Annotated in this window: 54 protein-coding genes and 2 pseudogenes (1 of these 56 cut by a window edge); 27 read left to right on the top strand and 29 right to left on the bottom strand. The window is 73.9% G+C overall.

What is annotated here, in order from left to right; genetic code table 11:
- Both ABZ576_RS23445 and pssA read left to right on the top strand, forming a co-directional pair.
- Positions 1–83 carry the 3' portion of a phosphatidylserine decarboxylase gene (locus ABZ576_RS23445; protein ID WP_360744040.1) on the top strand. The gene continues 574 nt to the left of window position 1, outside the view, so the window shows 83 of its 657 coding nt (coding positions 575–657); its start codon lies off the left edge, out of view; it ends in the stop codon at positions 81–83.
- Positions 84–105: 22 nt separating this feature from the next.
- Positions 106–924, top strand: coding sequence for a CDP-diacylglycerol--serine O-phosphatidyltransferase (pssA, locus tag ABZ576_RS23440; protein WP_360744339.1), 819 nt, complete (start codon positions 106–108; stop codon positions 922–924).
- A gap of 382 nt (positions 925–1,306) precedes the next feature.
- Here the strand turns inward: pssA and ABZ576_RS23435 are convergent, their stop codons facing one another.
- A complete protein-coding gene (locus ABZ576_RS23435) occupies positions 1,307–2,458 on the bottom strand; it encodes a glycerate kinase (RefSeq protein ID WP_360744037.1) in 1,152 nt (383 codons plus the stop codon).
- A 150-nt stretch (positions 2,459–2,608) separates the two neighbouring features.
- Between ABZ576_RS23435 and ABZ576_RS23430 the strand changes: the two genes are divergently transcribed.
- From ABZ576_RS23430 to ABZ576_RS23420, 3 genes are all read left to right on the top strand, one after another.
- The gene (locus ABZ576_RS23430) at positions 2,609–3,682 is read left to right on the top strand and encodes an ADP-ribosylglycohydrolase family protein (protein ID WP_360744034.1); all 1,074 of its coding nucleotides are present in this window, start codon (positions 2,609–2,611) and stop codon (positions 3,680–3,682) included.
- A 28-nt stretch (positions 3,683–3,710) separates the two neighbouring features.
- Positions 3,711–4,205, top strand: a complete 495-nt coding sequence (locus ABZ576_RS23425; RefSeq protein ID WP_360744031.1) for an NUDIX hydrolase — start codon at positions 3,711–3,713, stop codon at positions 4,203–4,205.
- Positions 4,206–4,334: 129 nt separating this feature from the next.
- Positions 4,335–5,081: a Sir2 family NAD-dependent protein deacetylase gene (locus ABZ576_RS23420; protein ID WP_360744028.1), complete on the top strand. Its 747-nt coding sequence runs from the start codon at positions 4,335–4,337 to the stop codon at positions 5,079–5,081.
- Positions 5,082–5,088: 7 nt separating this feature from the next.
- On the opposite strand, the gene ABZ576_RS23415 is transcribed toward ABZ576_RS23420, so the two are convergent.
- The 3 genes from ABZ576_RS23415 to ABZ576_RS23405 form a co-directional block, all read right to left on the bottom strand.
- On the bottom strand, positions 5,089–5,580 hold the full coding sequence (locus ABZ576_RS23415) for a methylated-DNA--[protein]-cysteine S-methyltransferase (RefSeq protein WP_360744025.1): 492 nt from the start codon (positions 5,578–5,580) through the stop codon (positions 5,089–5,091).
- Positions 5,581–5,589: 9 nt separating this feature from the next.
- On the bottom strand, positions 5,590–7,068 hold the full coding sequence (locus ABZ576_RS23410) for an AlkA N-terminal domain-containing protein (protein WP_360744022.1): 1,479 nt from the start codon (positions 7,066–7,068) through the stop codon (positions 5,590–5,592).
- A 93-nt stretch (positions 7,069–7,161) separates the two neighbouring features.
- Entirely contained in the window at positions 7,162–7,968 is an 807-nt protein-coding gene (locus ABZ576_RS23405; RefSeq protein ID WP_360744336.1) for a methylenetetrahydrofolate reductase, read from the bottom strand.
- A 323-nt stretch (positions 7,969–8,291) separates the two neighbouring features.
- Between ABZ576_RS23405 and ABZ576_RS23400 the strand changes: the two genes are divergently transcribed.
- Entirely contained in the window at positions 8,292–8,999 is a 708-nt protein-coding gene (locus tag ABZ576_RS23400) for a phenylalanine--tRNA ligase beta subunit-related protein (protein WP_360744019.1), read from the top strand.
- Between the two features lie 47 nt (positions 9,000–9,046).
- Positions 9,047–11,044 (top strand): aminotransferase class I/II-fold pyridoxal phosphate-dependent enzyme, encoded by a 1,998-nt coding sequence (locus ABZ576_RS23395; protein WP_360744333.1) that lies wholly within the window; start codon positions 9,047–9,049, stop codon positions 11,042–11,044.
- Here the strand turns inward: ABZ576_RS23395 and ABZ576_RS23390 are convergent.
- From ABZ576_RS23390 to ABZ576_RS23370, 5 genes are all read right to left on the bottom strand, one after another.
- Entirely contained in the window at positions 11,004–11,456 is a 453-nt protein-coding gene (locus tag ABZ576_RS23390; RefSeq protein WP_360744016.1) for a hypothetical protein, read from the bottom strand. The genes ABZ576_RS23395 and ABZ576_RS23390 overlap by 41 nt on opposite strands.
- Positions 11,457–11,609: 153 nt before the next feature.
- Entirely contained in the window at positions 11,610–12,119 is a 510-nt protein-coding gene (locus ABZ576_RS23385) for an O-acetyl-ADP-ribose deacetylase (protein WP_360744013.1), read from the bottom strand.
- On the bottom strand, positions 12,116–13,534 hold the full coding sequence (locus ABZ576_RS23380; RefSeq protein ID WP_360744010.1) for an NAD(P)/FAD-dependent oxidoreductase: 1,419 nt from the start codon (positions 13,532–13,534) through the stop codon (positions 12,116–12,118). The genes ABZ576_RS23385 and ABZ576_RS23380 overlap by 4 nt, the downstream gene beginning before the upstream one ends.
- An 89-nt stretch (positions 13,535–13,623) precedes the next feature.
- Entirely contained in the window at positions 13,624–14,469 is an 846-nt protein-coding gene (locus ABZ576_RS23375; protein WP_360744007.1) for an inositol monophosphatase family protein, read from the bottom strand.
- Positions 14,470–14,629: 160 nt separating this feature from the next.
- Positions 14,630–16,504 (bottom strand): gamma-glutamyltransferase, encoded by a 1,875-nt coding sequence (locus tag ABZ576_RS23370; RefSeq protein WP_360744005.1) that lies wholly within the window; start codon positions 16,502–16,504, stop codon positions 14,630–14,632.
- A 275-nt stretch (positions 16,505–16,779) separates the two neighbouring features.
- Between ABZ576_RS23370 and ABZ576_RS23365 the strand changes: the two genes are divergently transcribed.
- From ABZ576_RS23365 to ABZ576_RS23330, 8 genes are all read left to right on the top strand, one after another.
- Positions 16,780–17,436, top strand: a complete 657-nt coding sequence (locus ABZ576_RS23365; RefSeq protein ID WP_360744002.1) for a Crp/Fnr family transcriptional regulator — start codon at positions 16,780–16,782, stop codon at positions 17,434–17,436.
- Between the two features lie 201 nt (positions 17,437–17,637).
- Complete coding sequence (locus ABZ576_RS23360) at positions 17,638–18,459, top strand: hypothetical protein (RefSeq protein WP_360743999.1); 822 nt, start codon at positions 17,638–17,640, stop codon at positions 18,457–18,459.
- Positions 18,460–18,493: 34 nt separating this feature from the next.
- Positions 18,494–18,853, top strand: coding sequence for a hypothetical protein (locus ABZ576_RS23355; RefSeq protein WP_360743996.1), 360 nt, complete (start codon positions 18,494–18,496; stop codon positions 18,851–18,853).
- Complete coding sequence (locus ABZ576_RS23350; protein ID WP_360743993.1) at positions 18,843–21,092, top strand: hypothetical protein; 2,250 nt, start codon at positions 18,843–18,845, stop codon at positions 21,090–21,092. The genes ABZ576_RS23355 and ABZ576_RS23350 overlap by 11 nt, the downstream gene beginning before the upstream one ends.
- Before the next feature lie 52 nt (positions 21,093–21,144).
- Complete coding sequence (locus ABZ576_RS23345; protein ID WP_360743990.1) at positions 21,145–21,864, top strand: hypothetical protein; 720 nt, start codon at positions 21,145–21,147, stop codon at positions 21,862–21,864.
- Complete coding sequence (locus tag ABZ576_RS23340) at positions 21,861–22,133, top strand: DNA-binding protein (RefSeq protein ID WP_360743988.1); 273 nt, start codon at positions 21,861–21,863, stop codon at positions 22,131–22,133. The genes ABZ576_RS23345 and ABZ576_RS23340 overlap by 4 nt, the downstream gene beginning before the upstream one ends.
- 121 nt (positions 22,134–22,254) lie before the next feature.
- Positions 22,255–23,274 (top strand): hypothetical protein, encoded by a 1,020-nt coding sequence (locus ABZ576_RS23335; RefSeq protein WP_360743985.1) that lies wholly within the window; start codon positions 22,255–22,257, stop codon positions 23,272–23,274.
- Between the two features lie 239 nt (positions 23,275–23,513).
- Positions 23,514–24,182: a hypothetical protein gene (locus ABZ576_RS23330; protein WP_360743982.1), complete on the top strand. Its 669-nt coding sequence runs from the start codon at positions 23,514–23,516 to the stop codon at positions 24,180–24,182.
- Positions 24,183–24,296: 114 nt separating this feature from the next.
- On the opposite strand, the gene ABZ576_RS23325 is transcribed toward ABZ576_RS23330, so the two are convergent.
- From ABZ576_RS23325 to ABZ576_RS23285, 9 genes are all read right to left on the bottom strand, one after another.
- Positions 24,297–25,823: an NCS1 family nucleobase:cation symporter-1 gene (locus ABZ576_RS23325; protein ID WP_360743979.1), complete on the bottom strand. Its 1,527-nt coding sequence runs from the start codon at positions 25,821–25,823 to the stop codon at positions 24,297–24,299.
- A gap of 112 nt (positions 25,824–25,935) precedes the next feature.
- The gene (locus ABZ576_RS23320; RefSeq protein WP_360743976.1) at positions 25,936–26,955 is read right to left on the bottom strand and encodes a TIGR03842 family LLM class F420-dependent oxidoreductase; all 1,020 of its coding nucleotides are present in this window, start codon (positions 26,953–26,955) and stop codon (positions 25,936–25,938) included.
- A gap of 11 nt (positions 26,956–26,966) precedes the next feature.
- Positions 26,967–28,370, bottom strand: a complete 1,404-nt coding sequence (gene hydA / locus ABZ576_RS23315) for a dihydropyrimidinase (RefSeq protein ID WP_360743973.1) — start codon at positions 28,368–28,370, stop codon at positions 26,967–26,969.
- A gap of 73 nt (positions 28,371–28,443) precedes the next feature.
- Positions 28,444–29,286 (bottom strand): nitrilase-related carbon-nitrogen hydrolase, encoded by an 843-nt coding sequence (locus ABZ576_RS23310; RefSeq protein ID WP_360743970.1) that lies wholly within the window; start codon positions 29,284–29,286, stop codon positions 28,444–28,446.
- 155 nt (positions 29,287–29,441) lie between these two features.
- Complete coding sequence (locus ABZ576_RS23305) at positions 29,442–31,028, bottom strand: PucR family transcriptional regulator (RefSeq protein ID WP_360743967.1); 1,587 nt, start codon at positions 31,026–31,028, stop codon at positions 29,442–29,444.
- A 54-nt stretch (positions 31,029–31,082) separates the two neighbouring features.
- Positions 31,083–32,375 carry an aspartate aminotransferase family protein gene (locus ABZ576_RS23300; RefSeq protein WP_360743964.1) on the bottom strand — a complete coding sequence of 431 codons (1,293 nt, stop codon included), beginning with the start codon at positions 32,373–32,375 and terminating at the stop codon, positions 31,083–31,085.
- Complete coding sequence (locus ABZ576_RS23295; protein ID WP_360743961.1) at positions 32,372–33,214, bottom strand: nitrilase-related carbon-nitrogen hydrolase; 843 nt, start codon at positions 33,212–33,214, stop codon at positions 32,372–32,374. The genes ABZ576_RS23300 and ABZ576_RS23295 overlap by 4 nt, the downstream gene beginning before the upstream one ends.
- 206 nt (positions 33,215–33,420) lie before the next feature.
- Positions 33,421–35,016 (bottom strand): hypothetical protein, encoded by a 1,596-nt coding sequence (locus tag ABZ576_RS23290; RefSeq protein WP_360743959.1) that lies wholly within the window; start codon positions 35,014–35,016, stop codon positions 33,421–33,423.
- 144 nt (positions 35,017–35,160) lie between these two features.
- Complete coding sequence (locus ABZ576_RS23285) at positions 35,161–35,412, bottom strand: helix-turn-helix transcriptional regulator (RefSeq protein ID WP_360743956.1); 252 nt, start codon at positions 35,410–35,412, stop codon at positions 35,161–35,163.
- Positions 35,413–35,465: 53 nt separating this feature from the next.
- Here ABZ576_RS23285 and map point away from each other — a divergent pair, with 53 nt between their 5' ends.
- Positions 35,466–36,242: a type I methionyl aminopeptidase gene (map, locus tag ABZ576_RS23280; protein ID WP_360743953.1), complete on the top strand. Its 777-nt coding sequence runs from the start codon at positions 35,466–35,468 to the stop codon at positions 36,240–36,242.
- Positions 36,243–36,403: 161 nt separating this feature from the next.
- Positions 36,404–38,941 carry an ATP-dependent Clp protease ATP-binding subunit gene (locus ABZ576_RS23275; RefSeq protein ID WP_360743950.1) on the top strand — a complete coding sequence of 846 codons (2,538 nt, stop codon included), beginning with the start codon at positions 36,404–36,406 and terminating at the stop codon, positions 38,939–38,941.
- 119 nt (positions 38,942–39,060) lie between these two features.
- On the opposite strand, the gene ggt is transcribed toward ABZ576_RS23275, so the two are convergent.
- Complete coding sequence (ggt, locus tag ABZ576_RS23270) at positions 39,061–40,863, bottom strand: gamma-glutamyltransferase (protein WP_360743947.1); 1,803 nt, start codon at positions 40,861–40,863, stop codon at positions 39,061–39,063.
- A 108-nt stretch (positions 40,864–40,971) separates the two neighbouring features.
- On the opposite strand from ggt, the gene ABZ576_RS23265 reads away from it, so the two are divergent.
- Positions 40,972–41,718 carry a hypothetical protein gene (locus ABZ576_RS23265; RefSeq protein WP_360743944.1) on the top strand — a complete coding sequence of 249 codons (747 nt, stop codon included), beginning with the start codon at positions 40,972–40,974 and terminating at the stop codon, positions 41,716–41,718.
- Between the two features lie 108 nt (positions 41,719–41,826).
- Entirely contained in the window at positions 41,827–43,446 is a 1,620-nt protein-coding gene (locus ABZ576_RS23260; protein ID WP_360743941.1) for a CocE/NonD family hydrolase, read from the top strand.
- A 79-nt stretch (positions 43,447–43,525) separates the two neighbouring features.
- On the opposite strand, the pseudogene ABZ576_RS23255 reads toward ABZ576_RS23260, so the two are convergent.
- The 7 genes and pseudogenes from ABZ576_RS23255 to ABZ576_RS23225 form a co-directional block, all read right to left on the bottom strand.
- Positions 43,526–43,748 (bottom strand): annotated as a pseudogene (locus tag ABZ576_RS23255) (amino acid ABC transporter permease); the annotation flags it as partial.
- A gap of 116 nt (positions 43,749–43,864) precedes the next feature.
- The gene (locus ABZ576_RS23250) at positions 43,865–44,284 is read right to left on the bottom strand and encodes a DUF6278 family protein (RefSeq protein ID WP_360743938.1); all 420 of its coding nucleotides are present in this window, start codon (positions 44,282–44,284) and stop codon (positions 43,865–43,867) included.
- Between the two features lie 15 nt (positions 44,285–44,299).
- Positions 44,300–45,079 (bottom strand): exodeoxyribonuclease III, encoded by a 780-nt coding sequence (locus ABZ576_RS23245; protein ID WP_360743935.1) that lies wholly within the window; start codon positions 45,077–45,079, stop codon positions 44,300–44,302.
- Between the two features lie 35 nt (positions 45,080–45,114).
- Entirely contained in the window at positions 45,115–45,750 is a 636-nt protein-coding gene (locus tag ABZ576_RS23240) for an MBL fold metallo-hydrolase (RefSeq protein ID WP_360743932.1), read from the bottom strand.
- 38 nt (positions 45,751–45,788) lie between these two features.
- Positions 45,789–47,183 (bottom strand): 4-carboxymuconolactone decarboxylase, encoded by a 1,395-nt coding sequence (pcaC, locus tag ABZ576_RS23235; RefSeq protein ID WP_360743929.1) that lies wholly within the window; start codon positions 47,181–47,183, stop codon positions 45,789–45,791.
- A gap of 124 nt (positions 47,184–47,307) precedes the next feature.
- Positions 47,308–47,475 carry a transposase gene (locus ABZ576_RS23230; RefSeq protein ID WP_360743926.1) on the bottom strand — a complete coding sequence of 56 codons (168 nt, stop codon included), beginning with the start codon at positions 47,473–47,475 and terminating at the stop codon, positions 47,308–47,310.
- Positions 47,476–47,764: 289 nt separating this feature from the next.
- The gene (locus ABZ576_RS23225; RefSeq protein ID WP_360743923.1) at positions 47,765–48,142 is read right to left on the bottom strand and encodes a hypothetical protein; all 378 of its coding nucleotides are present in this window, start codon (positions 48,140–48,142) and stop codon (positions 47,765–47,767) included.
- Between ABZ576_RS23225 and ABZ576_RS23220 the strand changes: the two are divergent.
- Together ABZ576_RS23220 and ABZ576_RS23215 are read left to right on the top strand one after the other, a co-directional pair.
- Positions 48,135–48,608: pseudogene (locus tag ABZ576_RS23220) on the top strand (Gfo/Idh/MocA family oxidoreductase); the annotation flags it as partial. The gene ABZ576_RS23225 and the pseudogene ABZ576_RS23220 overlap by 8 nt on opposite strands.
- A 200-nt stretch (positions 48,609–48,808) precedes the next feature.
- Entirely contained in the window at positions 48,809–48,979 is a 171-nt protein-coding gene (locus tag ABZ576_RS23215; protein WP_360743920.1) for a hypothetical protein, read from the top strand.
- A 96-nt stretch (positions 48,980–49,075) separates the two neighbouring features.
- On the opposite strand, the gene ABZ576_RS23210 is transcribed toward ABZ576_RS23215, so the two are convergent.
- Positions 49,076–49,438 carry a hypothetical protein gene (locus ABZ576_RS23210; RefSeq protein WP_360743917.1) on the bottom strand — a complete coding sequence of 121 codons (363 nt, stop codon included), beginning with the start codon at positions 49,436–49,438 and terminating at the stop codon, positions 49,076–49,078.
- Between the two features lie 28 nt (positions 49,439–49,466).
- Positions 49,467–49,736, bottom strand: a complete 270-nt coding sequence (locus ABZ576_RS23205; RefSeq protein WP_360743914.1) for a hypothetical protein — start codon at positions 49,734–49,736, stop codon at positions 49,467–49,469.
- Between the two features lie 381 nt (positions 49,737–50,117).
- Between ABZ576_RS23205 and ABZ576_RS23200 the strand changes: the two genes are divergently transcribed.
- The 5 genes from ABZ576_RS23200 (at position 50,118) to ABZ576_RS23180 (ending at position 53,434) form a co-directional block, all read left to right on the top strand.
- Positions 50,118–50,771, top strand: a complete 654-nt coding sequence (locus ABZ576_RS23200) for a hypothetical protein (RefSeq protein WP_360743911.1) — start codon at positions 50,118–50,120, stop codon at positions 50,769–50,771.
- A 1-nt stretch (position 50,772) separates the two neighbouring features.
- The gene (locus tag ABZ576_RS23195; protein WP_360743908.1) at positions 50,773–51,189 is read left to right on the top strand and encodes a phage holin family protein; all 417 of its coding nucleotides are present in this window, start codon (positions 50,773–50,775) and stop codon (positions 51,187–51,189) included.
- Complete coding sequence (locus ABZ576_RS23190) at positions 51,165–51,830, top strand: DUF3618 domain-containing protein (protein ID WP_360743905.1); 666 nt, start codon at positions 51,165–51,167, stop codon at positions 51,828–51,830. Before ABZ576_RS23195 ends, ABZ576_RS23190 begins: the two co-directional genes overlap by 25 nt.
- 246 nt (positions 51,831–52,076) lie before the next feature.
- The gene (gene rpmF / locus ABZ576_RS23185) at positions 52,077–52,247 is read left to right on the top strand and encodes a 50S ribosomal protein L32 (protein WP_360743902.1); all 171 of its coding nucleotides are present in this window, start codon (positions 52,077–52,079) and stop codon (positions 52,245–52,247) included.
- A 5-nt stretch (positions 52,248–52,252) separates the two neighbouring features.
- On the top strand, positions 52,253–53,434 hold the full coding sequence (locus ABZ576_RS23180; RefSeq protein WP_360743899.1) for a GTP-binding protein: 1,182 nt from the start codon (positions 52,253–52,255) through the stop codon (positions 53,432–53,434).
- Positions 53,435–53,511: 77 nt separating this feature from the next.
- Here the strand turns inward: ABZ576_RS23180 and ABZ576_RS23175 are convergent, their stop codons facing one another.
- Entirely contained in the window at positions 53,512–54,000 is a 489-nt protein-coding gene (locus tag ABZ576_RS23175) for a GNAT family N-acetyltransferase (protein WP_360743896.1), read from the bottom strand.
- 528 nt (positions 54,001–54,528) lie between these two features.
- Between ABZ576_RS23175 and ABZ576_RS23170 the strand changes: the two genes are divergently transcribed.
- Positions 54,529–54,735, top strand: coding sequence for a cold-shock protein (locus ABZ576_RS23170; protein ID WP_360743893.1), 207 nt, complete (start codon positions 54,529–54,531; stop codon positions 54,733–54,735).
- Positions 54,736–55,186: the final 451 nt, after the last annotated feature.

The following is a 55,186-nucleotide window of genomic DNA, read 5'->3' as shown; positions in this document are numbered from 1 at the left end:
TCTACCTGCCCGAGGGCGTGGAGGTCGCGGTCGAGGTCGGTCAGAAGACCGTGGCTGGGGTGACTCGCATTGACCGTGATTGATCCGGAGACCCAGGCGGGCTGGGTGCCCGAGGCCGACGAGGTGGACGACGAGGAGGAGATGCCCCTCTCGCTCCGCCTGTCGATAGCGGACACCCTCACCCTCGGCAACGCCACGTGCGGCTTCATGGCGGTGTACTTCACCACCACCGGCATCCTGATCCCGCACCTCACCGGCAGCCAGGAGTCCGGCATGGCCCGCCACAGCGCGGCCACGGCGGTCATCCTGATGCTCTGCGCGGCGGTCTTCGACCTGTTCGACGGCCTGGTGGCGCGCAAGCTGCGCTCCTCCCCCATGGGCGCCGAGCTGGACAACCTCTCCGACCTGATCAGCTTCGGCCTCGCGCCCGCGTACTTCGTGCTCGTCTACGGCATGGTCGCGGACGACGCGCACCAGCGGGTGGCGGCGGTGGGCGCGATCGTGGTGCTGCTGGCGGTGGTGCTGAGACTGGCCCGGTTCAGCTGCGTGACGATGAAGGACGGCATGTTCCAGGGCATGCCCTCGCCGTTCGGCGCGCTGACGGTCGTCTCGATCGTGCTGCTGGAGCTGCCGTTCGTGGCCACGCTGCTGGCGATCCTGGGGACGGCGTGGCTGATGGTGAGCCGGGTGGAGTACCCGAAGCCGCGGGGCCGGCTGGCCGGGGCCATGCTCTGCTGGATCGTGCTCTCCATGGGGCTGCTGGCGGCCTGGGCCTTCGACGCGCCGAGCGGTCAGCTGCTGCTCCAGACGGGCTGCGCGCTCCAGCTGGTCATGGGCGCGGTGATCCCGCTGTTCGCGACGGCCCGGCGGGTGAACAACTTCCGCGACAACCGGCGGGAGGCGCGGGCGGCGCAGCTGCCGTAGGCGCCGACGCCGAAGGGCCCCGGACCCGGGTATCGGGTCCGGGGCCCTTCGCATGCGCCCCGCTCCACCGCCTGTCTCCGCCCCACCGGGCCGCCCGCCTCGGTCGGCGGCCAGGCCCTCGACACCGCCGAACGCCCCGGCCGGCCGGATCTCACCCTCCGGCCCACCCACACAGCCGAGCGTGCACTCTCCCGGCCCACCGAGGCAGCCGGACGGTCACCTCCCGGCCGTCAAGGCGGCCGGACGGTCACCTCTCGGCCGCCGAGGCAGCCGGACGGTCACCTCTCGGCCCACCGAGGCGGTCGCAGGGCCACCTCCCGGCCCACCGAGGCGGGTGGTGGGTGGGCGAGGGGCCGGGGGCCGAGGGCGGGGCCCCCGGGGGTCAGGTCAGGTGGTTCTCGGCGATGCGGGCCGCGACCCGCTCCAGAATCGGCCCCGCCTCCGCGATACACGTGGCCACGTCCGGCTCGACCGACGTCAGAGGGTAGGCGCGCGAGATCCCCGCCCGCTCCAGCGCCTCCTCGGGCAGCGCGAGCCGCCCGCACACCGCGACCACCGGCTTCCCCGCGGACCGCGCCGCCGCGGCCACCCCCGCCGGCGCCTTCCCGTGCAGCGTCTGCTCGTCCAGCGACCCCTCGCCGGTGACGACCAGCGAGGCCCGCTCCAGGGCGGGCGCGAAGCCGAGCACGTCGAGCATGACCTCGATGCCGGCACGGAACCGGGCGCCGAGCAGCAGGGCCCCGTACCCGATGCCACCGGCGGCCCCGGCGCCCGCGGACGCCGCGTACTCCGCCGCCCGCGGCCCGGCCTCGGCCTCCAGGACCTTCGCGAAGTGGGCCAGCGCCGCGTCCAGCGTCTCGACGTCCTCCGGCGAGGCGCCCTTCTGCGGGCCGTACACGGCCGGCGCGCCCTTCGGACCGGTCAGCGGGTTGTCGACATCGCTCGCGAGCACCAGCTCCACCCCGGACAGCCGCGGGTCCAGGCCGGAGAGGTCCGCGCGGGCCAGCCCGGCCAGTCCGCCGCCGCCCGGGGACACCGGCTCACCCGCCTCCGTCAGGAACCGGGCGCCCAGCGCGGACAGCATCCCCGCGCCGCCGTCCGTCGTGGCGCTGCCGCCGACGCCGAACACGATCGTGCGCGCGCCCGCGTCCAGCGCGGCGCGCAGCAGTTCCCCGGAACCGTACGTCGAGGCGGTGAGCGGGGCGAAGACACCGGCCGGCAGGCGCTGGAGTCCGCTCGCCTCGGCCATCTCCACGACCGCGGTGCCGTCGCGCAGCGCGAAGGCGGCCGTCACCTCCTGGCCGAGCGGTCCGGCGACCCGGACCTCGTGCCGTTCGAAGCCGGCCGCGACGGCCGCGTCCACGGTGCCGTCACCGCCGTCGGCCACCGGCAGCGCCTCGACCTCGAGGTCGGGCACCACCCGGCGCAGCCCGGCCGTCACCCGCTCGGCGACCTGCACGGCCGTCAGCGAGCCCTTGAACTTGTCCGCGGCGATGAGCACCCGCCGGGTCCCGTCCACTGAAGCGTCCGCCACCTTGTCTTCCCCTTGCTCTCCGGGCCCCGCGCACGTCAGGGCCAGTCGCGCCGCTGTGACGATAACCGCAGGACGCCCCCGCCGTCATGCCCCGCCCGAACCCTGGGAAGCCGCCGGGAGCCGGCCGGGCAAAGTGGGTACACCCCTGCCATGAGCACCCAGCGCACCCGGCCGGACCTCGCCGACCGCGTCCACGGCGGCTGGCTCGGCCGGATCGCGGGCAACATGCTCGGCAAGCCGGTCGAACAGGGCGAGGTGTGGACCCGCGACCGCATCGACCGCTATCTGCGCCGGGCGGCGGCCCTGCCCCTGACCGACTACCTGCCCGAGCCCGCCGACCCGGCCGAAGCCGCGGTGCTGCGGCCGGAGTGGCGCTGCTGCGTGCGCGGCCGGATCCAGGGCAGCTGCCGGGACGACGACGTCGACTACGCGATCCTCGGCCTGCACCTGCTGGAGACCCACGGCCTCGGCTTCAGCACCGAGCAGGTCGGCGACCTGTGGCTGCTCAGACTGCCGTACCTGCAGACCTTCACGGCGGAACGGGCGGCGTACCGCAACCTCGCCAACGGGCTGAAACCCCCGCTGACGGCGACCTACGACAACCCCTACCAGGAGTGGATCGGCGCGCTGATCCGGGCCGACGTCTACGGCTGGACCTGCCCCGGCGATCCGGTGCGGGCCGCCGGCCTGGCCCGCCGGGACGCGGTGCTGTCGCACACCGGCAACGGCGTCTACGGCGCCATGTGGGCCGCCGCGCTGATCTCGGCGGCCTTCACCGCGCCGACCGTCCGGGACGCCCTGGACACGGCGCTCACGGTCGTCCCGGCGAGCAGCCGGCTGGCCCGTACCGTCCGCCGGGTCATGACCCTGCACGAGACGCGCCTGCCCTGGGAGGAGACCCTGGCCACGGTGTCGGAGGAGACCGCCGGGCTCGGCTGGATCCACACGGTGCCGAACGCGGCCGTGCTCACCGCCGGGCTGCTGTACGGCGACGGCGATTTCACGCGGACCATCGCGCTGACCGTGCGGGGCGGCCTGGACACCGACTCCAACGGTGCGACGGCCGGCTCGGTGGCCGGCGTCCTCACCGGGGCGGACGCCATCCCGGCCCAGTGGCGGGACCCGCTCCAGGACACGGTGCGCAGCGCGGTGTTCGGCTTCGACGGGGTGCGGATCAGTGCGCTGGCCGAACGCACCCTGCGCCTGGTGACGGCCGGGGCGTAGCGGCGCGGTGCCTGGTTACCCTTCCTGGATGACCACGACTGCTGACTTCGCCGCCTACATCGCCGGCCTGCCCCGCATCCTCGCCGGTGCCGCCGCGCTCTTCCGGGACGCCGAGGGGCGGGTGCTGCTCGTCGAGCCGAACTACCGCGAGGGCTGGGCGCTTCCGGGCGGCACCATCGAGTCCGACGACGGGGAGACGCCGCGGCAGGGTGCCCGCCGGGAGACGCTGGAGGAGATCGGGCTCGACCGCGAGCTCGGCCGGCTGCTGGCCGTGGACTGGGTGCACGGCACGGGCCGGCCGCCGCTGGTGGCGTACCTGTACGACGGCGGTGTCCTCGCGGAGGCCGATCTGAAGGCCATCCGCCTGCAGGAGGAGGAGCTGCTGTCCTGGCGCCTGGTCTCCCGGGAGGAGATCACCGCCCACCTGCCCGGCGCGCTCGGCCGCCGCGTGCTGGCCGCCCTGGACGTCCTCGCCGCCGGCTCGGGCACGGCGGAGCTGGAGAACGGCCACCGGGTGGCGTGACCGCCCGGCCCTGCCGGTCCCGGGGCCTCGTCCGCCGGCGGGGGCCGGTGCGAGCGGTCCGTCCGGGGAGGGCTCGGCCGGGGCGATATCCGTTCGCCGGGACCGCGGGCCCCGCCTACCCTCGTGGTCATGGCCAAGCCCCTCGTCGCCCTGCTCAGCGGGGCCGGTATCTCCACCGACTCGGGGATCCCCGACTACCGCGGGCCGAACGGACTGTGGCGGCGGGATCCGGAGGCCGAGAAGCTCGTGACGTACGAGTACTACATGAGCGATCCCGGGATCCGGCGGCGGTCCTGGCAGATGCGCCGGCAGAGCCAGGCGCTCGGGGCCGAGCCGAACGCGGCGCACCGGGCCGTCGCCGAGCTGGAGCGGTCCGGCGTCCCCGTGCGGGTGCTCACACAGAACGTGGACGGCCTGCACCAGCTCGCCGGGATGCCTGCCCGCAAGGTCCTCGAACTGCACGGCAGCGCGCGCGGTGTGGTGTGCACCGGGTGCGGGGCGCGGGGGCCGATGGACGAGGCGCTCGCCCGGGTGGAGGCTGGTGAGGAGGATCCCGCGTGCCTGGCGTGCGGGGGGATCCTGAAGTCGGCGACCGTGATGTTCGGGCAGCGGCTGGACCCGGTGGTGCTGGGCCAGGCCATGGCGATCAGCAAGGCGTGCACGGTGTTCGTCGCCGTCGGCAGCAGCCTCCAGGTGCAGCCCGCCGCCGGTCTGGTCGGTGTCGCCGCCGACAACGGCGCCCACCTGATCATCGTCAACGCCGAGCCGACGCCGTACGACGAGCTCGCCCACCAGGTCGTCCGGGACCCGATCGGTACCGCGCTGCCTCCCCTGCTGCGGGGGCTCGCCGGGGAGTTCGGCGGGACATCCCCCTGAGGGCGCGTCAGAACAGGGCGGTGCCGCGTTCGAAGTCCAGCAGGCGTCGTTTGCGGTCCAGGCCGCCGCCGTAGCCGGTGAGGTTGCCGGTGGAGCCGATCACGCGGTGGCAGGGGACGATGATGCCGACGGGGTTGCGGCCGTTGGCGAGACCGACGGCCCGGGAGGCGGCGGGGTTGCCGAGGGCGGCGGCGAGTTCGCCGTAGCTGCGGGTCTCGCCGTAGGGGATCCGGGTCAGCTGCTGCCAGACGCTGCGCTGGAACGGTGTCCCGCGCAGGGCGAGCCGTACGGTGAACCCTTCGGACTCGCCCGCGAAATAGGCGCCCAGCTGCTCGGCCGTCTCGGCGAACACGGGCAGGGAGTCGTCGCGCGGGCCGAAGGTCTCCTCCGCGGGGCGGTGCCGCTGGCCGGCCATGTACAGGCCGCACAGGGCGCCGTCGGCATCCGCGACGAGGGTGAGCGGGCCGTAGGGGCTGTCGGTGGTGGTGTGGTGGTTCACTGAGGTCCTCTACTCGGGGAGGAAGTTGATCGGGTGGCTGTCGGTCGCCCACAGGTACTGCACCGCGTACGCCCGCCAGGGCCGCCAGCCCGCGGCGCGGGCGGTGAGCGCGGCCGGGGTGGCGGGCAGGCCCAGCTCCTGTGCGGCGCGCCGGACACCGAGGTCGGTGGGGAGGAACGCGTCGGGGTCGCCCAGGGCGCGCATGGCGATGACGTCGACCGTCCACGGTCCGAAGCCGGGCAGCGCGAGCAGCCGGGCGCGGGCCTGTGCCCAGTCGGCCTCGGCCCCCAGGTGGAGGTCCCCGTCGGCGAGTTGCCTCACGAGGGTGGTGAGGGTGGCGCGCCGGGAGCGGGGCATCGCCAGGGTCTCGGGGTCGATGCCGGCCAGTGCCTCGGGGGCGGGGAAGAGGTGGGTGAGGCCGCCCTCGGGGTCGTCCAGGGGCTTGCCGTGGGCGGTGACCAGGCGGGCCGCGTGGGTGCGGGCCGCGGCCGTGGACACCTGCTGCCCGAGCACGGCCCGGACGGCGAACTCGGCCTCGTCCACCGTGCGCGGCACCCGGCGGCCCGGGGCGCGGTCGACCAGGGGCGCGAGCAGCGGGTCGGCGCGCAGCCGGCCGTCGACGGCGACCGGGTCGGCGTCCAGGTCGAGCAGGCGGCGGCAGCGGCTGATGGCCACGGTGAGATCGCGCAGGTCGCTGAGCGCCAGCCGGCAGGCGATGTGGTCGGGGCGGGGGGCGAGGGCGACGATCGCGTGGCCGTAGGGCAGCCGCAGGGTGCGCCGGTAGGCGCCGTCGCGCCACTCCTCGACGCCGGGTACGGCGGTGGCGGCGAGGTGGCCGAAGAGGTTGGAGGGGTGGAGCGGGGCGCGGAACGGCAGCCGCAGGGTGAGTGCGCCCGGGGTGCCCGCCCCGCTGCGGGGCGCCCGGGCGCGCAGCTCGCTCGGCGAGAGCGCGAAGACCTCGCGGACGGTGTCGTTGAAGGTGCGGATGGAGGAGAAACCGGCCGCGAAGGCCACGTCCGCCATGGGCAGCGGGGTGGTCTCGATGAGCAGCCGGGCGGTCTGGGCGCGCTGGGCGCGGGCGAGGGCGAGGGGCCCGGCGCCCAGTTCGGCCAGCAGCTGCCGCTCCACCTGCCGGGTGCTGTAGCCGAGCCGGGCGGCGAGTCCGGGCACGCCCTCGCGGTCCACGACCCCGTCGGCGATCAGCCGCATGGCGCGGGCGACCAGGTCGGCGCGCTGGTTCCACTCCGGGGAGCCGGGGCTGGCGTCGGGCCGGCAGCGCTTGCAGGCCCGGAACCCGGCCTGCTGGCAGGCCGCGGCGCTCGGGTGGAACGTCATGTTCTCCGCCTTGGGCGGAACGGCCGGGCAGCTCGGCCGGCAGTAGATCCGGGTGGTCAGGACGGCCGTGAAGAACCAGCCGTCGAACCGGGCGTCCTTGGACCGCACGGCCCGCACGCACTGCTCCCGGTCGAGGTGCATCCCTGTCTGCATGGATCCAGCATCGGGCGGCACCCACCCCGGCCGCTGGCGGAAATCCGACACGTACGTGGGGCCGGCCTGGGGCGTGGATGCGTCAGGTCGGTCTCAGGACGGGTCCTGCCGGCGGTAGCGGGTGATCCACTCGGCGGTGGTCCGCAGCCCGCCGAAGGTGTAGAAGTGCACCTTCACCTCGCCGTGCCGGGCGGGGTCGTACCGCTCGGCCAGAGTGTGCAGGAAGCGGTCCGGGCCCGTCGTGCCCATGAGGTTGGTCAGCGAGAACCCGTACTTGCGGGCGACGGAGGCGCTGGTGCCGATGCCGAAGCGGGTGGCGTAGCCGAGCAGCCGGCGCACGCCCGCCGGGCCGGGGACGCCGACACGGACGGGCAGCCGCACACCACGGGCCCGGAGGGCCTCCAGCCAGGCGAGGACGGGGTCGGCGTCGAAGCCGAACTGGGTGATGACGTCGCCGGTGAACCGGTGGGCCCCGATGGCCGCCGCCTTGTCCGTCAGCGCCGACCAGAGGGCCGGGTCGGCGATGCCGGGGTGGCCCTCCGGGTAGCCGGTGATGCCGACGTGCCGGACGCCGTACCGCTGGAGCAGTCCGGTGCGCAGTACGGCGAGCGCGTCCGCGTAGGGGCCCTCGGGCCGGGCGGGGTCGCCGCCGACGACGAACACGTTCTCGGCGGTGCCGTCGGCGGCCAGCCCGGACAGGAACTCCTCCAGCGCGAGCCGGGAGGGCAGACGGCGGGCGGAGAGGTGCGGTACGGGCACGAAGCCGAGCCGCTTGACCGCGCGGGCGGCCGCGAGCCGGGTGGCGGTGTCCTCCCCGGCCAGGAAGGTGATGTTGATCCGGGTGCCCGGCGGGATGGTCTCGCGCGCCTCCTCCAGACCGGGCACGTCCTTGCCGGTCATCTCCAGGGAGAAGTCCTCCAGCAGGCGGGTGCCCTGCCCCGGGCTCCCGGCGCCGTGCGCGCGGGGGGTACCGCCGTCGGCCGGGGCGGTGAGAGCGGGGTTCATCGTGCTCCTCGTACGGGGGTGGTCCTGACCCCGGCCGATGATGTCACGCGGGCCTCCGGGGCCTCGGCCAGGGGGCGCCGCCCGCGGTTATGGACCTCTCCGGCCGGCCCTCTTTGGCCCTGGCCGGCGGGCCAAGCCGGGGGGCAGGGTGGTGGTCCGATCACCGAGGAGGTCCCGTTGAGCGTTCCGTCCGGCTCCCGTGCCCGAGCGGGGGTGGCGTGACCGTGCGATTCCGGCATGCCGCCCCGATCCGGGCCGCCCATCCCGAACTGGCCGCCGGCGTGCTGTACGCCGCCGGCGTCGGCACGGCCGCGGACACCGGGCCGCGCGCCACCGCGTACACCGCCCGCGCCGTGGACCGGCTGGCCCACGCCACGGAGGGCGAGTTCCCCGAGGTGCTGGCGTGGCGGCGGGCCTTCACCCGGATGGGGCTGAAACCGACGCAGTACCGCTCCGCCTCGGAGTCGCTGCTGCGCCGGCTACGGAAGGACGGGGCACTGCCGGGCATCCATCCGCTGGTGGACCTGTGCAACGCGATCTCGGTGGCGTACGCCGTTCCGGTCGCGGTCCTCGACGTCGACCGGATCGCCGGGCCGCTGCTGGAGGTCCGCGGGGCCCGCGGCGACGAGACGTACACCGCGTTCGGCGGCGGCACGGAGCATCCCGCGCCCGGTGAGGTGACCTTCGCCGACTCGGCGGGGCGCGCGCACGCCCGCCGCTGGACCCACCGGCAGAGCGGGTACTCGGCGGTCGGCGCGCACACCGGCCGGGTGCTGGTGGTGGCGGAGGCGATGCACGACGGGGGCGCTCGGACCGTGGCCGAGGTGCTGAAGACGGTCGAGGAGGAGGTGGCGGCGCACTGGGCCGCCACCACGGCGTCCGCCGTGCTGACCGCGTCCGCACCGGAATTCGAGTTCGGGCACTGACCGGGCGGCCGCCGGGGTGGTGGTGGCGCGTGGCAGCATCGGCGGGCATGGACAGGGTGGACGAGGGGCGGGACCCGGCGGAGCCGGCGGAGCCGGCGGCGGACGACGTGCCGGCGCGCGGCTCCGACTTCCTCCAGCTGGCGGCCGGTGACGTGCCCGCCGGCGGGAAGACGGACTGGCTGGCCGGGCAGCTGCGGCGGGCGATAGCCGACGGCCGGCTGACGGTGGGCAGCAGGCTGCCGCCGACCAGGGTGCTCGCCGCGGAACTGCGCGTCTCCCGCGGGGTGGTGACGGAGGCGTACCGGCGACTGGCCGAGGACGGCCAGCTGGCGGGCCGCCGACGCGGAGGCACGGCGGTGGTCGCCGCACCGTTCACCACGGCGCCCGCGCTCCCGGGCGCGCCAACGCCGGAGGGCACGGCGGACGGCGAGGGGGCGGCGGGTGGCCCGGGGGCGGTCGGTGGCCCGGGGGCGGTCGGTGGCCCGGGGGCGGCGGGCGGCTTGCGGTCGGTGGGCTCGGGGTCGGTGGGCTCGGGGCCGGTGGGCTTGGGCTCGGCGGACGGCTTGCGGTCGTCGGGCTCGGGCTCGGCGGACGGCTTGCGGTCGTCGGGCTTGCGGTCGTCGGGCTCGGGGTCGGCGGGCGGCTTGCGGTCGGCGGGTGGCCGCGGGACGGCCGGGTCCGGGCCGGCCGGTGGCCTGCGGTCGTCGGGCTTGGGCTCGGCGGACGGCTTGCGGTCGGCGGGTGGCCGCGGGACGGCCGGGTCCGGGCCGGCCGGTGGCCTGCGGTCGTGGGAGGGCCCCGGGGCGGCGCATGGCTCGGGGGGCGGTGGGGTGTGCGGTGGTGGCCTCGGTGGGCTCTTCCGGGGTGAGCCCGGTGCCGCGGTGTTCGATGCGCTGCGGGCCGCTCCGGCCGCTGTCGACCTCACGCCCGGCCGGCCCGACCTGAGCACCTTCCCGCGGGCCGCCTGGCTGCGCGCCGAGCGGGCCGTGCTGAGCGAGCTGTCCGCCGAGCAGCTCGGGTACGGCGACCCGCGCGGCGCGCCCCGGCTGCGGCGGGCGGTCGCCGACTGGCTCGCGCGGGTGCGGGGCGTACGGGTGGAGCCGGACGCCGTGCTGATCGTCGCGGGCACGGCGCAGGCGCTCACCCTGCTGCACCCGGTGCTGCGGGCGGACGGCGTCGACGCGGTGGCCGTGGAGGACCCCGGCTCGCTCGGGGCCCGGCAGCATCTGGACCACGGGGGCCTGGCCACCCCGCCGGTGCCGGTCGACGAGGAGGGCGTACGGGTCGACGCGCTGCGGGCGACCGGCGCCCGCGCGGTGCTGCTGACGCCCGCCCATCAGTTCCCGACCGGCGTGGTGACCAGCGGCGAACGCCGGCGCGAGCTACTGGAGTGGGCGGGGCGGGGAGGGTTGATCCTGGAGGACGACTACGACGCGGAGCACCGCTACGACCGGCCTCCGGTGCCCGCGCTGCACGCGCTGCTCGCCGACCGGGTCTGCTACATGGGCAGCGTGTCCAAGCTGCTGGCGCCGGCGCTGCGGATCGGCTGGCTGGTGGCACCGGCCCGCCATCGCGCGGACCTGGCCGACGCCAAGCGGTTCGACGACCTCGGCAACGCCGTGCTGCCGCAGTTGGTGCTGGCCCGGCTGATGGAGTCCGGTGAGCTGGAGCGGCACCTGCGGACGGTGCGCGGGCGCCACCGCAGGCGCCGGGACGCGATGATCGCCGCCCTGGCCGGGCACTTCCCGGGCGCGCGGGTGCACGGCGCCGCGGCGGGCCTGCACCTGACGGTCACCTATGTGCCGGACGTGCCCGACACCGAACTCGCCGCGGCGGCGCTCGCCCGCGGTGTGAAGTGCCAGCCGCTCTCCTGGCACCGGCAGCTGCCCGGCCGGCCGGGGCTGGTCCTCGGGTACGCCGCCGCCCCTCCCGGTGTCATCGCCGAGGGCGTGGCCCTGCTCGGCGAGACCCTGCGGGCGCTGGGCGGCCCGGCGGCCCGGCGGGTCAGCCCGCCGCTTCCTGGCGGGACGCCAGGGCCCATATGACGAAGATGTCGATCGCCATCATGATCACCGACCAGACGGGCGAGTACGGCAGGAAGAGGAACTGCGCGATGAGGCTGAGCGACACGAGGAACAGGCCGGCGAAACGGGCCCAGGCCATGTCCATGAGCAGTCCGATGCCGGTCCCCAGGACCAGGACGCCGAGGACGAGGTGGATCACGCCCCAGCCGGTGAGGTTCATCGCGTAGACGTAGTCGCCGATGCGGAAGTACACGCTGTCCCTGGCGATCGCGGCGATGCCCTGGAAGACGGCGAGGATGCCGCCGCACAGCATGAGGACGCCGGCGAAGGTGAGGGCACCGGTCACCCAGCCGCTGCCCGCGCCCGCGGTCTGGCGCGGCGGCCACGACCCGCCCGAGGGCGTCGGTCCGGTCGGTTGCGCTGCCTGGCTCATGGCGTTTCCTTTCTGCCACCCCCGGCCTGCGGTGTGCCGCCCCGCCTCGCGGGGCGCACCGGCCCCTTGAGCCTCGGCCGGGCGGTGTCCGCGCGCACCGTGGATGACGCCGTTCGGGTGATGCCCGAGCCGCCGTGCCGGGGCAGGCGGCCGTCAGCCGGCCCGGCGGGCGAACGCCTCGTACGCCCGCTCGTCGAAGAGGACGAACCGGACCTCCTCCACGGCCGTCGGCGTGCTGCGCACCGCCTCCACCGCGATCCTGGCGGCGTCCTCCAACGGCCAGCGGTAGACGCCGGTGGAGACGGCCGGGAAGGCGACGGTACGGGCGCCGAGTTCGTCGGCGACGCGCAGGGACTCCCGGTAGCAGGAGGCGAGCAGGTCCGAGCGGTCCTCGGTGGCGGACCAGACCGGGCCGACGGTGTGGATGACCCAGCGGGCGTCCAGCGCGCCGGCCGTGGTGGCGACCGCCCGGCCCGTGGGCAGGCCCTTGCCGTACCGGGAGGCGCGCAGCCCGCGGCACTCCTCCAGGATGGCGGGGCCGCCGCGGCGGTGGATCGCGCCGTCCACCCCTCCGCCGCCGAGGAGGGAGGAGTTGGCCGCGTTGACGATCGCGTCGGCGCTCTGCCGGGTGATGTCGCCCTGGACGAGGGTGATGGTGGTCATGCCTGCCGCAGCCTCCGCCACACGGCCTTGGCCGCGTTGTGACCGGACATGCCGTGGACGCCGGGGCCCGGCGGGGTGGCCGAGGAGCAGATGAAGACGGCCGGGTGGGGGGTGTGGTACGGGAACGGCGTCAGCTTGGGGCGCAGCAGCAGCTGGAGCCCGGAGGCCGCGCCGCAGGCGATGTCGCCGCCGACGTAGTTGGCGTTGCGGGCGGCCATCTCGGCGGGTCCGGCGGTGGCGCGGGCGAGCACACGGTCGCGGAAGCCGGGGGCGAAGCGCTCCAGCTGGCGTTCCATGGCGTCGGTGAGGTCGCCGGACCAGCCGTTGGGGACATGGCCGTAGGCCCAGAAGACGTGCTTGCCCTCGGGGGCGCGGGTGGGGTCGGCCACGCTGGGCTGCACGGTGATCATGAACGGCTTGTCGGGGGCGCGGCCCTCCCGGGAGGCCGCGCGCAGGGCGGCGCCGATCTCGGCGTGGTCGGCGCCGATCTGGACGGTGCCGGCGACGCGGGCCTCGGGCGCGGTCCAGGGCACCGGACCGTCCAGCGCGTAGTCGATCTTGAAGACGCTCGGGCCGTAGCGGTAGTTCGCGTACGTGTCGCCGAAGCCGGCGATGCGGGCGAGCGCGGTGGGCGAGGTGTCGAAGACGTACGCCCGCGCGGGCGGCAGGTCGTCCAGGCGCTTGACCTCGTAGTCGGTGTGCACCTCGCCGCCCAGGTCCGTGAGGTAGCCGGCGAGGGCGTCGGAGATGGCCTGGGAGCCGCCGCGGGGCACCGGCCAGCCGCGGGCGTGGGCGGAGAGGGCGAAGACCAGTCCTATGGCACTGGTGGCCAGGCCGCCGAGGGGCGCCATCACATGGGCGACCAGGCCGGCGAAGAGGGTCTTGAACCGCTCGTCCCTGAATCGGCGCATCAGCCAGGTCGACGGCGGCAGCCCGGCCAGGCCGAACCGGGCCAGCGTGACCGGGTCGCGCGGGAGCGCGGTCAGCGGCAGCGACATGAAGTCCCGCACCAGGGTGTCCCAGTGCGCCAGGAGCGGCTCGACCAGTCTGCGGTACGGGCCCGCGTCACGCGGTCCGAAGGAGGCCGCGGTCTCGGCCACCGACCGGGACAGCACGGCCGCGGTGCCGTCCGGGAACGGGTGGGCCATGGGCAGCGGGGCGTGCAGCCACTCCAGGCCGTACCGGTCGAGGGGCAGGGCGCGGAAGGCCGGGGAGTTGATGCCCAGGGGGTGCGCGGCCGAGCACGGGTCGTGCCGGAAGCCGGGGAGGGTGAGCTCCTCGGTGCGGGCGCCGCCGCCCACCGTGGGCTGGGCCTCGAACAGGGCCACGGAGAAGCCTCGGCGGGCCAGCTCCACGGCAGCGGTCAGTCCGTTCGGTCCCGCACCCACCACGACCGCATCGAGCATCGACGGCACCTTCGGACCCCTTCGTCAGCCGACGGCCATTCCGGATCAGGATATGCCGCGGTACCGGCACTTCCCCGGCCCGGGGTGGTCCGGGCGGTTCAGGACCCGGTGCGCAGCAGGCCGGCCACCCGGCGGGCGGTGGCGGCGTCCCGGGCGGCGGTGAACGGCAGGGCGTTGCCGCCGGTGACGCGGAACGGCTCACCGGTCATGGTGAGGTGCGTGCCGCCCGCCTCCTCGACCAGGAGCAGTCCGGCCGCGTGGTCCCAGGCGGCCTCCCAGGAGAACGCGACCGCGTCCGACTCGCCCCGGGCGACGGCGAGGTACTCCAGGCCGGCGGAGCCGCACGGGCGCGGCGCGAGGCCGTCGGTCCACAGGGCGCGCAGCGCGCGCTTCTGCTCCTCGGTGGTGTAGTCCGGGTGGGAGGTGGCGACGACGAGGTCGCGGCCGGGCTCGGGCGGGCCCGCGAACAGCCGCTCCCCGTCGAGGAAGGCGCCCCGGCCCCGGACGGCGGTGGCGAGCTGGTCGCGCGCCGCCGCGTAGGTCCAGGACGCGGTCACCACACCGCGGTGGACCAGCGCCACCAGCGTGCAGAAGCCGTCGTCGCCGTGCACGAACTGGCGGGTGCCGTCGACCGGGTCGACGATCCAGACCGGTGCGTCGCCCTGGAGCGCCTCGTATACCGCCGGGTTGGCGTGCACGGCTTCCTCGCCGACCACCACGGAGCCGGGCAGCAGGGCGCCGAGGTCCTCGGTGAGCCGGAGCTCGGCGAGGCGGTCGGCGTCCGTCACCAGGTCGTGCGGGCCGCTCTTCTGGTCCACCTCGTGCGCGGCCAGGCGGCGGAAGCGGGGCAGGATCTCGGCCGCGGCGGCCTTGCGGACCGCTTCCTCCACGTCGGCCGAGCAGCGGGCGAGAAACTCCTCGATGGTTTCCGTCTCTTCGATCATGTCTCCCATGAGAGCACGCCCCACTGACAATCCCCGCCCCCGGCCGGTGTACGCGGGGTGGAATCGGGGTGAAGAAGGGGGACCGCCACCGCCCGGCGGCCCCGACCCGGCCGCCGGCCGCCGGCGGCCGGGGGCGCCCGCCACCGCCCGGCGGGGGCCGTCAGCGGCCGACGGCGTAGCCCTGCATCCCCCGCGGGTTCGCCGCCGCCGACAGCAGGCCGGTCTCCGGGTCCCGGGCCACCACGCACAGGCGCCCCTCGGACCAGGCGGGCCCGACCGTGACGTCGTGGCCGCGCCGCCGCAGCTCCTCGATCACGCCGGGGGCGGTACGGGACTCCACGGTCACGCTGCCGGGGCGCCGGGTGCGCGGGTGGAAGGAGCTGGGGAAGCTGTCGTTGTGCCAGTTGGGGGCGTCGACGGCGCCTTGCAGGTCGAGGCCGCCGCGGACCGGGGGGCGCAGGGCCGCGGCCAGGAAGAAGTGCAGCTGCCACTGGTCCTGCTGGTCGCCGCCGGGCGTGCCGAACGCCATCACGGGCACGCCGTCGCGCAGCGCCAGGGACGGGGTGAGGGTGGTGCGCGGGCGCCGCCCGGGGGTGAGGGAATTGGGCAGGCCCTCCTCCAGCCAGGCCATCTGCAGGCGGGTGCCGAGCGGGAAGCCCAGCTCGGGGACGACGGGGTTGGACTGGAGCCAGCCGCCGCTGGGCGTGGCCGCGATCATGTTGCCCCAGCGGTCGACGACGTCCAGGTGGCAGGTGTCGCCGCGGGTCAGGCCGTCGGCGGCCACCTCGGGCTCACCGGACGGCCCGGTGACGGACGGCACCACGCCCAGCCCGGCGACGGCCGGCTCGCCGGACAGGCCGGCGACGGTCGGCTCTCCGGCGCCCATCGGGTCGAAGCCGCGCTCCGCGCCGGCCGGCACGCACGCGTGTGCCCGCGCCGGCAGCCGCGGGGTACGCCCGCCGGGGCTGCCGGGGCGCAGGTCGGGACAGGCCCGCTCGCCGACGAGGGCCCGCCGGGCGGCGTTGTACTCGTCGGACAGCAGATCCGCGAGGGGCACCTCGGCGGCGTCGCCGTACCAGGCCTCCCGGTCGGCCATGGCCAGCTTGCAGCCCTCGATCAGCAGGTGGAGGTAGTCGGCCGAGCCGTGGGCGGGCAGCTCGGGCGGGAGCAGGGCGAGCTGCTGGAGCAGGGCGGGGCCCTGGCTCCAGGGCCCGGCCTTGCACACGGTCCAGCCGTTCCAGTCGTACGCCACCGGCGTCTCGTAGGTCGCCGACCAGCCCGCGAGGTCCGCCTCGGTGAGCGTGCCGGTGTGCCGCTCGCCGCTGGTGTCCATGGTGGGCCGCCGGGACTGCCGTACCAGCGCCTCGGCGATGAAGCCGGAGCGCCACACCTCGCGCGCGGCGTCGATCCGGGCCTCCCGGCCGCCCGCGCCGGCGGTCTCGGCCAGCAGCCGCTGCCAGGTGGCGGCGAGGGCGGGGTTGCGCAGCAGCGTGCCGGGGCGGGGAGCCCTCCCGCCGGGCAGGTACAGCTCCGCCGACGAGGTCCACTCGGTCTCGAACAGCCGCCGTACGCTCTCGACGGTCAGGCCGACGTTCTCGACGGGCGCGTGCCCGTGTGCGGCGTACCCGATGGCGTACTTCAGGACGTCGTCGAGGGACTTGGTGCCGTGGTCGCGCAGGAGCAGCAGCCAGGCGTCGAAGGCGCCGGGCACGGCGGCCGCGAGGGGGCCGGTGCCGGGTACGAGGTCCAGTCCGAGCCCCCGGTAGTGGGCCACCGTGGCACCGGCCGGGGCCACGCCCTGTCCGCACAGCACGCGCACCGCGCCGCCCGCCGGGGCCAGCAGGATCGGGACCTCCCCGGCCGGCCCGTTCAGGTGCGGCTCCACGACGTGCAGGACGAACGCGCCGGCGACGGCGGCGTCGAAGGCGTTGCCTCCCTCCTCCAGTACCGCCATCGCCGACTGGGAGGCCAGCCAGTGGGTGGAGGAGACCATGCCGAAGGTGCCCTGGAGGGTCGGCCGGGTGGTGAACTGCATCTCTCACCTCGCTGTCGACGGGCCTCGCGCTCGACGAGCGGTCCGCGTCCGCTCCGCGCTCCGGGGCGCGTGTGCCCGGGCGAGGCCGTTCGGTTGGTCCGATCGGCGAGCAGGCTACCGGGCACCGGCGGGGGTGATCAGGCTCGTGCGTCCGCCCCCGCCGCCGGGGGCCCTATTGCGAGCGCAAGCGGGCCTCATCCGGCAGGAGAGGACAGCCGGGAGAAAGAAACGATCATTCGGCCCCGCGGGCCCGCTCCGTCCTCTACTTTCATCGCATGAGCGAACAGAGCCCTCTCTCGCCGCCCACGACACTGCGCGATCTGGCCCCCGTGGCGTGGTGGAGCATGGCAGGAGCCTACCCCGCCCGGGCGCACACGGCCGGGCAGATCCTACTGCGCCAGGGAGAAGCCGGCACGCACGTACTGGCGTTGATGCAGGGCATCGTGAAGGTGGTCCGCAGGAGCGTGGACGGCCGGGACCGGCTGCTGTCCTTCCGCGGTCCGGGGGAAGTGCTGGGCGAGATGGCGGTACAGGACGGGGACGCCCGGCTCGCCGACGTCCAAACAGTTACGGATTGCAAAGTTGCCGTTGTTCCGGCGGCCGCGTTCCGGGCCCTCGTGAAGGAGCACGACCTCACGGAGAAGCTGAACCGGCTGGCGCTGGGCCGGCTGCGGGAGCAGACCGAGGCCGGCGAGGGCGACCTCGACCAGCGGCTCGCGGCGACCCTGCTGCGCCTCATGGCCCTGTCCGGCGAACGCTCCTTCCGGCTCACCCGGCTGGAACTGGCCCAGCACCTCGACGTGGGCCGCGGGTCCGTCAGCGAGGCCCTGCGCCGCCTCGGGCCGGGCTGTGTGCGGGCCGGCCGGACCTCCGTCGAGATCACCGACGAGGGGGGACTGCGCCGTGCGCTCGGGCAGCGGCCGGCCGCCTGAGCCCGAGCGCCCGCACCCGGACCTCCGTGTCCGGCGGCGGGTCCTGCCGTGACGCCCGTCACGCTCCCTCGGTTCTGAGGGAGCGGAACCTCCCCCGTATCCCCGCGAAGCTCATGGGGCCGGCCACCGGCACCCACCCCCCGTCCGCCGCGGACGGCGCCGACTCCCGTGCGCCGGGCGGACCTTCGCGGAGGAGACACGATGCACGACGACGGTCGCGACCTGCCCCCGACCACCGCGGTCCCCTACTCCCGCAGCCGGCCGCTCCCCCCTCACCGCGGCATCCTGGCCGTGGACATGAAGGGCTTCACCGGACGCCCGGCCATCGAGCACGAGGTGATCAGCCGGGCGGTGCCCGAACTGCTCCGCACCTCACTGGAGCGCGCCGGTCTGGCGGAGGTGTGGAGCGGCCGGATGTTCCCCGCCACCACAGGTGACGGGTACGTCCTGGGCTTCGATCCCGCGCTGACACCCCTGGTGATCCACCCCTGGCTCGACACGCTCCAGGACGTCGTCTCCGAACTGAACGTCCACGCCCTCGGCACCGCCCGGATCAGGCTGCGGGTCGGTCTGCACATCGGTCCGCTGCCCGACACCGGGGACGCGTTCGGCGGCAACGGAACGGCACGCAACGACACCCACCGCCTGCTCGACTCCCGACCCGTCAAAGCCGCCCTGGCGCGGTCCAGCGAGCACGTCACGCAGGTGGCGGCCATCCTGTCGGACCGCTGCTACCAGGACGCGGTCGTGAGCGGGTACACCGGGCGGCACCCCGACCACTTCACCGAGGTCCCGGCGACCGTCGACGGCACGGCGTTCACCCAACGGGCGTGGCTCTACGTCCCGTTGCCGTCCGCGCCGGCGCCCGGCCCGGGCGCCGCGGCGGCGCCGGAGGACGGCCCCGGCCGCGCGGTGTGGCGCGGCGGGGCCAGCCGCATCCGGATCGTCGCCACCGCCCCGCACGGAAACGTCAACACCGGGACGGTGCACGGCGGTCAGAGCGTCGGCAACCACCACCACTGAACAGTCCCATCCATCTCCAGCAAAGGAAACAGCCATGCGCGATCACGCACAGCCGGCGGAGCCCGAGCCGGGCCTGCGCCGGGCGACACCCGCGTTCCCCGCACCGGCCCGGGGTCTGCCGTACCCCTGGCCGGGCCGGGCCGGCGGGGACCGGCACGACGAGGACGGCGGCGGGACCCCGGCCGGGGAACAGCGCGCGGAACCGGCGGCCGGCGCCGCCGGGACGGAAGCCGGGGCCGCCGGGACGGAAGCGGAGGCGGCCGGGGCGGCGCACGTCACGGTGCTCAGTGCCGAGCGCGGCATCATCAACACCGGTACCGTGCACGGCGGTCAGTCCCTCGTCCACGTCGACGCGTCCGGCCGTCCGGCCCGGGAGGCCGGCCGTGGGCTCTGAGACCGGTGTGGAGGACGGCATCGGCGCCCTGCTGCCGGAACTCGCCCGCACCAGGGCGACGGTGATCGTCGCCCCCCAGGGCACCGTCAACACGGGTGAGGTGCACGGCGGTCAGCGGACCGTGCTGAGCGGGCCCGCGGTGCCGGACGGCCGGGACGTGGCCCTCGTACGCCAGGGACCGGTGCGGGCGAAGGACCTCCGGGCCGCCCGGGAGTGCTTCGCCCGGCCCGCCGGCTACGCGGAAGGGCTCGACGCGCTCGACTCCGGCGTCCTGTTCGTCCTCGGGGCGCCCGGCACCGGGCGGCAGACGCTGGCGCTCAGCCTGCTGGCGCACGGCTGCGCCGACCCGGCGCTGGTCCAGGTCGACGGCCGGGTGGAGCTGGCCCACTGGCGGCCTCGCGCGCGCGGCGCGGACGGCTATCTGGTGATGGACCTGAGTGATCCGCTCGCCCTGCGGTCCTGGGACGTGGCGGACTTGGAGGCGCACCTCGCGCGGGCGGGCGCGCGGCTGGTCGTGGTCCTGGAGGAGGCCCCGGGCCTGGCACGCGCGCTGGAGGACCGGCTCGGCGTGCGGGTGCTGCGCCACCGGCCGCCGGATCCCCGGGAGGTGTTCTCGGCGCACTTCGCGGACCTGTGCCCGGACCCCCGGGAGCGCGCCCGCCGCCGCAGACGGCTCGGGCCGGACGCCCTGGCCGCTCTCCTGCCGCCCGGCCTGCCGCCGGGCCGGGCCGTCCAGGTCGCCGAGGCCCTGGCGCGTTCCGCGCCCGACGGCCGGGTGCGCCCCGCGGAGCTGACGGCCCGCCTCGCCAGGACGGAGGCCACGCGGCTGCTGGCCGGAGCCGAGGGCGATCCCGGCCGCACGGCCCTGCTGTTCGCGGTCTGTGTCCACGAGGGCCTGGACCGGGACACCGTCCTCGGCCGGGCGGCCGCCCTGCTCGGCGTGATCGGTGCCCAGCGGGATTCCGTCGGCACGATCGGCGCCGAGCGGGTTCCCCTCGGTGCGACCGGCGCCCAGCAGCATCCGGCCGGCGCGATCGGCGCCCGGCAGCACCCCGTCGGCACGATCGGCGCCCCACCGGTTCCCCTCGGTGCGATCGGCTCCCAGGGGGATCCGGGAGCCTCGCCGCCGACGCCGCCGCAGGAAGGGAGCGCGGGCCGGCCGGTGCTCGCCCTGCCGCGGTTCGCCGGGGACTTCGCGCCGGACGGCGCACCGGCTCCGCTCGGGGCCGTCGCCGCGGGTCGCCTGGCGGACGTCGGGGCGCGGTGCACGGTCCCCGAGGACGGCGACCGGATCGGGACGGTCTCCTTCCTGTGGCCCGCGGTGAGCGAGGCGGTCTGGGACGAGGTGTGCCGGGAGCGGGCCGAATGGCTGCCCGCGCTGCACGTCTGGCTCGGCGCGGCCGGGAACGAGGAACAGGCGGAGCGCGCCGGGCGCGCGGTCGCCGCCCTGGCCGTCCGCACGGCCGGGCGGAGTCTGGAACTCCTCGGGAACCTGCTCCGCGCCGGACCTCGGACGGCCGCGGAGGTCGCGGGCCGAGCCCTCGCCGCGGCCGCGGGCCGCCCGCCCGCCGCAGGCAGGGCGCGAACGCTGCTGGACGAGTGGAGCGGCGCGCCCGATCACACGGTGCGCTCCGCGGTCGTGGTCGCCTGCCGGCCGGAGGCGGAGGGACTGCCGGCGGAGGCCGCTCTGCGGCTGCTGCGCCGGGTGGTGGACGCTCTCGGCGACGACGAGGACGCCGCCGCGACGGCCCTGCAGGTGTCGGGGACGCTGGTGCTCCGGTTCGCCGCCGGGGCGGGCGGGACGCGCGAGGCGATCGTGCGGGAGCTGGCCGCGTGGGCGCACGCCGAGGACTTGGCGGGAGCGCTGGCCACCCTGGTGTTCCCCGCCCTCGTGACCGAGGACTGGGGCTGGTTCGGCGACCGGCTGGCCGCCGGCCGGGAGGCCGCGGACCCCGTCGTCGCCCTGGTCTGCGCCGCGCTGGACGAGGCCGCGGTCTTTCCGGCGATGCGGGACGCGCTGCTGATGTGGTGCGCCGGTGCGGCCGGGGCCGCCGAACGCGAGCGGCAGCTGGACGCCTTGTTCGCCCGGCTCGTCGCCGGCCGCCGGCCCGGCTGCCTGCGGCTGCTGATGTCGGTCGAGCGCGCCGCGCGGACCACGCCCGGCAAGGCCCGCGCCGAACGGTCCCTCGCCGAGTGGCGCGGCGGGCCCGGAACCGCCGCCGCCGGCCGGCCCGCGTGATCCGCCCCCGCCGCGCAGGACACCCATGCCACCGAGCACAAGGAGATCGACGATGACGTCATCCCCGTACTCCAGTCTCTTCGCCCGCGTGGAGCGGGAACCGGGGAACCGGGAGCCGCTGACCGGGCTCCGGCTGGACGACGGGTCCGGCACCGCCGGCACCGAACTGACCCCCGCCGAGGCCCGCGGCCTGCTCTACGACCGCTCGGCGCCGGACGCCGTACGCGCCGCGCTGTGGCACCGGATCGCCGTGCTGTCCCGTGAGGACACCGGCGGGGAGGGCTGGCGGCTGGGCGCGGTGTGGCTCGCGCTGCCCGGTCTGCGCCGGCACGCCGCCACCATCGTCCACCGCTTCGGCACCGACCGGGACGACGTCGAGGCGGAGATGCTGACCGCCTTCCTCGAAGCCCTGCGGACGATCGAGCCGCACACCCCGGACCCCGGCTCCGTGCTGCTGCGCTCCGCGTGCAGCCGCGCCTGGGAGGCCGCCCGCCGGGCGCGGCCCGAGAGGGCCGTGGAGGACATCCAGTGCACGGCGGACGCGCGGCCCGGCCGGGGTGCTCTCTGGCAGGCGGAGTTCGACGGCCGGGACCGGCCGGACGGACTCGCCGCGACCGTGCGGATCAGCGTCCCGGCCGACCGCGCGGAGGGCGTCCGTATCGGTGCCCTGGCCGGGGAGTGGGGCCTGGCCGAACGGGTCGCCACGGCCCGCCGGTTCCAGCGCGGCCGCCGGGTCGGCACGCTGTCCCTGCGGCCGAGGAGCCGCGGATGACCGGACGCCCGCCGACCCCGCTGACCTTCCGTGAGGTCCTCGATCTGCCGGTCAGTGTCGACCTGAGGACGGCGGCCAGGGCGTACGGCATGTGCATGGCCACCGCCTACCGGCTGATCGCCCTCGGCGCCTTCCCCTGCGAGACGGTCCGGGTCGGCCGCCGTCATCGCGTTCTCACCGCCCACCTGCTGTCCGCGCTGGGCATCGAGGAGCGGCCCGTCTACGCCGACGACCTCGGCGACGGCGTGGCGCTGACCCTCTTCGACTGAGCCGGCCCGGGCGGTGCCCCTCCGCGCCCCCGCGGGACCCACCGCCCGCTCCCGACCGTTCCGGCCGTTCGCGACTGTTTCCGATGTTTCCGACCGTTTCCGCATCCGGAGGTACTTCGTCATGCCCACCTGTCTCGCCCTCGGTCCGGCCTCGCTCTTCCACGAGGAGGTCGTGCGGCCCGTGTGCGAAGAACTGGAGCTGTCCCTGATCCGGGCGGACCAGCTCGCCGACCCGAGCCCGCTGGGAGACCGGCTCGTCCGGCACCTCCTGGAGGAGGACGTGGTCGTCGCCGATCTGACCGGGGGCGATCCGTCGGTCGTCCTCGGGCTCGGTGTCCGGCATGCCGCGGGCCGGCGCACGGTGCGTCTGGGGCAGGCCGGGACGGTACCGGCGGGCCTCGGCGCGCTCCCGGCCATCGAGTTCCCGCCGCTGCCCCTCGGCCGGGCCGCCGCGCGCGCCCTGTTGCGGGCGGCCCTCGCCGAGGAGCTGGACCTGGCCGCCGTACCGGCCGGCGACCGGGTCGGCGGGCAGGCCGCGCGGAAGGGGGAGCACGAGGGGGAGGAGGAGCCGGCCGCGCTGGAGGAGAGCGGCCCCGGAGTACTGGAGCTGGCGGTGGCCGCCGAGACAGAGATGGAGGCCATGGCGGAGGACATGATGATGGTGGAGGCGGCCTTCCAGGACTTGGCCGCGATGGGTGAGCTGTCCGCCGAGGACATGGTGCGGGCCAATGCGCCGGGGACCCCGATGAGCGCCCAGCTGGCGGCCGTCAACCGGTTCGCCAAGTCCATCGAGGGGCCCGCGGACGACCTGGAGTCGGCGGCCTGGCGGCTCGCCGCGCGGATGGAACTCGCGCTCGGCGCGCTGCGCGCATTCCTGGAATGGGCCCGGGACACCCCGCGCTCCGAGTGGCCGGACAACGTCGACCCCCTGCTCGACCAGGTGATCGAGCAGGCGCGGGAGATGCGGGAGGCGGCCACCGCCGTCGAGGAGTTCGGGCCCATGCTCCTGTGGATCGGCCGGACCAGCAGCCGGCTGCGCAAGCCGAGCCGCAAGATCGCCGCGTCGCTGCGGACACTGCTCGGGATCCTGTCACCGTTCGAGGAGTGCGAGCGCATGGCCCGCACGCTCAAGCAGGCCTGACCCGGCGCCTGCCTGCCGGTCCGGAGAACACCCGGGCAGGCAGGCAGGCGTGCAGGCAGGCAGGCAGGCAGGCCACTCAACGGGCATATAGGACAAATAAGTACGCCGCGTGGGGGCAGCCGTGACCGGCCGGGTACGGAGCGCGTTGACACTTCCGCCCCACAGGCAGTCGTGTGACACTGTCGTCCCCGTCCACCCTGCGGACCCCTTCCGCACCCCTCCCCCACGAGAAGTGCGCCGTGCGTTCCCTTCCTCTGCCGCTCGCGCTCACCGCGCGCCTGTCTCCGGTCGCCGTGCTCGCCTGCGCCGGCTGGGCGCTGACGTCCGGCCCGGCCGCGCCGCCCGCGGCCGCCGGGCACCAGCCGGCCCAGAACACACCCGCCGGGTCCGCCGCCACGGCCCCGTCGTCCACCACGGCGGCGAAGACGTACACCACGGCACCGGCACCCTGCGCCGGTGTGCCCGCGGCCACCGTCACGGCGCTGGTGCCGGGGGCGAAGCCGGCCGGCAAGGAGATCCCGTCGACGGACACCGACCTGCGCCGCACCTGCTCGTGGAACGCGCTCAAGGGCTACGACTACCGCTGGCTCGACGTGTCCTACGAGATCGGCGACTCCGACCGGGACGCGGAGAAGGAGTACGGACAGCGGGTCGCCGAGAAGAGCGGCGGCGGCGCCGTCCCCGGGCTCGGGGACAGCGCCTACTCCGTCGTGAACCTCACCACGGAGGACGGGCAGCAGACCCGGGAGGGTGTGGTGCTGGTCCGCGCCGCCAACGCGATCGTCGTCGTCACCTACAACGGCAGCGACTTCGAGACCAGGAAGGCCCCCGGCACCGAAGAGATCAACAAGGGGGCCATCAAGGCGGCCAGGTCCGCGGTCGCCGCGCTGGAGGACGGCCGGGGCTGAGCGGCGCCGGCCGTACCGCGGCGCCCCGCCGTACCGCGGCGCCCCGCCGTACCGCGGCGCCCCGCCGTACCGCGGCGCCCCGCCGCGCCGAAGACCGCCGCCCCGGCCCGGCCGTCAGCCGGTTCGCCGGGCCCGGCCCGTGGCCAGGGTCAGCGTCAGGTACAGCACCAGGGAGGTGCCGAGGCCGACCGCCCAGCCGTAGTCGGCGAGCGGGGACAGCGCCGGGACCGGGCGGCCGTCGGTCAGGGGCGCGAAGCTCGCCCCGCCGACCGCGAGGACACCGCCGGCGAGGAAGGCGACGACCGCCCGCCAGTTCCAGCCGCCCGTGTACCAGTAGCGGCCGCCCGCCCGGTAGAGGTCGGCGAGGTCCAGGCGGGTGCGGCGCAGCAGCCAGTAGTCGGCGACGAGGATGCCCGCGACCGTGCCGAGCAGCCCGCCCACCAGGCCGAGCCAGGTGAAGATGTAGCCCTGCGGGTCGGAGTACAGCTTCCACGGGCGGATCAGCACGGCGAGGACCGCGGTGATCAGGGCGCCGCTGCGGAAACTCACCCTGCGGGGCGCCACGTTGGAGAAGTCGAAGGCCGGGGAGACCAGGTTGGCCGCGATGTTGACGGACAGGGTCGCCACCAGGACGGTCACCAGCGCGTACAGCAGCCCGGCCGCGTTGTCCGTCCTGGCCGCCAGCCGCACGGGGTCCCAGACCGGCTCGCCGTAGACCGCCTGCGAGCCGGAGGTCACCAGCACCGAGAGGAAGGCGAAGAGGGTCATGGTGGTCGGCAGGCCGAGGGCCTGGCCCCAGGTCTGCGCCTTCTGGCTGCGGCCGTAGCGGGTGAAGTCGGGGATGTTCAGCGACAGGGTGGACCAGAAGCCGATCATGCCCATGAGGGACGGCCAGAACAGCTTCCAGAAGTCGCCGCCCCAGCCGAGCCTGGACGGCTGGCCGAAGAGCGGGCCCACGCCGCCGGCCTTGACGCTCATCCACCCGAGCATCACGAACGCGCCGACGAGGACGAAGGGCGCGGCCCAGTTCTCGAAGCGGCGGACGGTCTCCATGCCCCGGTGGATGATCGCGACCTGGACGGCCCAGAAGAGCGCGAACGACAGCCACATGGTCCACGCGTGGCCGCCGAGCCGCGCGGCGTCCGACCAGCCGTCGCCGATCAGCTTCCCGGCGAGGAAGTAGATCGCCTCGCCGCCGATCCAGGTCTGGATGCCGAACCAGCCGCACGCCACCAGCGCCCGTACGACGGCGGGCAGGTTGGCGCCGCGCACACCGAAGGAGGCGCGGGCGAAGACGGGGAAGGGGATGCCGTACTTGGGGCCCGCGTGCCCGGTCAGCAGCATGGGGACCAGCACGATGAGATTGGCGAGGGCGATGGTGAACACCGCCTGCCGCCAGTCCATGCCCACCGCGATCAGCCCGGAGGCGAGGGTCCAGGACGCGGTGTTGTGGGCCATGCCCACCCACAGGGCCGAGAAGTTGTACGTCGTCCAGGTGCGCCCGGCCGCGGGGACCGGGAGGAGGTCCTCGTTGGCGTAGGGGCCGCCGGGCGGGGGCGTGCCGGGGGCGAGTTCCACGCGCCCGTCGGGGAGGGTGACCTGGCCGGGGATCGGTATGGCCGGGGGAGCGGTGTCGGTCATGGGCTGGCCAATCGGTCAGGGGTGGATCGGGAGAGGCCGTGCGGGCACCAGCCCCCTCCCCGGGACGGCGGGGAGGGGAGACCAGGGAGGGCGTGGGGGCTCGGTGAGGGGGTCAGGAGCGGAGGGCCGGGATCACCGTCGTGCCGTAGGCGTCGATGGTGGCCTCCTGGGCGTCGTGCATGTCGTACACCGCGAACTGGTCGACGCCCAGCGCGCGGAGCGCGGTCAGCTTCTCGACGTGCTTCCCGGCCGGGCCGATGACACAGAACCGGTCCACGATCTCGTCGGGCACGAACTCGGTGTCCGGGTTGCCGCTGCGCCCGTGGTGGGCGTAGTCGTAGCCGTGCCGTGCCTTGATGTAGTCGGTGAGTTCGCCGGGGACCTGGGAGGAGTGTTCGCCGTACCGGGCGACCAGGTCGGCGACGTGGTTGCCGACCATGCCGCCGAACCAGCGGCACTGTTCGCGGGCGTGGGCGAGGGCCTCGGGCGAGTCGTCCGCGGTGACGTACGCCGGGGCGGCGACGCAGACGGTCACCTCGGCGGGGTCGCGCCCGGCGGCGACGGCCGCGTCCTTGACGGCCTTCACCATGTACTCGGTCAGGTACAGGTCGGCGAGCTGGAGGATGAACCCGTCGGCCTCCTCGCCGGCCGTCTTCAGCGCCTTCGGGCCGTACGCGGCCATCCAGACGGGGAGTTCGGCGCCCTCCCGGACCCACGGGAACCGGATCCGCGTGCCGCCGAGGTCGGCCTCCTCGCCGCGGCCGAGGGCCCGGATGACCTTCATGGCCTCGCTGATCCGGGCGAGGGTTTCGGGCTTGCGGCCGGCCACGCGCATCGCGGAGTCGCCGCGGCCGATGCCGCACACGGTCCGGTTGCCGAACATGTCGTTGAGGGTGGCGAAGGTGGAGGCGGTGACCTCCCAGGTGCGGGTGCCCGGGTTGGTGACCATCGGGCCGACCCTGAGCCTGGAGGTGTTGGCCAGGATCTGGCTGTAGATCACGAACGGCTCCTGCCAGAGCACGGCGGAGTCGAAGGTCCAGCCGTACGTGAAGCCGTTGCGCTCGGCCCGTTTCATCAGGCTGACGACGCGGGAGGCCGGCGGGTCGGTCTGGAGGACGAGTCCGAAGTCCATGGGCGCCGCTCCTAGGTGAGGTACTGACAGGTCGAGCGCGGGGTGTAGACGCCGTGCCCGGCGCGTCCGGTGTACTCCCGCTGGTCGATGACGAGTTCGCCGCGCGAGAGGACGGTCTCGACGCGGCCGGTGACGCGTGTGCCCTCGTACGCCGAGTAGTCGACGTTCATGTGGTGGGTCGCGGCGGACAGGACCTGCTCGGCGTGCGGGTCGTAGACGACGACGTCCGCGTCGGCGCCCGGGGTGATGGTGCCCTTCTTCGGGTACAGGCCGAACATCCTGGCCGGGGTGGCGCAGGCGATCTCGATCCAGCGCCGGCGGGAGATGTGCCCGTCCACGACCGCCTGGTGGAGCAGGTCCATGCGGTTCTCCACGCCCGGCAGCCCGTTGGGGATCTTGGAGAAGTCGCCGCGGCCCAGTTCCTTCTGGCCCGTGAAGCAGAAGGGGCAGTGGTCGGTGGAGACCACCTGGAGGTCGTTGGTCCGCAGCCCCCGCCAGAGCCGGGCCTGGTGTTCGCGCGGCCGCAGCGGCGTGCTGCACACGTACTTGGCGCCCTCGAAGCCGGGTTCGGCGAGGTTGTCGGTGGACAGGAACAGGTACTGCGGGCAGGTCTCGCCGAAGACGTTCAGTCCCTCGTCGCGGGCCCGCGCGAGCTCGGCGACCGCCTCCATGGCCGAGACGTGCACGACGTACAGCGGGGCGCCGGCGACCTGGGCGAGGCGGATGGCGCGGTGGGTGGCCTCGGCCTCCAGCAGGGCCTTGCGGACCTCGCCGTGGTAGCGGGGGTCGGTCTCACCGCGCGCCAGCGCCTGTTCCACCAGCACGTCGATGGCGATGCCGTTCTCGGCGTGCATCATGATCAGCCCGCCGTTCCCGGCGGCGCGCTGCATGGCGCGCAGGATCTGCCCGTCGTCCGAGTAGAAGACCCCCGGGTACGCCATGAACTGCTTGAAGCTGGTCACCCCCTCCTCGACCAGGAGGTCCATCTCCTTGAGCGTCTCCTGGTTCACGTCGGAGACGATCATGTGGAAGGCGTAGTCGATCGCGCAGTTGCCCTCGGCCTTGGCGTGCCAGGCGTCCAGGCCCTCGCGCAGGGTGTGTCCCACGCCCTGCACCGCGAAGTCGACGATGGTCGTCGTACCGCCCCAGGCGGCGGCCCGGGTGCCGGTTTCGAAGGTGTCGGAGGCGGCGGTGCCGCCGAACGGCAGCTCCATGTGGGTGTGGGCGTCGACGCCGCCCGGGATGACGTACTTGCCGGTGGCGTCGACGACCCGGTCGGCGGTGAAGGCCGCCGCGGCGGGGGTGCCGGAGGCGGCGAGGGCGGCGATGCGGGTGTCCTCGACGAGGACGTCGGCGTGGATCTCGTCGGACGCGGTGATGACGAGACCACCGCGGATGACGGTACGGCGGGTCATGGGGCGCTCTCCTTCGTGCTCGCCTGCGGGTCGTCGGGGGCCCGTCGCACGGCCCCCGCCCCTTCGGGGCGCCTCACGGCGCCGTCAGCGGCCCGTACGCCCCCGGCGCCCGGTCGCGGTAGAACTGCCAGCGGTCGCGGACCTCGCGCAGCGTGGCCAGGTCCAGGTCGCGGACGACGAGTTCGGTCTCCTTGTCGCTCGCGACCTCGCCGACGAACCGGGCCTGCGGGTCCACGAAGTACGTGGTGCCGTAGAAGTCGTTGTCGCCGAGGTCCTCCACGCCGACCCGGTTGATCGCGCCGACGAAGTACTCGTTGGCCACGGCCGCCGCCGGCTGCTCCAGCTGCCACAGGTAGCGGGAGAGGCCGCGCGAGGTGGCCGAGGGGTTGAAGACGATCTCGGCACCGGCGAGGCCCAGAGCCCGCCAGCCCTCCGGGAAGTGGCGGTCGTAGCAGATGTAGACGGCGATCCGGCCGGCGGCCGTGTCGAAGACGGGCCAGCCGCTGTTGCCCGGCCGGAAGTAGAACTTCTCCCAGAAGCCCTTCACCTGGGGGAGGTGGGTCTTGCGGTACTTGCCGAGGTAGGAGCCGTCCGCGTCGATCACCGCCGCGGTGTTGTAGAGCACGCCCGGCTGTTCCTCCTCGTACATGGGCAGGACGAGGACGAGGCCCAGTTCCCGGGCGAGCGACTGGAAGCGCCGCACGGTGGGGCCCTCGGGGATCCGTTCGGCGTACTCGTAGAACGCCTCGTCCTGCACCTGGCAGAAGTAGGGGCCGTAGAACAGCTCCTGGAAGCACAGGACCTCGGCGCCCTGGGCGGCTGCGTCGCGGGCCGCCTGCTCGTGCACCCGGATCATGGATTCCTTGTCGCCGGTCCAGGCGGTCTGGAAGAGGGCGGCGCGGATCACTCGGCTCATCGGGACCTCCGGTAGCTCGGTGTGCGGTGAGCCTAGGGAGCGCGGGGAGCCGGCTGGACGGGCAGCGTGTCACGTCCGCGGGTGGTCGGCGTGCCACCGTGTCACGCGTGCCCGGTTCCATGTTTCACCGCCGTTGTCGCAGGTCTTCGCATGTTTCACTCCTGTTGCGCGTCGTGGGCGAGGAGCGCGATGTGCACGGAGGCCGCCTGTTCGAAGTCGTCGAGATCGACTCCGAGGCGGGACTGTATGGCCTCCAGCCGGCGGTAGAGGGCGGGCCGGGAGACGTGGTGGAGCCGGGCGGTGCGGGACTTGTTGCGGCCGGTCGCGAGGTAGGTCCGCAGGACGTCGAGCAGCTCCGGTGCGGCGTCGCACAGCAGCCCGTCCAGCTCCCGCTCGGCGAAGGACTGCACGTGCGGGTCGTCGCGCAGCAGGCGGACCAGCCCGCGCAGGTGGACGTCCCTGAGGCGGACGACGGCCGGCGGGTCCGGCGCGGCGGCGGAGTCGGCGACCGCGTCGGCGACGTGCCGGGCCTCGCGCAGCCCGGCGGGCACGTCGTCCCAGGCGGTGCGCGCGCCGGCGGCGGCGACCACCGCGTTCGCCGCGCCCGTCTCGGTCCGCAGCCGGGCCGCGAAGCGCGCGGTGAGCGCCTCGGCCCGCTGGTCGCGGGCGAGGCTGAGCAGGACGGCGGTGGAGCCGTCGGCCAGCTCGGCGACGAGCCCGGGCAGGCCCAGCAGCCGCAGCAGCCGGTCGACCCGGCCCGGGTCCGCTCCGGGTACGACGAGCGGGACGAAGATCCGCCGGTTGACCGGGAGTCCGGCCGCCCTTGCCCGTGGCAGCAGCTGCCGGGCCGGTACGACCCCGGAGACCAGGTCGGCCAGCAGGCTCCGCGCGGACTGCTCCTCCCAGCCGTGCGCCGAGGCGCCGCCCAGCATCCGGTGCAGGACCAGGGCCTCGGCGGCCCGGTCGGCGAGCAGCCGCCCGGTGGCCGGTTCGCCCCGGTGGCCGCACAGCAGCAGCCGGCCCCACAGCTCCCCGCGGCCGCCCAGCTCGGCGTGGATCCAGCCGTCGCCGGCGGCGCCGCCCGCCTGCCGGGCGATCCGGTCCCAGTCGCGCAGCACGTCGTCCACGGCCGCCCGCTCCCCCGCCGTGCCGAGCACCCGGTGGGCGAGGTTGGTGACGACGACCGGGCAGCCGCTGTACCGGGCGATCTCGTCGAGCAGCCGCTGGAGCGGGGCACCGGAGGTGATCAGCCCGGTGAGGGCGGTCCGTACCGTCTCCGACAGGCTGATCGCGGCGAACTTGCGCCGTACCAGCCGGGACTGGACCTCCTCCGTCAGCTCGGCGAACGGCAACGGCCGGTGCAGCACGACCATGGGCAGTCCGCACCGCTCGGCGGTCCGGCGCATCACCTCGGGCGGCGTGGGGAAGGCCCGCCCGAGGCCGAGGACGACGGCGGCCGCCTCGGCCCGGTGCAGGGACCCGATGTACTCGGCCTGCCGGGCCTCGTCCCCGGCGAGCAGCACGCCGGTGGTGAGGACCATCTCGCCGCCGCTGAGCATCACGCCGACGTCGGCGGCCTCGGCGACGTGCACCCAGCGCACCGGCCGGTCGAGCTGGCCGCTGCCCGCGACCACCTCGGGCTCACCGGCGAGGACCCGCTCCAGGGTCAGCACCTGGCGTACGGAGAGGGTGGTTCCGAGCGGCTGCCGGCCGGTGTGCCGGGACTCCGGGAGGGTGGTCATGGGCGTACACCTGTCTCTCTCGTCCGTACTCCCCGACGGCGTGCCGTGGGTGGCTCAGGCGTTGCCGCAGGTGCTCCGCAGCGCGCGTTCGAGGATTGCCGCGCCCTCCTCGGCCTCGGCGACGGTGAGCGACAGCGGCGGGGCGATCCGCAGGACGCTGGTGGCGTGCCCGCCGCCCTTGCCGATGAGCAGCCCGCCCTCCCGTGCCGCCTCCAGCACGGTGGCGGCGGCCCGCGGGTCGGCCTCGTCCGTGCCCGACTTCACCAGCTCGACACCGATCATCAGTCCGCGGCCGCGGACCTCGCGGACCCCGGGCAACTGGGCGGCGACCGCCCGCAGCCGCTCGATGAGCAGCCCGCCGACGCGACGGGCGTTGCCCTGGAGGTCGTGTTCGAGGAGGTAGGTGAGGTTGGCGAGGCCCGCGGCCATGGTGAGCTGGGTGCCGCCGAAGGTCGAGATGCTGTTGGCGTCCAGGCAGTTCATGATCTCGGCGCGGGCGATGACCCCGCCGATGGACATGCCGTTGCCGATGCCCTTGGCGAAGGTGACGATGTCGGGCGGGCCGCTGCGGGCGTGCGCCTGCCAGCCCCAGAAGTGCTCGCCGGTGCGGCCCCAGCCGGTCTGCACCTCGTCCGCGATCCACAGGATCCCGTGCGCGTTCAGCACCTCGCGGAAGGCCGCGTACAGTCCGTCGGGCGGGGAGGTGAACCCGCCGACGCCCTGGACGGGTTCGGCGATCAGCGCGGCGGGCGGCCGGGTGTGGCCGAGGATGTCCTCCAGGTCGGCGACACAGGCGTCGATGAAGGCGCGGTCGTCGAGGCCGGCGTAGGGCCCGCGGGTGCGCACGGCGCCGTGGACGTACAGGGTCTGGAGCGGCGAGAGCGAGGTCGGGGACCAGCCGCGGTTGCCGGTGACGCCGACCGTGCTGAAGGACCGGCCGTGGTAGCTGTTGCGCATGGCCAGGACGGTGTTGCTGCGCCGGTGGGTGGTGGCGAGCAGCAGGGCGGTGTCGTTGGCCTCGGTCCCGGAGGTGGTGAAGAACACCCGGGCGTCCGGGATGGCGCTCAACCGTGCGATGCGTTCGGCGAGTTCCACCATCGGCCGGTTGAGGTAGAGGGTGGAGGAGTGGATGATCCGGCCGGCCTGCTCGCTGACCGCCTTGGTCACCTCGGGCAGCGCGTGCGCGGTCATGGTCGTCAGGATGCCGCCGAAGAAGTCGAGGTACCTGCGGCCGGCGGCGTCCCAGACGTGGCGTCCGTCGCCGTGGGTGATCTCGATCGGGTCGTCGTAGTACAGGGCGAGCCAGTCGGGCATGACCCGGCGGTGGCGGGAGTACAGGTCGTTCACGGCTGCACCAGCCCTTCGTAGGCGTCGGGGCGGCGGTCGCGGTAGAAGGCCCACTGCTGCCGCACTTCCTCGATGAGGTCGAAGTCCAGGTCGCGGACGAGGAGTTCCTCGGTCGTGTCACTGGCCGGCTCGCCCACGAACCGCCCGCGGGGGTCCACGAAGTACGACGTCCCGTAGAAGTCGTTGTCGCCGTACTCCTCCTGGCCGACCCGGTTGATGGCGGCGACGAAGTACTCGTTGGCGACGGCCGCGGCGGGCTGCTCCAGCTGCCACAGGTAGGCGGACAGCCCCCGGTGGGTGGCCGACGGGTTGTAGACCAGCTGGGCGCCGTTGAGCCCGAGTTGACGCCAGCCCTCGGGGAAGTGCCGGTCGTAGCAGATGTAGACGCCGACCTTGCCGACGGCCGTGTCGAAGACGGGCCAGCCCAGGTTGCCCGGCTTGAAGTAGTACTTCTCCCAGAAGCCCTTGACCTGCGGGATGTGGTGCTTGCGGTACTTGCCGAGGCAAGTGCCGTCGGCGTCGATCACCGCCGCGGTGTTGTAGTAGAAACCGGACCGCTCGACCTCGAATACCGGTACGACGATCACCATGCCGGTCTCGCGCGCGAGGTCCCGCATCCGGCGGACGGTGGGCCCGTCGGGCACCGGCTCGGCCCAGCGGTAGTGCTCCGGCTCCTGGACCTGGCAGAAGTAGGGCGCGTTGAAGACTTCCTGGAATCCGATGATCCGTGCGCCCCGGCGGGCCGCCTCCCGGGCGTGCTCCTCGTGTTTCGCCACCATGGTCTCGGTGTCGCCGGTCCAGGTGGCCTGGACCAGAGCGGCGCGGACGACGTTGGCCATGAGCTGCTCCTTCGACACGACGTCAGAGCCTCTACGCCCGTAGAGCAAGGCTGTAGAGGGTCGAAGGTAAGCCTCCGCGAGGCCCTTGCCAAGACCATCGTCGGCAACCCGCTGAGTCGATGGCGTTTCACACTCCTGTGGGTGAGCCGGAGCGCCGGCCGGGGGAACGGACCGGGGCACACCGGGACACTGCGGGCCGCCGGCGGTCACATGGTGTACCCGGCGACGCGCAGGGCGTGCACGAGGTCCCAGTGCCGTTCGTCGGAGACGCCGCGCGCCGCTTCCAGCAGCAGGGGCACCAGGCGCCCGGGTCCGGCGGCGGCACACCGGGCGGCCTCCTCGGGGACGCGGACGCGCACGTAGGCGCCCAGCAGGGCCCGCACCTCCCGGTGCCGCCCCTCGCCGTCCAGTCGCAGCACGGCCGCCCCGATCTGGTCGGCGGGCCGGGCCACGCCCTGCCGCAGCATCTGCCGGCCGTCGCCCTCCCGGCCGGCCGCGGCGAGCGCGTCGGCGGCGGCGACCAGCCGTTCGGCGGGCAGCGCCGCGGCCTCCCACAGCAGCGTGGCCCAGTCGGCCGCCAGGCCGGCCCGGTGCAGCGCGTCCGCGAGCAGCGGCAGCCGGCCGGGCGGCCACCGCGTCGCCTCGACCAGCAGCACGTGCGCCTCCCCGCTGCGCCCTTCGGCCCGCAGCCGGGCCAGCCGCGAGACGGCTTCCCCGACCGCCGCGCCGGCGTCCTCGTCCACGGCGGCGGCCTGCACGGCCGCCCCGGCCGGCGTCACCGGTTCACCGGCCTCCCCGGCACCGGCGAACCGGGCCCCGCGCGGCGCGCGGCGCCCGTCCACGGCGGCGGGCGGCGGGGGCTCACGCGGTACGACGACCGGGGCGGCACCCTCGTCCTCCGCCATCCCGGCGAACCGCGCACTGCCCCGGCGACGCCTGCGGGCCTTGGCACCCGGCCCACCGGAGCCGCTCACCCCGGCCCGCACCCCGCCACCGGCCCCCGCCCCGGCACCCCCCTGGCCGTACCCGACACGCCCACCCCGCTCCCCCGCGCCGTACCCGACACCCTCGGCCCGCTCCCCGTACCCGGCACCCTCGGCCCGCTCCCCCGCGCCGTACCCGACACCCTCGGCCCGCTCCCCGTACCCGGCACCCTCGCCCCGCTCCACCTCGCCGTACCCGGCGCCCCCGCCCCGCTCCCCCTCCGTGCGCACGTCCCCGCCGCCCCCCACGCCGGCGGGCCCGTGGGTGTGCGCGCCCTCCGCGCCGGGGGCAGCCCGGCCTCCGGTCGCCGCTCTGCGGTCCAACTCGGCGATGCGTGTGCGGAGTTCGGCGCAGCGGGCGGTGGCGCGGTCGTGGTCGTCCCGGGCCCAGGCGAGGTCGAGACGGAGGGCCTCGGCCTCCTCCCCGGTGGCCGGCGCGGACAGCAGGCGACTCAGTCCGGCCTGCCGTTCCGCCGCGTACCGGCGCTCGCGGAGCATGACGTCGAGCCGGTCGACCAGGGCGTCCCGGGCGCCGGGCCGGGCGTCGTACGCGGTGAGCGCGGCGGTGTGCAGGGCGCGGGCCCTGTCCCGCTCGGCCGCCGCGGCGGCGGGCCCGTACGCCGCGCCCAGGTCCCGCAGCAGCGCCTCCACGACGTCCCACGGGGGCACCTCGCGGCCGTCCAGGCAGGCCCGCATCCCCTCGGGGTCCCGCTGCCAGAAGACCCCGCTCCAGCCGCCACGCGGATCGAGGCGCGCCAGGAGGCCGTCCAGGTAGCTCGCGAACTCCCGCATCCGCACGGGGAGTTGTTCCACCGCCATCGTCCAGCTCCCACCCGACCGCCAGCCCTGTGTCCGGTAGGCAACACCAGCTGTGTTACGGGCCTGCTACGGAGAGTTTTCCGGCAGTGCGCGGACGGCTCATCGCGGGGTCCGGGCCGGTGCGCGCTCCACCCGCGGCACGTCTCAGGCGGCCACCAGGGCGCACCGGGCGACGAGGTCGTCCAGCGACAGGCCGAGGGTGCCCGCCAGCGCGGCCACGGTGAAGAACGCGGGCGTGGGCGCCCGCCCCGTCTCGATCTTGCGGAGCGTCTCGGCCGAGACGCCCGCCGCCGCGGCGACCTCGGTCATGCTCCGGCCGCCGCGCGCCTCGCGCAGCAGCCGGCCGAGCCGCTCGCCGCGTTCGCGCTCTTCGGGGGTGAGGGGGGTTCGCACCATGCCCCCATTCTGCCCGCCCCGCACTCCAATTAATAGCCGGTATAGTAATTGGCATGGTGGAACTGAAGACGGAAACGTCCATCGACGCGATGCACGCGGCCGGCCGCGTCGTGGGCCGGGCCCTGACGGCCGTACGGGAGGCCGCCCGCGTCGGCGTCTCCCTGCTGGAGCTGGACGAGGTGGCCCGGAAGGTGCTGCGCGCGGCGGGCGCGTCCTCGCCGTTCCTCGGCTACCGGCCCTCCTTCGCCCCGACTCCCTTCCCGGCGGTGATCTGCACGTCGGTGAACGACGCGATCGTGCACGGCGTCCCCACCCGGTACCGCCTGCGCGACGGCGACCTGCTCTCCGTCGACTGCGGCGCGGTGCTGGACGGCTGGGCCGGCGACTCGGCGATCAGCTTCGTGGTGGGGCGCCCCCGACCGGCGGACCTCCGGCTGGTCGAGACCGCCGAGCGGGCGCTGGCGGCGGGCATCGGCGCGGCCGTGGCCGGCAACCGCATCGGCGACATCGCCCACGCCGTCGGCCGGGTCTGCCGCGAGGCCGGCTACGGCATCCCGCAGGGCTTCGGCGGCCACGGCGTGGGCCGCCGTATGCACGAGGACCCCGAGGTGCCCAACGAGGGCCGTCCCGGCCGCGGCCTCCCGCTGCGCCCCGGCATGGTCCTCGCCATCGAGCCCATGCTGACCGCCGGCGGCGGGGACGCCTACCACACGGCGGCCGACGGCTGGACCCTGCGCACGAGCGACGGCTCCCGGGCGGCCCACGCGGAGCACACCGTGGCGGTCACGGAGCACGGCCCCCGCATCCTCACGGCGCGCGACACCCCCTGAGGGCCCACCCCGCCCGCACCCGCGCGACCTGCGCAAGCACCCCTTCACATGGGCGTTCCTGCACATGCCCTTCGCACAAGCTCGTGTCATCGTGGGCATGGACAACCCGCACCCGGGTTACCCGGCCGCTCCGCATGTCGCCAGCGAAGGAACGGAACGCCATGACCAACGGCTACCCTCCTGACCCCTTCGGTGAATTCCTGGCCCGCTTCTTCGGCGGAACCGTCGGCGGAGCACAGGGACGCCGCCACATCGACATCGGCCGCCTGCTCAGCCAGCCGGCCCGGGAGCTGGTCAGAGGAGCCGCCCAGTACGCCGCCGAGCACGGCAGCCGCGACCTGGACACCCAGCACCTGCTGCGCGCGGCCGTGTCGACGGAGCCCACCCGGAGCCTGCTGAGCCGGGCGGGCGCGGACCCGGACTCACTCGCGACGGAGATCGACGACCGGGCGGGCCCGGTCCAGCATCCGCCGGGCGAGGCACCGCCGCCGACCTCGCTGTCGCTGACCCCCGCCGTCAAGCGGGCCCTGCTGGACGCGCACGACATGGCCCGGGCCAGCGGCGCCGGGTACATCGGGCCGGAGCACGTGCTCAGCGCGCTGGCCGCGAATCCGGACTCGGCCGCCGGGCACATCCTGCACGCGGCCCGCTTCTCGGCGGGCGCGCTGCCGCCCGAGGCGCCGGAGACCACTCAGCCCCGCCCGGAGCGGCAGCGGCCCACCGGTACCCCGACCCTGGACAAGTACGGCCGTGACCTGACCGACCTGGCCCGGCAGGGCCGGATCGACCCGGTCATCGGCCGGGAAACGGAGATCGAGCAGACCATCGAGGTGCTGTCCCGGCGCGGCAAGAACAACCCGGTGCTCATCGGGGACGCGGGGGTCGGCAAGACGGCCATCGTGGAGGGGCTCGCCCAGCGCATCGCGGACGGGGACGTGCCGGACGTCCTGGCGGGCCGCAGGGTCGTGTCCCTGGACCTCACCGGGGTGGTGGCCGGCACCCGCTACCGCGGTGACTTCGAGGAGCGCCTGAACAACATCGTCGAGGAGATCCGCGCCCACTCCGACCGGCTGATCGTGTTCATCGACGAGCTGCACACCGTCGTCGGCGCGGGCTCGGGTGGCGAGGGCGGCGCGATGGACGCCGGGAACATCCTCAAGCCCGCCCTCGCCCGGGGCGAGCTGCACATCGTGGGCGCGACCACCCTGGAGGAGTACCGCCGCATCGAGAAGGACGCGGCGCTGGCCCGCCGTTTCCAGCCGATCCTGGTACCGGAGCCGACCATCGGGGACACGATCGAGATCCTGCGCGGGCTGCGCGACCGGTACGAAGCCCACCACCAGGTCCAGTACACCGACGAGGCGCTGGTCGCCGCCGTCGAGCTGTCGGACCGGTACCTCACCGACCGGCGGCTGCCGGACAAGGCGATCGACCTGATCGACCAGGCCGGCGCGCGGGTCCGGCTCGGTGCCCGGACCAAGGGCACGGACGTGCGCGCGATGGAACGCGAGGTCGAGCAACTGGTCCGGGACAAGGACCAGGCGGTCGCGGACGAGGACTACGACAAGGCCAAGGAGCTGCGCGACCGGATCGGCGAACTGAAGGAGCGGATCGCCCGGGCCAGTGACGACGACAAGGCCGACGAGGGGCAGCTGGAGGTGACGGCCGAGGCCATCGCCGAGGTGGTGTCGCGGCAGACCGGCATCCCGGTCAGCCGGCTGACCCAGGAGGAGAAGGAACGGCTGCTCGGCCTGGAGGAACACCTGCACCAGCGGGTGGTCGGCCAGGAGGAGGCGGTCGCCGTGGTGTCCGAGGCGGTCCTGCGGTCCCGGGCCGGGCTGGCGAGCCCCGACCGGCCGATCGGCAGCTTCCTCTTCCTCGGCCCGACCGGCGTCGGCAAGACCGAGCTGGCCCGGGCGCTCGCGGAGGCACTGTTCAGCAGCGAGGACCGGATGGTCCGGCTCGACATGAGCGAGTACCAGGAGCGGCACACCGTCTCCCGCCTGGTGGGCGCCCCGCCCGGGTACGTCGGCCACGAGGAGGCCGGGCAGCTCACCGAGGTGGTGCGCAGGCACCCGTACTCGCTGCTCCTGCTGGACGAGGTCGAGAAGGCGCACCCGGACGTCTTCAACATCCTGCTCCAGGTACTGGACGACGGCCGGCTCACCGACTCCCAGGGCCGGACGGTGGACTTCACCAACACGGTCATCGTGATGACGAGCAACCTGGGCTCCGAGGCGATCACCCGGGGCGGCGCCGGGATCGGGTTCGGCCCGGGGGGCGCGGAGGCCGACGAGGAGGCGCGGCGCGAGCGGATCCTCAGGCCGCTGCGCGAACACTTCCGGCCGGAGTTCCTCAACCGCATCGACGAGATCGTGGTCTTCCGCCAGCTGACGAGCGAGCAGCTGCGCCGGATCACCGACCTGTTGCTGGAGAACACCCGGCGGCTGCTGGACGGGCAGGGCGTCGCGGTGGAGTTCACGAGCGCCGCCGTCGACTGGCTCGCCCAGCGCGGCTACCAGCCGGAGTACGGCGCCCGGCCGCTGCGCCGCACCATCCAGCGCGAGGTGGACAACCAGCTCTCCCGGCTGCTGCTGAACGGCACGGTCGCCGAGGGCGGCCGGGTCACGGTGGACGTCACGGACGGGCGGCTGGACTTCCGCCCCGCGGAAACCCGGCCACCCGCACCGGAGCTGTGAGACCGGCGGGCGACCGGATCCCCCTTCTTTCACGGGCCCGCAGTCGTGAAACGGGCGGGCGGCCGGACTCCCTCACGGGAACCCGGCCGCACGCACCCGAGCCGCGTGAGCCGCGGTCGTCACGGCGCCGGGTTCACCACCATCGCCGAGCCGCCGCCGCGCCGTGTCTTCTCGGCGGCGGCCAGCCACTTCCCGCCCGGCAGCCGCTGCACGCCGGTCGCCGCCCCGATCTCCGGGTTCTGCTTGAAGCTGTGCCCCAGTGCCTCCAGCCGCGCCCTCAGCTCGCCGTTGTACAGAGCCGGTTCGAGTTCGGTCTGGGCCGCGTTGCGCTGGCTGGCGCGCGGTGCGGCGATGGCGTCGACCAGCGGCAGTTTCCGGTCCAGGAACCCGGTGAGCGTCTGCAGCACGGTGGTGATGATGGTCGCGCCACCGGGTGAACCGACGGCGACCACGGGCCGGCCGTGCCGGTCCAGGACGATCGTCGGCGAGATCGAGGAGCGCGGACGCTTGCCCGGACCCGGCAGGTTCGGGTCGTGCACGGCCGGGTTGGCGGGGGCGAAGGAGAAGTCGGTCAGCTCGTTGTTGAGCAGGAAGCCCCGGCCGGGCACGGTGATGCCGCTGCCGCCGGTCTGCTCGATGGTGAGCGTGTAGGCGACGACGTTGCCCCACTTGTCGGCCACGGTGAGGTGGGTGGTGTTCTCGCCCTCGTAGGTCGTGGGGGCCGCCGTACCGCCCTGGCCGCAGGCCGCCGGGTGGCGCGGGTCGCCGGGCGCCAGCGGGCTGCCGAGCACCGCGTCGTCCTTGATCAGGCAGGCCCGCGAGTCGGCGTACCGCTGGGACAGCAGCTGCTTGGCCGGTACGTCCTCGAAGGCGGGGTCGCCGACCCAGCGGCCCCGGTCGGCGAAGGCGATCCGGCTCGCCTCGATGAAGCGGTGCAGGTACTGCGCCTGGCCGGCCTTGGACAGGTCCGTGTTCTCCAGGATGTTGAGGGCCTCGCCGACCGTCGTGCCGCCCGAGGAGGACGGCGCGACGGAGTACACGTCCAGACCGCGGTACGAGGTCCTGGTGGGGGCCTGGAGCTTGGCCCGGTAGACGGCGAGGTCCTTCTCGGCCAGCTTGCCGGGACGGGCGTTCCAGCCGGACGCGGGGTCCACCGGCGGGTGTTCGACCGTCTCGACGATGTCGTCGCCGATGTCGCCGCGGTAGACCGCGCCGACGCCCTCGCGGCCCAGCTCCCGGTAGGTGCGGGCCAGTTCGGGGTTCTTGAACGTGGAGCCGACGACGGGCAGCTCGCCGCCCGGCAGGAACAGCTCGACGGTGTCCGGGAAGTAGCGGAAGCGGGTCTCGTTGGCCGCGGTCTGCGCGCGGAAGGTGTCGTCCACGGTGAAGCCGTCGCGGGCGATCCGCTCGGCGGGCTTCAGGACCGTGCCGAGCTTCTTGCTGCCCCACTCGTCCAGCGCCTTCTGCCAGGTGGCGGGCGTACCCGGCGTGCCGACGCCCAGGCCGCTGCTGACGGCGTCGGCGAAGGCCAGCGGCTTGCCGTTCTCCGTGAACAGGTCCTCGCCGGCGCTGAGCGGCGCGGTCTCGCGGCCGTCGATCGTGTGGACCGTACGGGTCCGGGCGTCGTAGTAGACGAAGTAGCCGCCCCCGCCGATGCCGGCGGAGTAGGGCTCGGTGACGCCGAGCGCGGCGGCGGTGGCGACGGCCGCGTCGACGGCGTTGCCGCCGTGCTGCAGCACCTCGATGCCGGCGGCGGAGGCGTCCGCGTCGACGCTGGCGACGGCGCCGCCGTAGCCGACGGCCACGGGAACCTTGCCGGGCGTCTTGTCCGTTGTCGTGGCGGGTGGCGCCGCGGCCCCCACCGACACCACGGCGGCCGAGACCGCCAGGACCGACAGTTTCCGTGTACCAGGACGACCCATCCGTACCTCCCGTCGGGACAGCCCGCGCAGCGTAACCGCGGGGCGGGTACTACCGACAGTACGCCTGGGGCCCGAGCCCGTCGCCCGGGCCCGCTACCATGCGCGGCCATGAACGACGACGTGCGCAACATCGTCCTGGGGGTCATAGCGGCCGCCGTCTCGGCCGCGTTGGGCTGGCTGTCCCGGACGTACCTGTGGAAGCGCCGGCTGCGGCGCAGGCAGGCGTTCTTCGGGCTGCCGGACCACTCGGAGTCGCTGCTGGTGGTCAACCGGAACGCGGGCGGACCGGAGCTGTCGGTGATGCGGCACGACGTGTTCGCCCTGCTGGAGTTGTCCGCCCTCATCAAGGACTGCAACGCGCACGCTCAGGTGGTGGCTCACGACGCCGCCCGGCAGGGTTTCGGCGAGCGCACGGAGTTCTGCCTCGGCGGCCCCGTGTCCAATCGCCGGATGGAGGCCCATCTCTCCTCCTTGCTGCCGGGTGTGCGCGTCAACGTGGCGGCCGCGCCGGACGATCCGGCAGCCGGGGCCTTCCGGATCGGCGGGGAGGACTACCGCATGGACGGCGGCCGGAGCGAGTACGTGCTGCTCGCCCGGCTCACCGCGGGCGGCAGGCACGACACCCGTCCGGTGTTCCTCTTCTGCGGTCAGCGCGCCATCACCAACCAGGCGGCGACCCGCTATCTGGCCCGCGAGCACGAGCGGTTGGCCCGCAAGTACGGCACCGGTTCCTTCGTCCTGCTGCTGAAGGTGGTCAACTCGCAGGCGTACGGGCCCGATGTGGTGGAGCTGGTCGCGGATGTGACGCGGGCGGCGCGGACGCCGCTGCCGGAGCCCGCCGCCGTCACCGAGTGACAGGTCAACAACCTTTATCGGTATGTAACTTACCGACGGGTTACTTACGGTAAGCCCACGAGGTTACCGTCGGGTCACTTTGCACTGACACGAGTGAGGGAGTGACCCATGCTTCAAGAGGGCGTCGTGAAGCGCCACCGGACGGGGTGGTCGCGGGCGGCGGGCGGCCGCGGTCGCACCGCCCTGCGCACCGCGGCCGCGGGGGCCGTGTCGGCGGCGCTGGTCGCGGGAACCGTCGTCGGCCTGGCACCGGCGGCCGAGGCCGCCCCGGCCATCCGCTTCGTGGACATCGCCGGCGACGGCGGCACCGTACTGAAGGCCAACGTCCTCACGCCCGCGGGCGCCGACGGCTCGCACGACTACCCGCTCATCGTGCTGCCCACGAGCTGGGGCCTGCCCCAGGTGGAGTACCTGGCCCAGGCGCAGAAGCTCGCCGACTCCGGCTACGTGGTGCTCGCCTACAACGTACGCGGCTTCTGGCAGTCCGGCGGCCGGATAGAAGTGGCCGGTCCGCCCGACATAGCGGACGCCTCCAAGGTCATCGACTGGGCCCTCGCCCACACCCCGGCCGACCCACGGCACATCGGCATGGCGGGGGTGTCGTACGGCGCCGGGATCAGCCTGCTCACCGCCGCCCACGACAAACGCGTCAAGGCCGTGGCCGCGCTCAGCGGCTGGGCCGACCTGATCGACTCGATCTACTCCGGCCGCACCCAGCACCTGCAGGCGGCGGCCGTGCTGGACGGCGCGGCCACGCTCACCGGCCGCGAGAGCCCCGAGCTGCGCGAGATCTTCGACAACCTCTACGCCTCGGACCTGACCACGGAGCAGCAGATGATCGACTGGGGGCGGAAGCGTTCCGCCGCCACCTATGTCGACCAGCTGAACCGGAACAACCCCGCCGTCATGCTCGCCAACGCCTGGGGGGACACCGTCTTCCCGGCCAACCAGTACGCCTCCTTCTACGAGAAGCTGACCGTCCCCAAGCGGCTCCAGCTGCGCCCCGGCGACCACGCGACCCCGGAGCTGACCGGCCTGTTCGGGCTGCCCAACGACGTGTGGACGGACACCGGACGCTGGTTCGACCACTACCTCAAGGGCGCCGACAACGGCGTCGACGCGGAGCAGCCGGTCCGGCTGAAGTCCCGTGGCGCGGGGGGATACGAGGGCTACCCGGACTGGAAGTCGGTCACCGCGACCCGCAAGAAGATCGCGCTCGCCGGTTCGGCCACCATCCACGCCAACGTCGACTCCGGCGCGGACGGCGGGATCGTCTTCCTCTCCAGCATCCTGGACCAGGTCGCGCAGTTGCCGCCGCTCGCCTCGATGCCGCTGCTGCCGCGCCGCTGGGCGGCGGTGTGGCAGTCGGAGCGGTACGGCAGCGCCCAGCGGGTGCGCGGCACCACGACCCTGCACACCACGCTCACCCCGACCGACGAGAGCGGCACCCTCATCGCCCACCTGTACGACGTCGGGCCGCTCGGCATCGGCAAGCTGGTCACCCACGCGCCCTACACCTGGCACGGACGGACGCCCGGCGAACCGTTCGACGTCGACCTGGACCTGTTCTCCACGGCCTACGACGTGCCCGCCGGGCACCGCCTCGCGCTGGTGGTCGACACGGTCGACCCGCTCTACGCCGAGCACAACCCGTCCGGCGCGCAGCTGACCTTCTCTTCGCCCGGGGACGACCCGTCGTACGTGTCCGTCCCACTCGGCGAGGAGTGATCTCCGGCTGCCGCCGGACGAGCATGGCCCGTGTCAACTGCCGCCCCCCTCGAGCTCTCGGGGCCATGGGGGGCTCCCCACCTGGCAGCAGCGCCCCAGGGCCGGCCGTGGCGACCGCCACGGCCGGCCCTGGGGCTGCGCTGCTCACGGCGGGACACCCGGCCGGCGCACCACGAGAGCAGCCACATCCCGGTGCGGATCGGCGAGATCACCATCACCACGGGGATGAACGGCAAATCGTAGTCGAGGTCGGCGGCGAGAGGTTTCCCGGCATGGGGCAACTCCTCGCGGGTGAGAGGGAAAGTCGGGTCGTGGTGCCGCAACCTCTGTGTGTTGCAGGGTAGTTGACGGACGCCACGCACCCTTCGGGCGATGGTCGTATCCATGTCACGCGGGTGGGGCCCGGCAGGGCGGCCGGTCAGTCCTCGGCGATCTCCGCGTACAGCTGGGACAGCTCGGGGACGCCGCTCACGGCCCACTCCTGCCCGGCCGGCACCACCTCGGCCACCCGGCCGGAGGCGAGCCGTACGACGGGCTCGCCGTCGGAGCGGATCTGCCAGACGGCGCCGGGCACGGTGCGCACCACGACCGTGCCCAGGTACAGCCCGGCGTCGTGGCCCAGCCAGGGCAGCGTCTCGGCGTCGTCCCGCCAGCGCGGCACCATCTGGTCCAGGGCCTCCAGGGAGGCCGGGGTGTCGTCGAGGCGGACCCCGGCGCGGGCCGCCTGCGAGCGGAGCAGCTCGCACTCGGACAGCAGCGCGGCGACCGCCTCGGGGTCGGCGGGAGGCGCCGGGTCACCGTTCTTCTTGTGCCGGGGGCCCAGGAACGGAAGGTGCATGGACCCAGCGTGGCATCACACGTCCAGGTCGACCACCACCGGCGCGTGGTCGGAGGCACCCTTGCCCTTGCGTTCCTCGCGGTCGACGTAGGCGTCTTTGACGGCCTCGGCGAACGGCGCGTTGCCGTACACCAGGTCGATGCGCATGCCCCGGTTCTTCGGGAAGCAGAGCTGGCGGTAGTCCCAGTAGGTGAAGGGGCGGTCGTACTTCAGCGGGCGCGGCACGACGTCGTTCAGGCCCGCCGCGCGCAGCTCGGCCAGGGCGGTGCGCTCGGCCGGGGTGACGTGGGTGGAGCCCGCGAACGCGGCCGGGTCGAAGACGTCGTCGTCCGTCGGCGCGACGTTGTAGTCGCCCAGCACGGCGAACGGGCGGTTGCCCTGCGCGTCGCCCTGCACGGCCGCCTTCAGGGCCTCGAACCACTGGAGCTTGTACGCGTAGTGCGGGTGGTCGACCTCGCGGCCGTTCGGCACGTACACCGACCAGACGCGGACCGGGCCGCAGGTCGCCGAGATGGCGCGCGGCTCGGTCACGCCGTCGTAGCCGGGGTCGCCGGGCAGGCCCTTGACGACGTCCTCCAGGCCGACACGGGAGAGCACCGCCACGCCGTTCCACCGGCCGGTCGCGTGGACCGCCGCCTCGTAACCCAGCTCGCGCAGCTGGTCGAACGGGAACTGCTCCTCGGCGATCTTGGCCTCCTGGAGGCAGAGCACGTCGGTGCCGCTGCTCTCCAGCCAGGCCAGCAGCCGGGGAAGGCGGGCGGTGATCGAGTTCACGTTCCAGGTAGCGATGCGCATGCCTCACAACCTACCCGGAGCCTGTGACAGCGGGCTCAGACGTCCGCCGACGCCCCCGGCACCAGCCGCTGGTGGTCGGTGCCGCCCAGACGGCCGAGGTGGCCGTCGTAGATGGGGCGGGCGAGGTCCGTGAGCAGGGCGTCGTGGACGTCGTACGCGCGCCGCGGCTTCACCTCGCGGACGTACTCGATCACCTCGGCGATCTTGTTCCAGGGTGCCATCACCGGGACCAGCAGCGTCTCCACCGCGTGGTCCGGGACGGTGAGGGCGTCGCCGGGGTGGAAGACCTTCCCGCCGTCGACCAGGTAGCCGACGTTGGTGACGCGCGGGATGTCCGGGTGGATCACCGCGTGCAGCTCGCCGTGGACCTGCACCTCGAAACCGGCGGCGGTGAAGGTGTCGCCGTGGCCGACGGTGTGCACGCGGCCCGGGAAGGCCGCCGCGATCCGGTCGGCGACCGCCTTCAGGGTCCAGATCTCGGCGGCCGGGTCGGCCTCCAGCGCGGCCCGCAGCCGGCCCTCGTCGAAGTGGTCGGGGTGCTCGTGCGTGACCAGGATCGCGTCCGCGCCGACCGCCGCGTCCTCCTCGGAGAACCCGCCCGGGTCGATGACGAGCGTCCGCCCCTCCTTGTCGAGCCGGACACAGGCGTGGGACTTCTTCGTGAGCTTCATGGCTCCCCATCCTGCCGCGCACGGCCGCCCGCGCGGCACTACTCCGCGGGTGTGGTCTCCTCCCGGATGACCTGCTGGGCCACCCGGAACGCGCTGCCTGCGGCCGGGAGTCCGCAGTAGACGGCCGCCTGGAGCAGCACTTCCTTGATCTCGTCCGGGGTCAGCCCGTTGCGCAGGGCCGCCCGGGTGTGCAACGCCAGCTCCTCCGGGTGGCCGCCCACCACCAGCGCGGTCAGCGTGATGCAGCTGCGGGTACGGCGGTCCAGGCCGGGCCGGTTCCAGATCTCGCCCCAGGTGTAGCGGGTGAGGAACTCCTGGAAGTCCCCGGAGAACGCGTCGGCCTGCGCCAGCGCCCGGTCCACGTGCGCGTCGCCGAGGACCTCGCGGCGGATCTTCAGCCCCGCCTCGTACCGGTCGGTCGGCCCGGCGGGCTCGGCGGGTGCGGCCGCCGGGGCGATCTCGGCGACCGGCGCGGCCTGCGGGGGCACCGGCTGGCCGGGCACGGCCTGGGGCGGCACCGCCTGCGGGGGCACCGCCTGCGGGGGCACCGCCTGCGGGGGCACCGCCTGGCCCGGCACGGCCTGCGGCGGCGCGGCCGCTGCCGGGACGGCCTGGGCGTTCGGCAGAACCGTCTGGCCCGTGTCGAAGGGCTGCTGCCAGGCGGTGGAGAAGTGGTGCACGAGCAGGTCGGTCACGGCGGCCGGCTGCTCGACCGGCACCAGGTGGGAGGCTCCGGGGACGACCGCGAGCCGGGCGTCCGGGATGCCGGCGACCAGGGTGCGGGCCTCGGCCGGGCCGGTGACCTGGTCGTCCGAGCCGACCAGCACCAGCGTGGGTACGCCGACCCGGCCCAGCTCGGACCGTACGTCGAACGCGGCGAGGGCTTCGCAGGCGGCGATGTAGCAGCCCGGGTCGGTGGTGCGGACCATCTGCACCGCCCACTCGGTGATCGCGGGCTGCGCGGCGGCGAACCCGCCGGTGAACCAGCGGTCGGGCGCGGTCCGGGCGATCGGCTCCAGCCCGTTGGTGCGGACGACCACTCCGCGCTGGCGGAACTCGTCGGCGGTGCCGAACCGGGGGGAGGCCGCGACCACGGCGAGCGAGGCGAGCCGCTCGGGGCGGCGCAGGGCCAGCTCGATGCCGATGGCGCCGCCCAGCGCGCAGCCCGCGTAGCCGAACCGCTGCACGCCGAGCGCGTCCAGGGTGGCCAGCAGACGCGTGGTCAGCTCGGCGACCGACACGGCGGGGTGGGCGGGTGCGCCGCCGTGGCCGGGCAGGTCGAAGCGGTAGACCCGCCACTGCTTGGCCAGCTCCGGCACCTGGCGGTCCCACATGTGCCAGGTGGTACCCAGCGAGGGTCCCAGGACCAGGACGGGAGCCCCTTCCGGTCCGTCAAAGCGGTATTGCAGGGTGTTCGACGGTGTCTCACTCACGCGTCAGACCTTCTCACGTATCACGGGCGCCTCAATAACGCGGGGGCGCGGGAAACGGGTCTGACCAGGTTGAAGACCTCGCGGGCGGCACACCGTTCGAGGCATCGGATGATGTCGCGCCGGGTCATGCTCCCTGGGTGCGGCGTTCGCGGTACGCCTGAGCACGCGGGTCGTGGCGCAGCCGGGTGAACACGATGCGGTGCAGGGCCGCATTCGCCCGCCGGTCGCCGCCGCAGTCGGGCCGGCGCGTGCTCCGCCGGCCCGACGCATCCTCGAAGGGCTGACTCCCCATAAGGCGGCGAAGGACGCCCCGGTGTTCAGCGGCGCCGAAACCCGGGCTGGTTCCCTTCCAGCTCCCGCGAGGACAGCTTGCGGGGGTGCGCGGCCCTCACCTGGCCTGACCGGCGGGACACGGGCCGGTCAGGCCAGGCGTGCTCCCGATACGTGCGAGCACGGCGACCACCCCGCCGGCCGGCCACGTGAAAGCTCGCCCCGAGATCCGGAGATCGCCCTTCTCTGAGGACACACTGTCCTAAAGGGCTCCTAGCGTGAAGGGCATGTCCCACGCACGGCCCCGCTCATCACCATCGATCCGGCTGGTCCGCGCAGCTGCGCTGCCCCACGACGGTGGCGACGTGATGGGCCGGGGCCGGCGGCCGGTCCTCCTGGTCGACATCCGCCTGGGCATCGCCGGGCTCCTCGCCTGTGCCGTGGTGGGTCAGCGAGTCGAGGCTAAGCGCGCCGCCCGGCTCGACGCCGTCGGCGTGGTGCCGGCGGCGGCCGGTCTGCCGGCGCGGCAGGCGCACGCTGCCGTGTACGCCGCCCGTGGGGACGGGGAGGTGGTGATGTTCGGCCGCGATTCTCGTAAGACCGCCGAGGTGGCCGGCCAGTGCGGTTTCGCCCTCCTCCACCGACACGGACGCCGCGTTCGAGGACGACTCGTTCGACCTTGTGGACATCTGCCTGCCGATTGCCCTGCACGCCGAGTTCGTGCTGCGTGCCCTTCAAGCGGGCAAGCATGTGCTGGTCGAGCTGCCACTGGCCGCCGGCATGGAGGACGCGAAGCGGGTCGCCGAGGCCGCCGCGCGCAGCGACAAGCACGTGTTCGTGGACATGTTCGAGCGGTTCATTCATCTCGCGGCCGCGGTCTCCGCCGAGTGTGAGGCGGATTTCGATCTCGGCATGCACGCCAACCTCGACACGACCCGCGCCCTGCTCGATGCCGCCCGCGGACGGCACACCGCCGGCAGGCCGGCACCCAGGGTGGTGTTCTCCAGCAGCCTCGCCGGCTACGGCCAACACCCCGACCAGCCGCCGAATGCGGTCGTCGACGAGTCCACCCTCCCCAGCCCGCGGTCGAGCTACGGAACACAGAAGCTCATGTGCGAGCAGCTGATCGCCGACTGCACCCGCCGCGGCTTCGTGGTGCATTTCTCGGAAGGCGTCAGGCAGGTACGGATCGGGCTCACCACGCCCTGTGTCCCATGGCGCGTCCGTCAGCCCTCCTGACTCCCGGCAGACGTGTCGGCGAACGAACGCGCGAGCTTCGGCTCAGCCGCGCCAGGTCCCGTTTCAGGCCATGGTCGGGGGAACCCGGAACGCCCCAGCCCCTGAGGGAGGCAGCCATGAACAGTTCCGGAGGAGAAAAGCGCGAGTCCGCGTCGCCTTTGGAGCGGGAGACGGACGAGCGGGACGTCCACCCGGAGGGGGAAGGACGCCCGGAACCCGGCACGTCCGGCGACGCCACCGACGAGGCTCTGAAGGAACGAGCGGAATTCGAGGAGGGCCGCGGCTGACACCCACGGAGAAGCAGCCAGCGCCCGTTTCCAAGGCCGACTACCAGCCGGTCGAACCGGCGGCCATCGAGGGCGCGTACCGCACCTGGTCCGCAGTCACCGATGTCCACCGGGCCGGGCTCGATCGAGCAGGGTGTCGAGCTGGGAACGGTCCAGGCGCTCGCCGGTGGCGCTGAGCCGCCGCAGGGTCTGGCAGCCGTGGCCGCCTTTCCCGCAGGGCTTCGAGATCGAGTACGGTGCCCAGCGGTAAGCGGCGTACCAGGTGACTTCGCCGTCCCGGCTTTTCGCCCGCCCAGCCCGCGCACACCGTGTGGCGGCGAACGGAACGTCGAGATCCCGCATGATGTCCAGCAGCGCTGTCCGATCCCGGACGATCTCGGCTGCCACGGGCTCGACCGCGCGGCCGACGGCAGCACCTCGGGCGGTGCGCACCAGCCTGATGGCGCGTCCGGTGCCCACGATCTGCACCCTTCTTCGCTTGCGGGCTTCAATCCGGGCCGCGGGGGAGGTAGTAGGTCTGCCTGAGGAACGCGGCCATGTCCTGCAGAGCCTGCCTGTATCCGGCTTTGTAGTGCTCGTCCACATCGGTCCGGCGGCCCTCGGCCTCCGCCCAGGAGTCGAGATGCAGTGCGATGCGCAGGTGGTTGCGGTACAAGGCGCCGTTCCTTCCGCCGAGAGCGGCCCGCGCACGCTGCTCGTCCCAATCCTCCAGGCCGTCGGTGTCGAAGGCGAGCAGTTCGTCGTCAGTCTGCGGCACCGTTTCCCTCCTCGGGTCGGTCTCCCATCGCCACGGGTACCGCGGTGGTTTCCCGGAATGTCCGAGTCGGCCAAGCCCGCCATGAACGGCCCGGCTGATCCCGTTCCGGTGACCCCGCTGACCGGAATGCGGAGCAATCCGCCTCAGCCGGTCGTAGCAGTCTCCCTCGTGGGCGGCTGAGCATGGCCGGCGTGCCGGCGTCGCCTTCCCTCGCGACCGAATCAGACAATATTCGCAAATAGGTGTGAATGACGTCTCAGCAGTCACTCGGGAACGGCAGGGTCCCATGACACATGTGGGGCCGCCGCGCACAGGAGGTTGCTGATGAGTGAGGCCATGCACAACGGGGGCGGAAGGCTGCAGCAGACCGGGGAGACGGCCATGGCCGAGGCGTCCGCGACGGCCGGTCAGACGAAGCAGGCCGCCGGGCAGGTAGCGGCCACGGCCGCGCAGCAGGCGAAGGAAGTCGCGGGAGAGGTACGGCAGCAGGCCGGTTCGGTCGTTCAGGATGTGCGCAGCCGCGCCATGGACGAAGCCGAGGGACAGATCCGGCGGGCCGCCGGAGTGCTGCGCCAGTGGGCACACGATCTGTCCGAGCTCGCGGAGCAGGCTCCGGGCGACTCGCCCGCCCGCAGCGTCGTTGCCCAGGTGGCCGACCGCGGGCACCGGGCCGCGGACTACGTGGACAAGCAGGGTGCCGAAGGCATCGTCGGCGACCTGCAGAGCTTCGCCCGTCGGCGCCCCGGACTGTTCCTGGGCGGAGCGCTGCTGGCCGGGCTCGCCGTGGGGCGTCTGGGGAAGGTGGCGGGCAAGGCCGCGCAGTCCGGCGACGGCGGGCAGGAGCCGTCGGCGCAAGCGGCGCAGCCGCAGTACTCGGTCGAGCCCGATATGCCGACTCCCCTGCCGGGTGCCGGCCAGTGGACGCCACCACAGCCGGTGGCACCACCGCCGGCTGCGTCATCGGTCCCACCGCCCGTGCCGCCCACCGGCCCGGCTCCCGGCGGCATGCCGGCGCCTCCGCATCCGGGGGTGTGAGGTGTCCTCGATCCGGCCGAACCAGGGCGACCCCCACGGCGCCGACGGTTCCGTGGGCGAGCTGCTGTCGCGGGTGACCTCCGACGTCCAGACCCTCTTCCGGCAGGAGGTCGAGCTGGCCAAGACCGAGGTGAGGCAGGAAGCGACGAAGGCCGGCAAGGCGGCCGGCATGTACGGCGGCGCCGGGTTCGCCGGCTACATGGTCCTGCTGTTCGCATCCCTGGCCGCCGTCCTGGGCCTGGCCAACGTGCTGGACGGCGGCTGGGCCGCACTGATCGTCGCCGCCGTGTGGGCCGTGGTGGCAGGCGTGCTGTACGCGCAGGGCCGCACGCGGATGCGTGCCGTCTCCCCCACACCCGAGCGAACCGTCGAAACGATGAAGGAGAACACGCGATGGGCACGTCACCCGACCAGATGAGGGCGGAAATAGACGCCACCCGCAACCGCCTGTCCGACGATGTGAACCGGCTGGCCGACCGCGCCAGCCCCCGCCACATGGTCCGCCGCCGCACCGACCGGGTGCGAGGCGGGGTCACCGGCCTCCGGCAGCGGATCATGGGCTCCGCCTCCGACACCGCGCACAGCCTCGCCGGCAGCGCCCAGTCGGCAGCAGGGTCCCTGCAGGAAGGCGCCGGACAGGCCGCCGGCACCGCCCGCGACACGGCCCAGCAGGCCGGTGAGACGGTCAGGCAGGCACCCGAACAGGCCATGCGGCAGACACAGGGGCATCCGCTGGCCGCCGGCCTGATCGCCTTCGGCACCGGCGTGCTGGCATCCTCCCTGCTGCCGACCTCGCAAAGCGAACAGCAGGCCGCCTCCGGTCTGCTCGAACAGGGCCAGGAAGCCCTCGAACCGGTGAAGCAGGCCGCGCTCGAGTCCGCGCAGCATGTCAAGGAAGGCGCCCGGGAGGCAGCACAGAGCGCGGCGGAAGAAGTGAAGGACGCCGCCGGCCAAGCCGCCCGCGCCACCCAGGACGAAGCCCGCGGTCAGGCCGGCACCGTAACCGACCAGGCCCGGGACTCCGCTCGGCACGTCACCGACTCAAGCCAACAGCGGTAAGCCCCTGATCAGCCTCCCCGGAGACGAAGCCGGGGAGGCCGGCCCTGGCCGCGGACGGCCAGGGAAACCACGCCTGACCATGCGCTGCACCCTGCGAACTCGGCGGCGTCACACCAGGGGGCACCCCGGCCGAGCAGCCGATGAGGTCCGGGGCCGAGCCGCTCACCAAAATGGCAATGGATACCATTTTCATGTAGCGTCTCTCCTCGTTCATCGACTCGCCCGACCCACCCCTGGAGGCTCCCCGTGGCCGTGCCCAAGCGGAAGATGTCCCGCAGCAACACCCGTCACCGCCGCGCCCAGTGGAAGGCCACGACGCCGCAGCTCGCGCCCGTCACCATCGACGGCGTCCCCTACCTGGTGCCGCAGCGGCTGGCCAAGGCGTACGAGCGCGGGCTGCTGCGCCCCGAAGGCTGAGCGTCATGGCGTACGACCGTCCCGGCCGGCTGCCGGTCACCGTCCTGTCCGGCTTCCTCGGCGCCGGCAAGACCACCCTCCTCAACCATGTCCTGGGCAACCGCGAGGGCCTGCGCGTCGCCGTCATCGTCAACGACATGAGCGAGATCAACGTCGACGCCGCCCTGGTGCGCGGCGGCGAGGCCGCCCTGTCGCGCACCGAGGAGCGGCTGGTCGAGATGACCAACGGCTGCATCTGCTGCACCCTGCGCGACGACCTTCTGGAGGAGGTCGACCGGCTGGCCCGGGAGGGCCGCTTCGACTACCTCCTCATCGAGTCGTCCGGCATCTCCGAACCCATGCCGGTGGCCGCCACCTTCGCCTTCGCCCGCGACGACGGAGCGACGCTGGACGACCTCGCCCGGCTGGACACCATGGTGACCGTCGTCGACGCCGCGCACTTCCTCACCGAGCTGGAAAGCGGGGACGAACTCGTCGAGCGCGGCCTGGAACAGTACGAGGACGACGAACGCACCGTCAGCGACCTGCTGGTGGACCAGATCGAGTTCGCCGACGTGATCGTGCTCAACAAGCTCGACCTCGTCGGCACGGAGGCCGCCGACGGGCTCCGCGCGACGCTCAGCCGCCTCAATCCGGCCGCCCGGATCGTCCCGGCCGTCCACGGCCGCGTGAAGGTCGACGACGTGCTGGGAACCCGGCTGTTCGACCTGGAACGCTCCCAGCAGGCCCCCGGCTGGGTCAGGGAACTCAACGGCGACCATGTGCCCGAGACGGAGGAGTACGGGATCTCGTCGACCGTGTTCCGCTCCGGAATCCCCTTCCACCCGGGCCGGTTGTGGACGTTCGTGACCGAAGACCTCGACGGCGGAGCCTACGGACGGGTCCTGCGGTCCAAGGGCTTCTTCACCCTGGCGAGCCGCCCGTACGTGACCGGCCTGTGGTCACAGGCCGGCTCCGTGGCCCGCTTCGAGCCCTCCGCCGCCCGTGACACCGAGAGTCCCCATGCGCAGGAACTGGTATTCATCGGCACGGACCTGCGCGCGGACGCGCTCGGAGCCGCGCTGACCGACTGCCTCGTGGCGGACGGCGAGATCCTGCCGCCCGTCGACCCGTTCCCCGCCTGGGACACCTACGGCATCGACGACACCTGCGAGCACGAGCACCCCGCACTCGTAGCCGGGCCCTGAAGACTCCGGGCCGGGCGGTGGTCGCAGCCACGGCACCACCCGGCCCGGTCGCGTGCCCCGCGAACCGGCTCACCGCGTCATTCCGGAAGAATGCGGAACTCGAAGACCGGACGGTCCCACGGCACGGCGGGCGGGTTGGCCAACGCGGTCCCGGTCCGCACCGCGCCGACGCGGTGGTAGAAGTCCGCGGCGGGAAGATGCGCCACGACCTTGAGACGGTCGAGCCCGGCGGCACGGGCCTCGGACTGCATGTGCGCCACGAGCAGCCGTCCAATGCCCCGCCCCTGCACCTCGTCGGCGACGAACAGCAGGTCGAGCTCCGGCGGAGCGAGGACGAGCGAGTAGAACCCGAGGACCCGGCCTGCGTGCTCGTCGGAACCGACGGCCACGAAGGCGCGGTGGGCCTCGATGTAATCAGGACCGACCCGGTAGCCCGCGACCGCGGATGCGTACTTGCCCTCATAGGCGCCCGAGCCACGCACGAGCCGCGTGAGCCGTCTGGCATCCCGCGCGACGGCCCTCCGTATCGTGATCGGCTGGCTGACCGGGGAGGTGCGTGAACTCATCGGGAGAGTATTTCGCACCGGGGAGCGCCTTCGTGCGGCGGTCGGCCGGTTCGTGCGCCGAGCGCGGTCGGCGAGCAGTCGCCGCTGCAGGCACCGGGCGAGGTTCCATCGCGCAGCCGACCGGCAGCTCCGCGTCCGGCGCGCGGCGCGCGGGCACGGGAAATCTGTCACGGCGAGCCCACATCTCCGTGCCCATCGAGGCCGCGTGCCGCGCCATCGCTTCCGCGGACCAGCTCGACGACGCCCTGTGCCCGACCGGAAAATACGTCGGGAGCCGGACGAGTACGGCGCACATACCTGGTCCCGCCACTACAGAATTACCCCCCGGCGCGGGAGGACAATTACCGGACGCCCCCGAAAACGCTTCACCGTTTCCGTCCGACCTGTGTTAACGTGATAGCAGTTGCAGTGGTTGCCAGAGATTTTTTCTTTGCAGAGCTTTCCGGATCCTTCCGGAGGGGTGATCATCGCGGCGACTCGGCTCCGCAGGGTGCGGAGACCGGCACTGCCCCTCAAGGGAGATTCAATATGGCATCTGGCACCGTGAAGTGGTTCAACGCGGAAAAGGGCTTCGGCTTCATCGAGCAGGAGGGCGGCGGCGCCGACGTGTTCGCCCACTACTCGAACATCATCAGCAACGGTGGCTTCCGCGAGCTTCAGGAGGGCCAGCAGGTCAGCTTCGACGTCACGCAGGGCCAGAAGGGCCCGCAGGCCGAGAACATCGTCGCCGCCTGACGCTGACGCGACATCGTCGCGAGCCAGCGGCTCGCGCATCATGTGGCTGGGGCCCGTGCTCTTGGGGTACGGGCCCCAGCTCATTTCTTTTCCCGTTTTCCCGTTTTCCCGTTTTCCCGTTTTCTCGTTTTCCCGGATTTCCCGGACAGCCGGTAGCCCCCGCCCCAGTGCCATGAGGCCCGGCTCTTTTTTCTTCGGCTCATTCTTGCGAATCTCGTGCGGCCATCACCGCTGGACGGAATTCCTCGATACGCCGCATCGAGGAAGGTTCTTCCATGAACCGCAGCCCCCGTCACACCGGCACCGCTTCCGGCAGCCGCTTCCGTACGCAGGGGACGGGCCGCCAGGGTCCCCGTACCGGGCGAAAGCCTGTCCAGGGCGCACGCCCCGCCGCGCGGCGGCAGGAGTTCGCGCCGCCGGTCACCCTGACCGAGCCGCTGCCCGCGGTGGA

It is taken from the genome of Streptomyces sp. NPDC013455, from assembly GCF_040632975.1.
GTDB lineage: Bacteria > Actinomycetota > Actinomycetes > Streptomycetales > Streptomycetaceae > Streptomyces.
Note: the sequence above shows the minus strand (reverse complement) of the source record. Positions and strands in the feature narration are given on the sequence as shown.

Bases quoted from the DNA above. Each gene is read 5' to 3' on its own strand.
- ABZ576_RS23295 (WP_360743961.1), bottom strand. From the start codon at position 33,214: ATGGCCAACGTCGTCCGCGCCGCTCTGGTCCAGGCCACCTGGACCGGC.
- ABZ576_RS23345 (WP_360743990.1), top strand. From the start codon at position 21,145: ATGACGTCATCCCCGTACTCCAGTCTCTTCGCCCGCGTGGAGCGGGAA.
- ABZ576_RS23385 (WP_360744013.1), bottom strand. From the start codon at position 12,119: ATGACCACCATCACCCTCGTCCAGGGCGACATCACCCGGCAGAGCGCC.
- ABZ576_RS23275 (WP_360743950.1), top strand. From the start codon at position 36,404: ATGACCAACGGCTACCCTCCTGACCCCTTCGGTGAATTCCTGGCCCGC.
- ABZ576_RS23335 (WP_360743985.1), top strand. From the start codon at position 22,255: ATGCCCACCTGTCTCGCCCTCGGTCCGGCCTCGCTCTTCCACGAGGAG.
- ABZ576_RS23355 (WP_360743996.1), top strand. From the start codon at position 18,494: ATGCGCGATCACGCACAGCCGGCGGAGCCCGAGCCGGGCCTGCGCCGG.
- ABZ576_RS23200 (WP_360743911.1), top strand. From the start codon at position 50,118: ATGGCCGAGGCGTCCGCGACGGCCGGTCAGACGAAGCAGGCCGCCGGG.
- ABZ576_RS23390 (WP_360744016.1), bottom strand. From the start codon at position 11,456: ATGAGCCAGGCAGCGCAACCGACCGGACCGACGCCCTCGGGCGGGTCG.
- map (WP_360743953.1), top strand. From the start codon at position 35,466: ATGGTGGAACTGAAGACGGAAACGTCCATCGACGCGATGCACGCGGCC.
- ABZ576_RS23360 (WP_360743999.1), top strand. From the start codon at position 17,638: ATGCACGACGACGGTCGCGACCTGCCCCCGACCACCGCGGTCCCCTAC.
- ABZ576_RS23365 (WP_360744002.1), top strand. From the start codon at position 16,780: ATGAGCGAACAGAGCCCTCTCTCGCCGCCCACGACACTGCGCGATCTG.
- ABZ576_RS23260 (WP_360743941.1), top strand. From the start codon at position 41,827: ATGCTTCAAGAGGGCGTCGTGAAGCGCCACCGGACGGGGTGGTCGCGG.
- ABZ576_RS23320 (WP_360743976.1), bottom strand. From the start codon at position 26,955: ATGGACTTCGGACTCGTCCTCCAGACCGACCCGCCGGCCTCCCGCGTC.
- ABZ576_RS23215 (WP_360743920.1), top strand. From the start codon at position 48,809: ATGAACAGTTCCGGAGGAGAAAAGCGCGAGTCCGCGTCGCCTTTGGAG.
- ABZ576_RS23410 (WP_360744022.1), bottom strand. From the start codon at position 7,068: ATGCAGACAGGGATGCACCTCGACCGGGAGCAGTGCGTGCGGGCCGTG.
- ABZ576_RS23370 (WP_360744005.1), bottom strand. From the start codon at position 16,504: ATGCAGTTCACCACCCGGCCGACCCTCCAGGGCACCTTCGGCATGGTC.
- ABZ576_RS23425 (WP_360744031.1), top strand. From the start codon at position 3,711: ATGACCACGACTGCTGACTTCGCCGCCTACATCGCCGGCCTGCCCCGC.
- ABZ576_RS23375 (WP_360744007.1), bottom strand. From the start codon at position 14,469: ATGATCGAAGAGACGGAAACCATCGAGGAGTTTCTCGCCCGCTGCTCG.
- ABZ576_RS23245 (WP_360743935.1), bottom strand. From the start codon at position 45,079: ATGCGCATCGCTACCTGGAACGTGAACTCGATCACCGCCCGCCTTCCC.
- ABZ576_RS23420 (WP_360744028.1), top strand. From the start codon at position 4,335: ATGGCCAAGCCCCTCGTCGCCCTGCTCAGCGGGGCCGGTATCTCCACC.
- ABZ576_RS23395 (WP_360744333.1), top strand. From the start codon at position 9,047: ATGGACAGGGTGGACGAGGGGCGGGACCCGGCGGAGCCGGCGGAGCCG.
- ABZ576_RS23175 (WP_360743896.1), bottom strand. From the start codon at position 54,000: ATGAGTTCACGCACCTCCCCGGTCAGCCAGCCGATCACGATACGGAGG.
- ABZ576_RS23405 (WP_360744336.1), bottom strand. From the start codon at position 7,968: ATGACCGGCAAGGACGTGCCCGGTCTGGAGGAGGCGCGCGAGACCATC.
- ABZ576_RS23250 (WP_360743938.1), bottom strand. From the start codon at position 44,284: ATGCACCTTCCGTTCCTGGGCCCCCGGCACAAGAAGAACGGTGACCCG.
- ABZ576_RS23325 (WP_360743979.1), bottom strand. From the start codon at position 25,823: ATGACCGACACCGCTCCCCCGGCCATACCGATCCCCGGCCAGGTCACC.
- ABZ576_RS23240 (WP_360743932.1), bottom strand. From the start codon at position 45,750: ATGAAGCTCACGAAGAAGTCCCACGCCTGTGTCCGGCTCGACAAGGAG.
- ggt (WP_360743947.1), bottom strand. From the start codon at position 40,863: ATGGGTCGTCCTGGTACACGGAAACTGTCGGTCCTGGCGGTCTCGGCC.
- hydA (WP_360743973.1), bottom strand. From the start codon at position 28,370: ATGACCCGCCGTACCGTCATCCGCGGTGGTCTCGTCATCACCGCGTCC.
- ABZ576_RS23290 (WP_360743959.1), bottom strand. From the start codon at position 35,016: ATGGCGGTGGAACAACTCCCCGTGCGGATGCGGGAGTTCGCGAGCTAC.
- ABZ576_RS23170 (WP_360743893.1), top strand. From the start codon at position 54,529: ATGGCATCTGGCACCGTGAAGTGGTTCAACGCGGAAAAGGGCTTCGGC.
- ABZ576_RS23230 (WP_360743926.1), bottom strand. From the start codon at position 47,475: ATGGGGAGTCAGCCCTTCGAGGATGCGTCGGGCCGGCGGAGCACGCGC.
- ABZ576_RS23180 (WP_360743899.1), top strand. From the start codon at position 52,253: ATGGCGTACGACCGTCCCGGCCGGCTGCCGGTCACCGTCCTGTCCGGC.
- ABZ576_RS23340 (WP_360743988.1), top strand. From the start codon at position 21,861: ATGACCGGACGCCCGCCGACCCCGCTGACCTTCCGTGAGGTCCTCGAT.
- ABZ576_RS23190 (WP_360743905.1), top strand. From the start codon at position 51,165: ATGGGCACGTCACCCGACCAGATGAGGGCGGAAATAGACGCCACCCGC.
- ABZ576_RS23265 (WP_360743944.1), top strand. From the start codon at position 40,972: ATGAACGACGACGTGCGCAACATCGTCCTGGGGGTCATAGCGGCCGCC.
- ABZ576_RS23430 (WP_360744034.1), top strand. From the start codon at position 2,609: ATGAGCACCCAGCGCACCCGGCCGGACCTCGCCGACCGCGTCCACGGC.
- ABZ576_RS23310 (WP_360743970.1), bottom strand. From the start codon at position 29,286: ATGAGCCGAGTGATCCGCGCCGCCCTCTTCCAGACCGCCTGGACCGGC.
- ABZ576_RS23305 (WP_360743967.1), bottom strand. From the start codon at position 31,028: ATGACCACCCTCCCGGAGTCCCGGCACACCGGCCGGCAGCCGCTCGGA.
- ABZ576_RS23225 (WP_360743923.1), bottom strand. From the start codon at position 48,142: ATGTCCACAAGGTCGAACGAGTCGTCCTCGAACGCGGCGTCCGTGTCG.
- ABZ576_RS23285 (WP_360743956.1), bottom strand. From the start codon at position 35,412: ATGGTGCGAACCCCCCTCACCCCCGAAGAGCGCGAACGCGGCGAGCGG.